This is a genomic window from Mesorhizobium sp. M4B.F.Ca.ET.203.01.1.1 (assembly GCF_004791025.1).
In the GTDB taxonomy this organism is placed as follows: domain Bacteria; phylum Pseudomonadota; class Alphaproteobacteria; order Rhizobiales; family Rhizobiaceae; genus Mesorhizobium; species Mesorhizobium abyssinicae.
This window is the reverse complement of the sequence record NZ_SRUO01000007.1, coordinates 1-54,127: the sequence shown is the minus strand read 5'-3', so window position 1 is coordinate 54,127 and position 54,127 is coordinate 1. Positions and strand designations below refer to the sequence as shown.

At 63.6% G+C, this 54,127-nt stretch carries 63 protein-coding genes and 1 pseudogene (1 of these 64 cut by a window edge); 34 read left to right on the top strand and 30 right to left on the bottom strand.

All coding sequences use genetic code 11. The annotated features are described in order from the left end of the window. From EN846_RS16945 to EN846_RS16900, 10 genes are all read left to right on the top strand, one after another. Positions 1–62: the 3' portion of a hypothetical protein gene (locus tag EN846_RS16945; protein ID WP_126093992.1), read on the top strand. Its footprint begins 229 nt before the window's first position; only the last 62 of its 291 coding nucleotides appear in the window; the start codon falls outside the window, past its left edge; it ends in the stop codon at positions 60–62. Continuing rightward, positions 59–1,204 (top strand): hypothetical protein, encoded by a 1,146-nt coding sequence (locus EN846_RS16940; protein ID WP_189340580.1) that lies wholly within the window; start codon positions 59–61, stop codon positions 1,202–1,204. Before EN846_RS16945 ends, EN846_RS16940 begins: the two co-directional genes overlap by 4 nt. Positions 1,205–1,209: 5 nt before the next feature. Further along, positions 1,210–2,193: a phage major capsid protein gene (locus tag EN846_RS16935; protein WP_127310901.1), complete on the top strand. Its 984-nt coding sequence runs from the start codon at positions 1,210–1,212 to the stop codon at positions 2,191–2,193. Positions 2,194–2,205: 12 nt separating this feature from the next. Further along, positions 2,206–2,697, top strand: coding sequence for a hypothetical protein (locus EN846_RS16930; protein WP_127287261.1), 492 nt, complete (start codon positions 2,206–2,208; stop codon positions 2,695–2,697). 61 nt (positions 2,698–2,758) lie between these two features. Beyond that, on the top strand, positions 2,759–2,959 hold the full coding sequence (locus tag EN846_RS16925; RefSeq protein ID WP_127310900.1) for a hypothetical protein: 201 nt from the start codon (positions 2,759–2,761) through the stop codon (positions 2,957–2,959). A 41-nt stretch (positions 2,960–3,000) separates the two neighbouring features. Next, positions 3,001–3,660: a hypothetical protein gene (locus EN846_RS16920; RefSeq protein WP_127310899.1), complete on the top strand. Its 660-nt coding sequence runs from the start codon at positions 3,001–3,003 to the stop codon at positions 3,658–3,660. Next, positions 3,660–4,364, top strand: coding sequence for a hypothetical protein (locus EN846_RS16915; RefSeq protein ID WP_135908335.1), 705 nt, complete (start codon positions 3,660–3,662; stop codon positions 4,362–4,364). Before EN846_RS16920 ends, EN846_RS16915 begins: the two co-directional genes overlap by 1 nt. A gap of 53 nt (positions 4,365–4,417) precedes the next feature. Then, positions 4,418–6,211, top strand: a complete 1,794-nt coding sequence (locus EN846_RS16910; protein WP_189523697.1) for a hypothetical protein — start codon at positions 4,418–4,420, stop codon at positions 6,209–6,211. Then, a complete protein-coding gene (locus EN846_RS16905) occupies positions 6,208–6,669 on the top strand; it encodes a GNAT family N-acetyltransferase (protein ID WP_127310896.1) in 462 nt (153 codons plus the stop codon). The genes EN846_RS16910 and EN846_RS16905 overlap by 4 nt, the downstream gene beginning before the upstream one ends. A gap of 4 nt (positions 6,670–6,673) precedes the next feature. Next, the gene (locus tag EN846_RS16900; protein ID WP_189340578.1) at positions 6,674–7,465 is read left to right on the top strand and encodes a hypothetical protein; all 792 of its coding nucleotides are present in this window, start codon (positions 6,674–6,676) and stop codon (positions 7,463–7,465) included. Here EN846_RS16900 and EN846_RS35160 read toward each other — a convergent pair. Continuing rightward, positions 7,462–7,656, bottom strand: coding sequence for a hypothetical protein (locus EN846_RS35160; RefSeq protein ID WP_189523696.1), 195 nt, complete (start codon positions 7,654–7,656; stop codon positions 7,462–7,464). The genes EN846_RS16900 and EN846_RS35160 overlap by 4 nt on opposite strands. A 6-nt stretch (positions 7,657–7,662) precedes the next feature. On the opposite strand from EN846_RS35160, the gene EN846_RS35585 reads away from it, so the two are divergent. Together EN846_RS35585 and EN846_RS16890 are read left to right on the top strand one after the other, a co-directional pair. Continuing rightward, complete coding sequence (locus tag EN846_RS35585) at positions 7,663–9,609, top strand: phage tail tip lysozyme (RefSeq protein ID WP_210236116.1); 1,947 nt, start codon at positions 7,663–7,665, stop codon at positions 9,607–9,609. Next, positions 9,609–11,729 carry an ester cyclase gene (locus EN846_RS16890; protein ID WP_135860037.1) on the top strand — a complete coding sequence of 707 codons (2,121 nt, stop codon included), beginning with the start codon at positions 9,609–9,611 and terminating at the stop codon, positions 11,727–11,729. Before EN846_RS35585 ends, EN846_RS16890 begins: the two co-directional genes overlap by 1 nt. Here EN846_RS16890 and EN846_RS16885 read toward each other — a convergent pair. From EN846_RS16885 to EN846_RS35880, 4 genes are all read right to left on the bottom strand, one after another. Further along, positions 11,664–11,924 (bottom strand): hypothetical protein, encoded by a 261-nt coding sequence (locus EN846_RS16885; protein ID WP_127421786.1) that lies wholly within the window; start codon positions 11,922–11,924, stop codon positions 11,664–11,666. The two genes, EN846_RS16890 and EN846_RS16885, sit on opposite strands and share 66 nt — an antisense overlap. Positions 11,925–12,366: 442 nt before the next feature. Further along, a complete protein-coding gene (locus EN846_RS16880) occupies positions 12,367–12,558 on the bottom strand; it encodes a hypothetical protein (RefSeq protein WP_127286534.1) in 192 nt (63 codons plus the stop codon). A gap of 149 nt (positions 12,559–12,707) precedes the next feature. After that, positions 12,708–12,998: a hypothetical protein gene (locus tag EN846_RS16875; protein WP_135913920.1), complete on the bottom strand. Its 291-nt coding sequence runs from the start codon at positions 12,996–12,998 to the stop codon at positions 12,708–12,710. A gap of 1,011 nt (positions 12,999–14,009) precedes the next feature. Continuing rightward, complete coding sequence (locus EN846_RS35880) at positions 14,010–14,411, bottom strand: hypothetical protein (protein WP_245494782.1); 402 nt, start codon at positions 14,409–14,411, stop codon at positions 14,010–14,012. 853 nt (positions 14,412–15,264) lie between these two features. Between EN846_RS35880 and EN846_RS16860 the strand changes: the two genes are divergently transcribed. The 5 genes from EN846_RS16860 to EN846_RS16840 are packed head-to-tail and all read left to right on the top strand — an operon-like array spanning position 15,265 to position 16,624. After that, positions 15,265–15,612: a hypothetical protein gene (locus tag EN846_RS16860; RefSeq protein ID WP_135908343.1), complete on the top strand. Its 348-nt coding sequence runs from the start codon at positions 15,265–15,267 to the stop codon at positions 15,610–15,612. Beyond that, a complete protein-coding gene (locus tag EN846_RS16855) occupies positions 15,609–15,812 on the top strand; it encodes a hypothetical protein (RefSeq protein ID WP_127421785.1) in 204 nt (67 codons plus the stop codon). Before EN846_RS16860 ends, EN846_RS16855 begins: the two co-directional genes overlap by 4 nt. 10 nt (positions 15,813–15,822) lie before the next feature. Beyond that, on the top strand, positions 15,823–16,206 hold the full coding sequence (locus tag EN846_RS16850) for a hypothetical protein (protein ID WP_127312068.1): 384 nt from the start codon (positions 15,823–15,825) through the stop codon (positions 16,204–16,206). Positions 16,207–16,208: 2 nt separating this feature from the next. Continuing rightward, the gene (locus EN846_RS16845) at positions 16,209–16,412 is read left to right on the top strand and encodes a hypothetical protein (RefSeq protein ID WP_127312069.1); all 204 of its coding nucleotides are present in this window, start codon (positions 16,209–16,211) and stop codon (positions 16,410–16,412) included. Between the two features lie 32 nt (positions 16,413–16,444). Continuing rightward, the gene (locus EN846_RS16840; RefSeq protein ID WP_127286836.1) at positions 16,445–16,624 is read left to right on the top strand and encodes a hypothetical protein; all 180 of its coding nucleotides are present in this window, start codon (positions 16,445–16,447) and stop codon (positions 16,622–16,624) included. Positions 16,625–16,884: 260 nt separating this feature from the next. On the opposite strand, the gene EN846_RS35150 is transcribed toward EN846_RS16840, so the two are convergent. The 3 genes from EN846_RS35150 to EN846_RS16830 all read right to left on the bottom strand — a co-directional run bounded on the left by EN846_RS35150 (position 16,885) and on the right by EN846_RS16830 (position 17,996). Continuing rightward, the gene (locus EN846_RS35150; protein WP_189340792.1) at positions 16,885–17,025 is read right to left on the bottom strand and encodes a hypothetical protein; all 141 of its coding nucleotides are present in this window, start codon (positions 17,023–17,025) and stop codon (positions 16,885–16,887) included. Between the two features lie 14 nt (positions 17,026–17,039). Continuing rightward, on the bottom strand, positions 17,040–17,684 hold the full coding sequence (locus EN846_RS16835) for a hypothetical protein (RefSeq protein ID WP_127421783.1): 645 nt from the start codon (positions 17,682–17,684) through the stop codon (positions 17,040–17,042). Between the two features lie 75 nt (positions 17,685–17,759). After that, positions 17,760–17,996 (bottom strand): helix-turn-helix transcriptional regulator, encoded by a 237-nt coding sequence (locus EN846_RS16830; RefSeq protein ID WP_127311988.1) that lies wholly within the window; start codon positions 17,994–17,996, stop codon positions 17,760–17,762. Positions 17,997–18,119: 123 nt separating this feature from the next. Between EN846_RS16830 and EN846_RS16825 the strand changes: the two genes are divergently transcribed. The 12 genes from EN846_RS16825 to EN846_RS16770 all read left to right on the top strand — a co-directional run bounded on the left by EN846_RS16825 (position 18,120) and on the right by EN846_RS16770 (position 29,079). Next, complete coding sequence (locus EN846_RS16825) at positions 18,120–18,809, top strand: hypothetical protein (protein ID WP_127311987.1); 690 nt, start codon at positions 18,120–18,122, stop codon at positions 18,807–18,809. A 2-nt stretch (positions 18,810–18,811) separates the two neighbouring features. Then, the gene (locus tag EN846_RS16820) at positions 18,812–19,261 is read left to right on the top strand and encodes a hypothetical protein (protein ID WP_127311986.1); all 450 of its coding nucleotides are present in this window, start codon (positions 18,812–18,814) and stop codon (positions 19,259–19,261) included. Continuing rightward, a complete protein-coding gene (locus EN846_RS16815; protein ID WP_127311985.1) occupies positions 19,258–19,548 on the top strand; it encodes a hypothetical protein in 291 nt (96 codons plus the stop codon). Before EN846_RS16820 ends, EN846_RS16815 begins: the two co-directional genes overlap by 4 nt. Before the next feature lie 833 nt (positions 19,549–20,381). After that, complete coding sequence (locus EN846_RS16810) at positions 20,382–21,608, top strand: septal ring lytic transglycosylase RlpA family protein (RefSeq protein WP_127393820.1); 1,227 nt, start codon at positions 20,382–20,384, stop codon at positions 21,606–21,608. An 87-nt stretch (positions 21,609–21,695) separates the two neighbouring features. Further along, entirely contained in the window at positions 21,696–22,853 is a 1,158-nt protein-coding gene (locus EN846_RS16805; protein WP_127312082.1) for a D-alanyl-D-alanine carboxypeptidase family protein, read from the top strand. 63 nt (positions 22,854–22,916) lie between these two features. After that, positions 22,917–23,591 (top strand): dTMP kinase, encoded by a 675-nt coding sequence (tmk, locus tag EN846_RS16800; RefSeq protein ID WP_127312083.1) that lies wholly within the window; start codon positions 22,917–22,919, stop codon positions 23,589–23,591. Next, complete coding sequence (locus EN846_RS16795) at positions 23,588–24,643, top strand: DNA polymerase III subunit delta' (protein WP_128347066.1); 1,056 nt, start codon at positions 23,588–23,590, stop codon at positions 24,641–24,643. Before tmk ends, EN846_RS16795 begins: the two co-directional genes overlap by 4 nt. Before the next feature lie 83 nt (positions 24,644–24,726). Next, positions 24,727–26,277 (top strand): methionine--tRNA ligase, encoded by a 1,551-nt coding sequence (gene metG, locus EN846_RS16790; protein WP_127310508.1) that lies wholly within the window; start codon positions 24,727–24,729, stop codon positions 26,275–26,277. After that, on the top strand, positions 26,277–27,071 hold the full coding sequence (locus EN846_RS16785; RefSeq protein ID WP_127310507.1) for a TatD family hydrolase: 795 nt from the start codon (positions 26,277–26,279) through the stop codon (positions 27,069–27,071). Before metG ends, EN846_RS16785 begins: the two co-directional genes overlap by 1 nt. A 3-nt stretch (positions 27,072–27,074) precedes the next feature. Then, a complete protein-coding gene (locus EN846_RS16780) occupies positions 27,075–27,896 on the top strand; it encodes an MBL fold metallo-hydrolase (protein WP_127392815.1) in 822 nt (273 codons plus the stop codon). A 76-nt stretch (positions 27,897–27,972) separates the two neighbouring features. Continuing rightward, positions 27,973–28,260, top strand: coding sequence for a DUF1330 domain-containing protein (locus EN846_RS16775; protein WP_127310506.1), 288 nt, complete (start codon positions 27,973–27,975; stop codon positions 28,258–28,260). 426 nt (positions 28,261–28,686) lie between these two features. Further along, a complete protein-coding gene (locus tag EN846_RS16770; RefSeq protein ID WP_127392813.1) occupies positions 28,687–29,079 on the top strand; it encodes a GFA family protein in 393 nt (130 codons plus the stop codon). A gap of 32 nt (positions 29,080–29,111) precedes the next feature. Here EN846_RS16770 and EN846_RS16765 read toward each other — a convergent pair whose 3' ends face one another. Then, complete coding sequence (locus tag EN846_RS16765) at positions 29,112–30,629, bottom strand: winged helix-turn-helix domain-containing tetratricopeptide repeat protein (RefSeq protein WP_245493473.1); 1,518 nt, start codon at positions 30,627–30,629, stop codon at positions 29,112–29,114. A gap of 135 nt (positions 30,630–30,764) precedes the next feature. On the opposite strand from EN846_RS16765, the gene EN846_RS16760 reads away from it, so the two are divergent. Beyond that, on the top strand, positions 30,765–30,992 hold the full coding sequence (locus EN846_RS16760) for a DUF1127 domain-containing protein (protein WP_127284316.1): 228 nt from the start codon (positions 30,765–30,767) through the stop codon (positions 30,990–30,992). A 58-nt stretch (positions 30,993–31,050) separates the two neighbouring features. On the opposite strand, the pseudogene EN846_RS16755 reads toward EN846_RS16760, so the two are convergent. From EN846_RS16755 to EN846_RS16730, 6 genes and pseudogenes are all read right to left on the bottom strand, one after another. After that, positions 31,051–31,155: pseudogene (locus tag EN846_RS16755) on the bottom strand (glutathione S-transferase family protein); the annotation flags it as partial. Continuing rightward, positions 31,152–31,817 carry a F420-dependent NADP oxidoreductase gene (locus tag EN846_RS16750; RefSeq protein WP_245493474.1) on the bottom strand — a complete coding sequence of 222 codons (666 nt, stop codon included), beginning with the start codon at positions 31,815–31,817 and terminating at the stop codon, positions 31,152–31,154. The gene EN846_RS16750 and the pseudogene EN846_RS16755, both read right to left, overlap by 4 nt. Positions 31,818–31,958: 141 nt before the next feature. After that, positions 31,959–32,831, bottom strand: coding sequence for an aldose 1-epimerase family protein (locus EN846_RS16745; RefSeq protein WP_127392810.1), 873 nt, complete (start codon positions 32,829–32,831; stop codon positions 31,959–31,961). 289 nt (positions 32,832–33,120) lie between these two features. Further along, the gene (locus EN846_RS16740) at positions 33,121–33,837 is read right to left on the bottom strand and encodes a Bax inhibitor-1/YccA family protein (protein WP_127392809.1); all 717 of its coding nucleotides are present in this window, start codon (positions 33,835–33,837) and stop codon (positions 33,121–33,123) included. Between the two features lie 21 nt (positions 33,838–33,858). Then, entirely contained in the window at positions 33,859–34,629 is a 771-nt protein-coding gene (locus EN846_RS16735) for an anti-sigma factor (RefSeq protein WP_127392808.1), read from the bottom strand. After that, positions 34,626–35,144 (bottom strand): sigma-70 family RNA polymerase sigma factor, encoded by a 519-nt coding sequence (locus tag EN846_RS16730; RefSeq protein ID WP_187331313.1) that lies wholly within the window; start codon positions 35,142–35,144, stop codon positions 34,626–34,628. The genes EN846_RS16735 and EN846_RS16730 overlap by 4 nt, the downstream gene beginning before the upstream one ends. 193 nt (positions 35,145–35,337) lie before the next feature. Between EN846_RS16730 and EN846_RS16725 the strand changes: the two genes are divergently transcribed. Both EN846_RS16725 and mazG read left to right on the top strand, forming a co-directional pair. Continuing rightward, entirely contained in the window at positions 35,338–36,522 is a 1,185-nt protein-coding gene (locus tag EN846_RS16725) for an amino acid aminotransferase (protein ID WP_135858464.1), read from the top strand. Between the two features lie 84 nt (positions 36,523–36,606). After that, the gene (mazG, locus tag EN846_RS16720) at positions 36,607–37,431 is read left to right on the top strand and encodes a nucleoside triphosphate pyrophosphohydrolase (protein WP_127394342.1); all 825 of its coding nucleotides are present in this window, start codon (positions 36,607–36,609) and stop codon (positions 37,429–37,431) included. A gap of 6 nt (positions 37,432–37,437) precedes the next feature. Here mazG and hflX read toward each other — a convergent pair whose 3' ends face one another. From hflX to dusB, 8 genes are all read right to left on the bottom strand, one after another. Beyond that, positions 37,438–38,826, bottom strand: coding sequence for a GTPase HflX (gene hflX / locus EN846_RS16715; protein ID WP_135858467.1), 1,389 nt, complete (start codon positions 38,824–38,826; stop codon positions 37,438–37,440). After that, entirely contained in the window at positions 38,827–39,072 is a 246-nt protein-coding gene (gene hfq / locus EN846_RS16710) for an RNA chaperone Hfq (RefSeq protein ID WP_006202172.1), read from the bottom strand. Positions 39,073–39,215: 143 nt separating this feature from the next. Then, complete coding sequence (locus EN846_RS16705) at positions 39,216–40,079, bottom strand: D-amino-acid transaminase (RefSeq protein WP_127286358.1); 864 nt, start codon at positions 40,077–40,079, stop codon at positions 39,216–39,218. Between the two features lie 100 nt (positions 40,080–40,179). Further along, positions 40,180–41,541, bottom strand: a complete 1,362-nt coding sequence (locus EN846_RS16700; RefSeq protein WP_127286357.1) for a sigma-54 dependent transcriptional regulator — start codon at positions 41,539–41,541, stop codon at positions 40,180–40,182. Further along, a complete protein-coding gene (locus EN846_RS16695) occupies positions 41,531–43,810 on the bottom strand; it encodes a PAS domain-containing sensor histidine kinase (RefSeq protein WP_135858470.1) in 2,280 nt (759 codons plus the stop codon). Before EN846_RS16695 ends, EN846_RS16700 begins: the two co-directional genes overlap by 11 nt. Before the next feature lie 117 nt (positions 43,811–43,927). Further along, the gene (gene ntrC / locus EN846_RS16690) at positions 43,928–45,388 is read right to left on the bottom strand and encodes a nitrogen regulation protein NR(I) (protein WP_127310266.1); all 1,461 of its coding nucleotides are present in this window, start codon (positions 45,386–45,388) and stop codon (positions 43,928–43,930) included. Beyond that, positions 45,385–46,527 (bottom strand): nitrogen regulation protein NR(II), encoded by a 1,143-nt coding sequence (locus EN846_RS16685; RefSeq protein ID WP_127310265.1) that lies wholly within the window; start codon positions 46,525–46,527, stop codon positions 45,385–45,387. Before EN846_RS16685 ends, ntrC begins: the two co-directional genes overlap by 4 nt. Continuing rightward, positions 46,524–47,555, bottom strand: coding sequence for a tRNA dihydrouridine synthase DusB (gene dusB / locus EN846_RS16680; protein ID WP_127393180.1), 1,032 nt, complete (start codon positions 47,553–47,555; stop codon positions 46,524–46,526). The genes EN846_RS16685 and dusB overlap by 4 nt, the downstream gene beginning before the upstream one ends. A 243-nt stretch (positions 47,556–47,798) precedes the next feature. Between dusB and EN846_RS16675 the strand changes: the two genes are divergently transcribed. Together EN846_RS16675 and EN846_RS16670 are read left to right on the top strand one after the other, a co-directional pair. Further along, a complete protein-coding gene (locus tag EN846_RS16675) occupies positions 47,799–49,022 on the top strand; it encodes a bifunctional 2-C-methyl-D-erythritol 4-phosphate cytidylyltransferase/2-C-methyl-D-erythritol 2,4-cyclodiphosphate synthase (protein ID WP_127393179.1) in 1,224 nt (407 codons plus the stop codon). Beyond that, a complete protein-coding gene (locus tag EN846_RS16670) occupies positions 49,019–49,501 on the top strand; it encodes a CinA family protein (protein ID WP_127393178.1) in 483 nt (160 codons plus the stop codon). Before EN846_RS16675 ends, EN846_RS16670 begins: the two co-directional genes overlap by 4 nt. Before the next feature lie 14 nt (positions 49,502–49,515). Here EN846_RS16670 and EN846_RS16665 read toward each other — a convergent pair whose 3' ends face one another. From EN846_RS16665 to EN846_RS16635, 7 genes are all read right to left on the bottom strand, one after another. Continuing rightward, positions 49,516–49,971: a type II toxin-antitoxin system RatA family toxin gene (locus EN846_RS16665; protein ID WP_127284096.1), complete on the bottom strand. Its 456-nt coding sequence runs from the start codon at positions 49,969–49,971 to the stop codon at positions 49,516–49,518. Between the two features lie 7 nt (positions 49,972–49,978). Further along, a complete protein-coding gene (gene lipA, locus EN846_RS16660) occupies positions 49,979–50,944 on the bottom strand; it encodes a lipoyl synthase (protein ID WP_127284097.1) in 966 nt (321 codons plus the stop codon). Positions 50,945–51,079: 135 nt separating this feature from the next. Then, positions 51,080–51,337 (bottom strand): GlsB/YeaQ/YmgE family stress response membrane protein, encoded by a 258-nt coding sequence (locus EN846_RS16655; RefSeq protein ID WP_128347054.1) that lies wholly within the window; start codon positions 51,335–51,337, stop codon positions 51,080–51,082. Positions 51,338–51,439: 102 nt separating this feature from the next. After that, a complete protein-coding gene (lpdA, locus tag EN846_RS16650) occupies positions 51,440–52,888 on the bottom strand; it encodes a dihydrolipoyl dehydrogenase (RefSeq protein WP_127309197.1) in 1,449 nt (482 codons plus the stop codon). Between the two features lie 17 nt (positions 52,889–52,905). After that, a complete protein-coding gene (locus tag EN846_RS16645) occupies positions 52,906–53,544 on the bottom strand; it encodes an SGNH/GDSL hydrolase family protein (protein WP_127394239.1) in 639 nt (212 codons plus the stop codon). After that, a complete protein-coding gene (locus EN846_RS16640; RefSeq protein WP_135858473.1) occupies positions 53,541–53,966 on the bottom strand; it encodes a hypothetical protein in 426 nt (141 codons plus the stop codon). Before EN846_RS16640 ends, EN846_RS16645 begins: the two co-directional genes overlap by 4 nt. Positions 53,967–53,981: 15 nt before the next feature. Continuing rightward, positions 53,982–54,127: 2-oxo acid dehydrogenase subunit E2 (locus EN846_RS16635; protein ID WP_187331266.1), on the bottom strand; the 146-nt coding region annotated here is incomplete at its 5' end.

Genomic DNA, 54,127 nt, shown 5'->3' with positions numbered 1-54,127 from the left:
AATTTCGCAACCCCGATTTCTGCAAGAAGCGGGGTCTTCAGGTGTCAGAGGAATTTCGATGAGCACTACCGTAGCAGAAAGCTTAGCCAACAACGCCCCACCTGCCGGCGCACTCGCCGAGGCCGCGAACAGCAATGCGGCAGCGGCCGATGCTGCCGACGACGCGGCGCTGGAAGCCATCTGGAACAAGAACGAGCGCGACAACGGCGCCGAGCGGGACGAAGGCAAGTTCTCCAGCCCGAATCCCGAGAAGAAGGCCGACGCGAAAGCTGACGCCGGCAAGGTATCGCCCGAGGGCGGTGGCGGAGAGGAACAGGCCGGCGGTGGTCTGACGCCTGACGCAGGGTCGGTTCCTCTCCCGGCCAACTGGCAGGGCATCAAGGGCGGCGTTGCCGAGAACGTCAAGCAGGCTTGGGAGAAAGCGCCGGCCGAGCTGCGCAAGTTCGTCGCCGAGCGCGAGCAGGAGCTTCAGGGCCGTCTGTCCGACCACGGCCGACAGGTTTCGGTTTACAAGCCCATTCAGGAAATCCTCGATCGCAACGGCGGCTACTTCGACCCGAACACGGGCAAGAAGATGGCTGACGGCAAGGTCGTCACGCCAGCCCAAGCAATCGAGTATCTTTTCAACGTCCAGCAGAGCATGGACAAGGCTCCCGTTGAAACGATCATGAGCATCATCGACGGCTATGGCATCCGCGACAAGATTGCGGGTGTCTTCGGCCAGACCGTCCAGCAGGGCGAAACCGAATTGCGGCAGGAAATCGCCGGGTTGAAGCAGATGCTCGCATCTGTCCACAACTCCGCGAACATCGACGACCGCATAAACCAGAGGCTCCAGGAGCGCGACGCCACCACCGCCGCCAATGAAGAGTTGGGCCGCTTGTCAGCCGACAAGCCGCTCTACTCCGAAATCCCTGAGAAGCGGATGGTCACCTTCATCAACGATGCATGGGACCGGCTTGGAGCCACCGCCTCGAAAGAGGCCGTGTTCAACCTGGCCTATGACATGGCAGTCAACGCCGATCCCGATCTGCGGGCCAAGGCAGCCGCCGCGAAACCGGCCGCTCCCAAGGACACCGGAAAGGTCGACGCGGCCAAGCGCGCCAACTCCGTCAACATCCCCTCAACAGCGTCGGGCAAGGCTCGGGTTCTCTCCGAAGATGAAGAACTGGCCGCTGTCTACGACCGCAATCAGAAAGGCTGACCCCGATGGCTGGTCCGTCGACTACCTTTACTGAAATGGTGTCCACCACCCTTCGCAACAGCGCGACGGAAGTGGCGGATAATGTTTCGAAGAACAATGCCTTCCTCAACCGGCTGAAGAAGAAGAACAAGATCCGCAACCTTGACGGCGGTACCGAAATCCAGGTGCAGCTCGAATACGCGGAAAACAGCACCTATCAGCGCTATGCCGGCCTCGACACGCTGAACACCAACGGCTCGGACGTCGTCACCTCCGCCAAGTACGATTGGGCGCAGGTCGCCCTGCATGTCGTGTCGAGCGGCAAGGAGCTTCGCCAGAACTCCGGCAAGTTCGCGATGATCAACCTGGTGAAGACCAAGAAGAACAACGCGCTCAAGACGGCTGCCAACAACTTCTCCGTCGACCTCTACTCCGACGGTTCGCTGGCGAACCAGATCGGCGGCCTGGCCAACATCCTGCAGACCAACGGCCAGGGCATCGTCGGCGGCATCGACGCCGCGACGTGGACGTTCTGGCGCAACAAGTTCCGCGAGGCCACCGGCACCAACCTTGCCGCGACCCCGAACGCGGCCAATGCTGCGACCTTCAAGGCGGACATGAATGCCATCTGGCTCACCCTGAACCGCGGCGCCGACAAGCCGGACCTGATCACGTTCAGCCATGACTTCTACTCGCTATACGAGACCGGCGAGCAGCAGCTTCAGCGGTACATGGACGCCGACATGGCTCAGTCCGGTTTCATCGGCCTGAAGTACAAGACCGCCGACGTGATTTTCGACGACAACACGAATTTCACGACCACGGCCGAGAAGGGCTACTTCCTCAACTCCGACTACCTCTACGTCGACCAGCACAAGGAGGCGCAGTGGACGCAGGACGACGAGAAGAAGCCCGTCAACCAGGATGCGGTTGTCATCCCGTTCTATTGGATGGGCAACGTCGTCTGCACGAATCGCTCGCTTCAGGGCGTGCTCTTCGACGCGGCATAAGGAGCAAGTACGATGACCTCTTTTGTTGGTATCGACGTCACCAAGACGTTCACCGCCGCGCAGCTCACCGGCACCGAATCCGGCAAGGCACCGAAGATCGGCGACACCTACGAAGCATATGACGGCAAGGTCTACCGCTTCGTGAAGTACAACCAGGGCGCCGGTGCGATTGCCGCCGTCGTCGGCAACGTCGTCGGCTTCTACGCTGCCGGCGGTGTTTCTGCTGGCCAGTACAACGAAGTCACGTCCGACGTGTCTGACACCGCCGCCAATGGTGCGGGCGTTCTCGCCGGTGCGCCCGGCAACGGCGAGTACGGATGGATCCAGGTCAAAGGCCCGGCAACCGTCACCACAGCGCTCGTCTCCGGCGGCGATGGCAATGCGCTGATCCTCTCGGCCACCACCGACGGCACCCTGAAGGTGGCCGCCGCCGTGACCGACACGGTTTGCGCCTACGCGATCGACGCCTCGGCGAAGATCATCATGTGCGCATTCCCGTACTGACCGCACCTCGGGCGGGCTGTAACGGCCCGCCTGCCTTTCCTCTCGCAAAGGAGTGCCAGAGATGGCCGACAAGAACGAAGCCCCCGCCGAACCCGTCGCGGTCGATACCCAGGCCGGCATCTTCCCGAAATTCTGCAAGCTTTGGAACGGCGGCGAGCACCGCAACGCAATCAACCTCGCCAATGCCGAAAAGCTGTCTGAAGCCGAGTGGGCGGCGCTGCACGTCGAGTTTCCCCGCATCGTCGCAGTGATCAACCAGTAGGGCGCCGCTGGCGCCCATAACGTTTTCAGGAGCCGAAAAAAATGAGCGAAGCGCAGCCCCTTATCCGCGTGATCGGGTTCAAGACGAGCTACGAGAAGCTGCCGGTCAAGGGCGATCCGGTGAAGGAGAAGTGCGACCATAAAGGCTACAAGCTCGACGCCAGCAATCGGCGCATGCTTGAGCTTCAGCCCGAGGACTGGGTGACCTATTCGCCCTCGCATTCGCCGCTGAACACGCGCACCACCGAACGCATCCGGCATCTCATCCCCGACCCGTCGCTGATGGGCGAGGATCAGGACGGCGAAAAGCTGCGTTTCATGACCGCGCGCTGGAACCAGATCGAGCCGGCCTATGTCGCGTTCAAAAGCGGGCAGGAAATCCCGCTCAACGGGACCGCGCTCGCCGCCTGGTCTGGCGTCACTCCCGAGCAGGCCGAAGTGCTGCGCACCGCCGGCATCCGCACGGTCGAGGAAGTCCGCGACCTGACCGACGGGCAGCTTGACCGCGTGCGTCTTCCGAACATGCGTGATCTGCGCAAGCAGGCGGCGCTCTTCCTCGAGAACAGCGACGCAGCCAAGGCCGCCGAGCGCGAGGCCGCGAAGGATGCCCAGATCGCCGAGCTGGTCGAGCGTCAGGCCGCGATGGAAGCCATGATCGAGGAACTGACCAAGCCGAAGAGCAAGGGCAAGGAAGCTGCCTGATGTCCATCCTCGACGTGGTCAAAGGCGCCGCGACAGTGCTCGGCATGGAAGTGCCGACGCTGGTCTATGGCGCGACCGGTCGAGAGATGGTCGAGATGCAGGAACTGGCCAACGTCATGGCGTCCGAAATCGCGGATGCCCACGACTGGCAAAAGCTGCTGATCCTGAAGACGCTCACCGGCGACGGCGTGTCAGATGCGTTCGACATGCCGACCGACTTCCGGCGGATGCAGAAGACGTCGTCGCTCTGGTCGTCGCGTTGGCAGTGGGCAACCGAACACCTCACCAGCCCGGATCAGTGGCTTGAGCTTCAGGTGACGCCGATCGCCTCGGTGAACGGCTACTGGATCATCTTCGGCGACCAGTTCCACCAGTGGCCGGTGATGGCGAACACCGAAACCGCCAAATTCTTCTACGTGTCGAATGAGTTGGTGATGGCAAGCGACACGTCGAAGAAGACGATATTCACCGAAGATGCCGACAGCTTCCGGCTTTCCGAAGAGCTGCTGAAAAAGGCGATCATCGCCCGCTGGAAGCAGAACAAGGGCCAGGCCTACGAGCAGGATCTGGACGACTACCAGGACATGCTCCTGCGACGGATCGACAGCGACTGCGGTTCCAAGCCGGTCGTGTCCGGCCAGCAGCCCGTGAGTTGGCGCGGCCGGCGCGTAGCTTGGCCTGGCACGGTCACAGGTGCAGCGTGAGGTACGAGCGGTTTCCCGGCCGCCGGAAAGCCGTTCCGGCCCCTGCGCGCGCCATGGCGCAACCCTTCACGTTCGGCGCGCCGGTCGCCGGCTGGGTGACCAATCAGAGCCTGGTGAAATCCAAGCCGTTCTCGGCTCAGACGCTTGAGAACTGGCTGCCGACGTCGACCGGCATTATGATGCGCGGCGGCTCGGTCAAGCGCGCCACGATCGGCAGTGACCCTGTCGAGAGCTTCATCACGTACAATGCCGGCGGCACCAAGAAGATTTGGGCGTGCGACGAGACGACGGTTCGCGACGTCACCGCGCCCGCCGATGCTGTCACGCCGCCGGCCGCGTCCGTCACCGGCCAGACGTCGGGCTATTACTCCTACGTCAATTTCACGACGTCGGGCGGCTCGTTCGTCGTGGCAGTCAACGGGACCGACTTCCTGCAGCTCTATTCGACGACGTTCGACTGGACGGCCGTCAACGGCCTCGCGACCTATCGCCTGAACTTCGATGCCCAGACGGTCAACTTCATCAACGGCCAGGTCGTGACGGGCGGCACGAGCGGCGCGACGGCGACCGTGGTCAAGAACGTCGACAACGGCGCGACCGGCTCGCTGATGATTCAGTCGATTACCGGAACGTTCGTCGACAACGAGACGATCACCGGCGCCGGCGGTGGCTCGGCCACGGCCAACATTCCAGGCGGCGTCGTTCAGGTTTCGGCCGCGATCACCGGGGTTGCGACCAACGCGCTGTCTCATGTCTGGCTCTATCGGAACCGCCTGTTCTTCATCCAGGGCGGCACGATGAAGGCCAGCTATCTCCCGGTCGATTCCGTGACCGGCGCGCTCGGGACGCTGAACCTGTCCGGCGTGTTCCAGCGCGGCGGCTCGCTCTTGTTCGGCGGAACGTGGTCGCTCGATGCCGGCGATGGCATCGACGACAAATGCGTGTTCGTCACCACCGAGGGCGAGGCGGCGATTTTCGAAGGCAGCAACCCGGCCGGCGCGACCGCTGCTGAGTGGAACCTGGTCGGCCGCTATGACCTCACCACGCCCATGGGCAAGCGCGCCACGATGCGCGCCGGTGGCGATCTGATCGTGGCAACGAAGGAAGGCATGGTTCCGATCTCGGCCGCGATCAACAAGGATGCGGCCGCGCTGTCCCTTGCCGCCGTCTCACGCAACATCGAGCCGGACTGGAAACATGAAGCGGCCCGCCGCCTGTCGTTACCTTGGGAGGTAATCAAGTGGCCGGACATGAACTATGCCATCGTCTCGCTGCCGATCACGGCCGAGGGGCAAGAGGCCTGGTCGTTCGTCGTCAATCTTGAAACCGGCGCCTGGTGCAAGTTCGTCGGATGGGCGACCCGCTGCATCGAACTGCACGATAGCCGGCTGTTCTTCGGGACGAACGACGGCAAGGTCTTCGAAGGCGAGATCAACGGCAACGATGACAGCGGGCCGATCTACTACACCTATGTCGGCAATCCCGACCACATGAAGACGCTTGGCCGCCTGAAGACCGTGCACCAGGCGCGGCCGACCTTCCTCGCCTCGACGCCGTTCAACCCGAAGATTTCGTTCTCGGTCAACTACACGGTCACGCTGCCGACCGCGCCGGACGCGGCGGATGGCGGTACGGCTGACCTGTGGGATTCCGGCCTGTGGGACGTTGCCCTTTGGGACCAGGCGGCACCGGTGGCGACTGTCAGCGGTGGCCAATGGATCTCGATCGGCAAGACCGGATACGTGCTGCAGCCGCAGGTGCAGGTCACCGGCTTTCTCAACCGCCGCCCTGATGTCGAATTCGTGCAGCTCGACGTGACATTTGAAAATGGCGGGGTGGTCGTATGAGCTACGACATCGCCATTGAGAACTTCAACGAGGCCTGGCCGGAGCTCGAACCGCTTAGCCGCCGGCATTACGGCGAGATGCAGGCGCGCATGGCGGCCGAGGGCATGACGATCGGCGAGTTCAAGCCGCGCCTGAACGTCTACGGCTCGGCCAGTCATCTGCTCTGCTTCGTGGTCAGGAACGAGGGCGAGGCCGTGGGCTACGCCTTCATCTGGATCACGCAGGACATGCACAACAGCGAACACATCGCCATGGAGGACACGATCTATATGCGGCCGGATCACCGGAACGGCATCGGACGCCGTTTCACCAGGCACATCCTGGCCGAACTCAAAGCGCGCGGCTGCGTCAGGGCGCACGTGACCATCGCCACCGATCTGCGCGTTGCCAAGATGTGCGAGCGCGTTGGCTTCAAGCGGTCGGCAATCGCAATGACCTATTTCCTTCAGGAGGCCTGACAAGATGTGCGCGCCCGATCCTCCCGCCCCGCCGGATCCCAAAGAAACCTCTGCGGCGTCGACTTCCACGAATGTCGGCACGGCTGTCGCCAACGCGAACCTTGGCAACGTCAACCAGGTCACGCCTGACGGTTCGCTGACCTATAAGCAGTCCGGCACCTATAAGTGGAACGACCCCTATACGGGCAAGTCCTACGACATCCCGACCTACACGGCGACGCAGACCCTGTCGCAGACGGGGCAGGCGATCAAGGACCAGACCGACCAGGCCAAGCTCAACCTTGGCGAACTGGCCGCTGGTCAGTCGTCGTTCCTGAAAGACTGGTTGTCGAAGCCTGTCGACCTGTCGAACGACGCGACCGAGGCCCGGCTGATGGACCTCGGCATGAAGCGGCTGCAACCGGCGCTGGACGCCCGCCGCGCGGCAAATGAGGCGGACCTGATCAACCGAGGCATCCGTCCGGGTTCCGACAACTACGCCCAGGCGCAGAACATTCAGAACCAGGGCGAGAACGACGCCTATGATCAGCTCCTGCTGCAGGGTCGTGGCCAGGCCGTGCAGGAAGCGCTGGCGCAGAACTCGGCGCCGATCAACAACCTGACCGCGCTGCTGTCCGGTTCACAGGTGAGCCAGCCGAATTTCGTCAACGCGAACATGCCGACCATCCCGACGACCGACGTCGCCGGCCTGATCAACACCAATTACAACCAGAAGCTCCAGAACTGGCAGCAGAGCCAGGCGAATACCCAGAACATTCTGGGTGGCCTGTTCTCTCTCGGCGCGTCGTTCATCTAGGAGGGATCATGGGTTTCATCTTCGGTCCCGGCCAGCAGTACCAGACGCCCGAGGAACTGGCGAAGGCTCGCGCCGTTGCCGAGGCGCTGCTCAACCAGCAGCCGATCGCGCACAATGTTGGCGAAGGCCTTGCCGTGGTCGGACAGGCGATCAGGGGCAGGCGCGACCTGAACCGCATCATCAAGGCGCAAGGCGACATGCGTGCCGGCGGTGACGGTGTCTTTTCGGCGCTGTTCGGCGGTGGTGCACCGGCAGCAACGTCGACCGTGACGCCGCGCGGCGGCGGTGCGGTCGCTTCGGCCCTTGGTGGCGGCTCGATGGGCAGCGCTCCGGACCTTTCCGGCAATGACGTCTACAACGGCTTCATGGATACGGTGAAAAGCAAGGTCACCAATCCTTACGGCCTCGCTGCCGTCGCCGCGACCGCCAACGCCGAAAGCCGCTTCAGCCCGAAGAACGCTTTCGGTTCCTGGTCGGACCCGAGCGAAAGCGGCCAGGCTGGCACTGCCGGCGGCATCCTGTCCTGGCGGGGTCCGCGCTTCGCCGCGATGCGTACCTTTGCCGGCAGCAATGGCGGCGATGCAAATGCTCCGTCGCCCCAGCTTCAGGCGCAATATTTCCTGCAGGAAGACCCCGGCCTGATCGATGCGCTGAATGCTGCGAAATCGCCGGAAGAAGCGCAGCGCCTGATGAACAACGCCTGGAAATTCGCCGGCTACAACCGTCCCGGTGGCGAGGCCGCGCGCCGCATTTCCATGGCCAATTCCTTCACATCGCGTTTCGCCGATGCCGCGCCGGTAAACGTGGCGAGCCTCGAACCGGGCGCGGGCGTGTCGGCGGCGCTGAACAAGCGTCCGGCGCCGGACGGCCCGGCGGCGGTCGCACAGCCTGTTCAGTCGCCGCGCGCGGCAGAACCGCCTCCGGTGGCCGCGAAGCCGGCTGCGGCGGCGCAGACGGTCGCACAGGCCAATCCAGCCTCCGGTGGTCCGACCGTGCAGCAACTTCTGCAGGCCTCACAGGATCCACGCCTGTCCGAGCAACAGCGAGGCGCCGTTAACCTGATGCTGAAACAGAAGCTCGACGAGCAAAATCCGGCAAACCAACTCGAACTGGAAAAGAACCGGCTGGAAGTCGAGAAGCTGCGCAATCCGCAGATTGAGCCGGGTGACAAAGCGCGCCTCGATTTCGACCGGGAGAAGTTCGCGGCCGAGCAAAGCAAGCCGATCGAGGTTGGTGGCGTCCTGGTCGATCCCAAGACGCACGAGCCCGTTTACAGCGGCCAGCAAACCGATTGGGAAAAGCTGGACGAGCGGACCCTGTACAACAAGCGCACGGGCGAGACGCGGGCTGTCAGCATCGGCAATGGTCCGAACGCTGGCCAGTTCCGGTTCACGGGCAATTCCGTCGAGGCTCAGGCGCTCAACGGCCTGATGGATGGTGGCGGCCTTACGGTCGAGCAGGCGCAGCAGCTCGCCGCCGGCAAGACGATCAGCGGCCCGAATGGCGAATTGCTGTTCCTCACGCCGCAGGGCGTGTTTGGGCAGGCTTCTGCCGGTGGTCCGGCTATGCCTGTAACGACCAAGGCGGCACCGTCCGCCGTGCCGGCACCCGAAGCTCCGAGCGCGCAAGCGAGCCCGCGCGCGGCCAATCCGCCGCCGAGCGAGAACGCCGGCATCCTGCCTCTCACGGGCGCGAAGCAGAAGCCGCTGAACGAGCAGCAGCAGCGCGACAACAAGCTGTACTCGGTGGTCGCACCCGAGCTGCAGATTGTCGAAAAGAACTTCTCGGCCCTGTCCAATCCGTCGGATCAGGCCCTGTCGGCTATCCCGCGCGGATCCGACTTTGGCGCCGAGTACCTGAAATCGCCCGAGTATCAGCGAGCGTCGAACTCGCTGCGCACCATCATCGCATCCTACCTCTACAGCGTGTCCGGCGCGACGGCGGCGCCGGCCGAAGTCGAGAACCAGGCGGCCATCCTGACGCCAAAGCCTGGCGAGGCGAAAGCATCCCTCGACGACAAGTTGGCGCGTATCCGGCAGATGGTCGACGCAATCAAGAGCGGTGGCGGTTCCGCGCCGGCTGGCAACGCGGGCACCGGTGGCGGCACGACCAGCAACGGCTTGAAGTGGAGCATTGAACCCTGATGCCTACGCTCAACATCCAAGGCCGCAAGGTACAGGTAGACGAGGGGTTCCTGTCGATGACGCCCGAGCAGCAGAATGCGGCGGTCGAAGAGATTGCCAAGTCTCTGCCGTCAGCAAACGCTGATGTTTCCGCGGCGGATGCCCGCGCGAAAGCCGGCATGGCCGCTGCTCAAAAGATCATGGATGCTGGTGGCCCCGAACCGGGGAGCGGTCACGACGCGCCCGGAATTGCCTCTCCCCGCGCCATGGGCGCGTCGGGAACGTTCCTCAATGCGATCGGCGAAGGCATTCCGATTGCCGGCCCCTATGTCGACAGGGGCCTGACTGCCACGGCGGCGGGTATCGGCTCGCTGCTGACCGGGGAGCCTGCTTCCGAGGTCAACCAGGAGATGACCGACATCCAGCAAGAAAGCCGTGCCGCGCACCCGATCGCGCGCACTGCCGGCAACGTGACGGGCGCCGTGGCCGGCACGCTTCCGGCGATGGCCGCAGCGCCTGAATTGTTCGGCATCGGAGTCGCGTCGACCCCGTTGCGGTTGCTGGCCAGCACAGGTTCCGGCGCAGCTATTAACGGTGCGGATGCAGCCGTGCGGTCAGGCGGCAACCTTAAAGAAGCAGGTATTGGAGCAGGCATCGGTGCTCTGACAGGCTTTGCCGCCCCATTTGTCGCTCCGCTTGTCGGCAAGGGCGTCAAGGCCGTCGCCGACCGGGTTCAGCTCAGCGCCATTGCCAAGGCGCTTGGCCTGGACAAGAGCGCCACCAAGATTCTGGCGAGCGCTGTCCGACAGGATGCCGTAGAGCCCGGCGCACTGGCGCAGCTCGGCGACAATGGCATGTTGATGGATCTCGGCCCGAACCTGCGTCATACCGCTGGCGCCATCGCGGCAACGCCTGGAGAAGGCAAGGCCATCGTTCGCGGCGCGATTGGTGCGCGCGATGCCGACGCCAACTGGCGCATCCGGTCCAGCCTCAACGAGACGCTTGGCGAGGCTCCTACGCCGTCGCGCATCATCGACCGCGCGACCCGCAACCAGGCAAGTCTACAGCCGGAATATAGGGAAGCCTTGCGCGAGGCCTCACTGGTCGATTCTGCACCAATCGCCCGCTATCTCGACGCCGAGGCCCAGACGCTGCGCGGCGAGGCGCAAAAGGGCGTTCTGCGGGTTCGGAACATGCTCAACTACACGCCGACGCCCGACGAAATAGCCCGCGCTCGCTCCGGCGGTCAGCCGCTGCCCGAGCCTGGGCTGATCAGCGACGCCGGGACGCTGCTGAACGCGCGGCACGCCGTCGATGACCTGCTGGAAACCACGCAGGGGAGCAACGCCCTGAACGCCCTTCAGACCGCACGCCAGGCGATCGATGATGAACTTCGTGCCGCGGTGCCCGGCATCAAGGAAGTGGATGCGAAGTACGCCGAGCTAGCTCGCCAGAAGGACGCCGTTCAGCGCGGCCAGACGGTGCTTTCCAGCGGCCGGGAAGCGCCGCGGCCCGACGAACTCGCCGAGGAAGTCAGGCAAGCCGCGCTGCCGCAAGGTTTGCAGGTGGGTCCGTCGGCCGTGCCGCTTCGCCTTCGTGAGGGCGCCCGCGCGGAGATCGAGCGCATTGTAGGCACCAACGCGAACGACCGCGTCGCGCTTCAGCGCCTGATCAAGGGGGAAGGGGATTGGAACCGGGCGCGCCTGTCGACCTTGTTTGGCTCCGACCGGGCAAAGGCGATTATCGATCTGCTCGACCGCGAAAAGCTCTTTGCCGACACGTCGAACATCGTCACGCGCAATTCCGAGACGGCGGCGCGCATCGCGGCCAGAGATGCCATCGACGGCGGTGGCAGCAGCGGTTTCGGCGTGCGCGAGGGCTTTATTGCCGGCGGCGCGCGCGGCGCAGCACGCGCGGCGGGTACTCGAGCTGTAGAGACCATCATCGACGCGCTGCGGAACGGCGGGAACGACAAGGCAATTACCGATATGGCTCGCAGCCTCACAGGCGGCCCGCAGCAGAGCGCCGTGCTCGATGCGCTGATGCGGGTTGGCCAGGGATCTAGGCTTCAGCAGTCACAGGTCGATCGTGTGGCGCGCGCTCTGCTGCTCAGCGGACCGGACGCCGTCGGTCGCCCTTGAACGGCGTTGCTTGCGGTCTTCGTAGATCCAGACCAGCAGCACCAGGAACATTCCGAACATCATTCCAAGGCTAAAGTCGAGCGACAAACGGCTTAGAAACCAGTCGGCACCTTGGTGGATGGCGGTCAGGACGGCAATGGTGATCACCGCTGCGATTAGCTGAAGGACGGTGGTTCGCGACATGGCGCGGAACATAATGCGAAACCCTAGAAAGCGAAAGGGATGCCCTGGCGCGCCGCTCTTGGAACAAATCCGACGAAGCGCTGTTGAAAAGGTGTCTGCGATTGTTCCCCTCAAAGCTTTCGCAGACTGGGTGGAAACACCGGCCCGCGTCCTTTGCCGAGAGGGCGCGGGTTCTCCATTTTAACGGGTCGCTGGATTCTTCCTGTATCTTTGACGGAAAACACCGCCGCTCCCGCCTTGCTTCTCAAAGTTCGGGCGAGCGCGGGGGCGATTGGATGGCGGGCCTTTTTTCGTATTGACAACGGAAGGCCGCATGGCGATGACAGCATCGATTCAAACACGGGGAACTGCATGACAAAGAAACCATATGTGAAGCCTTCACTAGCGAAGAAAGCGAAGCTGTCGACCGTGGTCGCATTCAGCCTGTCCGGGCCGCTTCCACCGACCTGAGACATCAGGTGCGTGGGACCGGCCCGCTGGCTTCGGCCGGCGGGCTTTTTTGTTTCAGCCGATCGCTAGCCTCCAGATACGCAATGTCTATTAGGTACGTCAGCAGATCTTCACCATCCTCACGCATCCGATGGCGGATTACGCCCAGCAGGGATGCAACAAAGCGCAAGTTCTCCAGCTTGCTTGGCGAATCCATGATGCGCCTCCTAAGTTGACGATTCGTGCTATAATATTAGCGTATGCTTTCGCGAACGTCCCGCCCGCAATATTTGGCATTTTGAAAAGGCGCCCTTAAGGGTCGGCGCCCGGCGATAGCGGGAGTAATCTCCTACCTTCTTCAATGGCTCATGTCGTCTTCCGTTTCGGCGCCACGTAGCTGGTGGCAAGCCGCACCGTGTTGAGCTTGACCGTGACTGGAACGCCAAGGTTCACCGTCACTCTGTCCTCGTCGACATGCGTGACGTCGCCCACCAGCTCAATCTTCTGCCCGCTGCTCACGTTTGGCGACCGATCTACGATCGAATGCGGCTGGTGGTAGGAAGGGATCAATACGGCGATCCGGTCCTCTGTGACGCGCTTGCGCACAGTAGCGGTGATTGCGACCTCGTCGCCGACTTTGATGCTGCCCTTCGCCATGCCGATACAACTCCGACACGGCAAATAGGTTCGCAAGTGATTGCTAATGTATGGTTGCAGGATTGTCAGAGAACTGACGGATCAACTCGTAACTGGCCGTGGCCGTTGACGCCATTGCATGACCTGCAAATAGGCCGCCGCGGCTGCGTCGCATTGATGGCGAGATGGGCCATTGGAGTGCAGGATGACTTCGGCCACGCGTCTTGGAATGCCGTGCTTCGCTGCAAAAAATCGACCTCATAGGGAAACTGGTCCGAGTCCGGGTCGCTGCTGTTCAATTGCTTGCCCAAATGATCCTCCGCCGGTGCCTGGGATCACATAGAACGAAGTCGGCCATCATTGGTTTCGGCCGCGCCGTGGTTTTCGTCAATGTGCTGGTGCCGGGGGCACGTATGTGGGCGAGGACACCAATCTTTAAAATTGTCTGGAACCATCCCACCCCATGGTATACTGTTCCCCTAGCGGTCGATTTCTCAGGAATGTAGCCGCCCTCATTGAAAGCCCGCCCGTGGCCCCTCCATCGTGGCGGGCTTTTCATTGGGACGGGCCACTGAATTAAGCGAAAACTCATGCCTGGAGCGTACTAAGCAGAGATGCCTTCACGCCAAACCTTAGTAGAGTACGCCATCCTCGCCACGTTGATCGTGGCAACAGCATGGATCGGGCTACACGACTGGTCATGGGCTTCCCAGTAGGGAGCTAGCCATCATCCTTTCGGAGGCAGAGTGCGCGGTGCCCCCCGCGTAGATTAAGCGAGCCGGGCGCTCGAAACAAAAGCTACCTTCAGCGGTTCTTCTTCATTGGAGGTAACAACCCATGTGCCCAGCAATCGACAATGGGGGTGATCGCCAAGCCCATCTAAAGCTGCTGGCAGAGCGACTGACGAGAGAAACTGGCATCAAGGAGGAAGAGGCCAAGCAGCTGATCGAGCTGGTTGGAACCGATTGGAATTCGCTGCTTCGCGAGGCTAGGTTCCTGAAAGGTCGACACTAGACGGTTGCCGGCCCGGCACTAGCGGATCCGCTGGATGCGGCCCTTTTCGAGACGAAAAACACCGTTATGACCGCCTTGCTTCTCAAAGTCGGTTTGTAGCTCATCCCAGGTGCCAAGATACTCTCCACAATCGTCGCAAGAAATCGGCGTCTCGGGACGAGCGTCATCGGGAATTCTCAGCCGGATGGTGAGGCAGTAGGGGCATTCCAACCGATGATCGAGGTATTTGGTTGCCATCGACCCGTTCAGGATCCATTCCACAAAGTCAAGATCAACGGTCTCGAAGCCGGTGAAATCGCGGACCATTTGCGCGGCGAAGTCGCGCCATCGGCTTTCGGGAATTTGCTCTTCATCAATCGCTCGGCGAAGGGCGTTTCGCAGGATATCGCTGTCGAGTGACGATACCTTGTCGCGTGACATAGCCTACCCCCCCGCACATAAGGCCTAAGCATCCCACCCGCGCATAGCTCCTGTTTGGTGCGGGCGACTTGGGGGGATTATACGCCGTCTTCAGGAATCGGCGAGCGGAATGTAACGACAATGGCCCGCACCGGAGAGGGGACGGGCCACAGCGTGGCCCAGCGGTCGGGGGTGTGGGGCTTGGGGTTCGCCCGCCGGGCCTACCGGCAAACTGGATAAGGGGACGTTTGTCGGCGGGCCGCATTATAGGCGGACATAACGGGATATAGAATAAGCAGCTGCCGTTAGGGCCATAAGCTGCGGTGACGGCCTAAGCCAAGCGGCGCTTAGAAACGGCCTGCAATAGTTCCCCTTCGTCCGTGAGCCCGTTCCGGAAAACGCTCACGATGTCCGCTGCGAGGTCTTCCCTCTGTTCCTTGTCTTGTTGTGCTAAGCGGAGTTCGACGCACAACTGGTCAAACACGCGCTGGAGCAAGTCCAAGTCAGCGGGTTCGAATACTCCGCTGTAATGCGATAACGGCATAACGGCAGCCCTCAAATTGCCGTCCCTTACCCTATTATTCTGCCACCAACTACGACCAACCTCAAGGCGTCCAGCAGATCCAAAAGGCCCGCCGCCAAGGAGTTAGCGGCGGGCAGTTCAGGGTTACCGCAGATGGAGGGGATAATCTCCTGCGACTGCTACCAATGAACTGGCGGGCCGTTGTTTCCTGTGCTCAGACCTATGCGTGCGGCCATCGGACCTCAGTCGCCAATTGGGACGTGAGGCGAGCTCGAGTTCACCTTCCCCAAAGGCATACCTTGCGGGCTGCCTAGACAGGGCGCACTGTAACGGGGCTTCGACACCTCCTCGATGTCGGTGCATGGCCCGGCCCGCGAAATCCTGTGTCACCTCGATAAAGCGAGCCGGGCTGTGGGTGTCTTCCCCGGTGACTTCCCGCCCGGTTCAACAGCGCCTCAGGCCGCGAGTATCCAGAAGCTCGGCAATATCGGCAATCAGTTCGCGAGCCCTGGCCAGTTCCGCTTCCGCCTGCTTCCGGACACGGTCATTTTCCTCGCGAAGCTTTTGCGCCCGTTTCATGGCAGCCGCGCTGATATCGAGGGAAGTCCAAGTGTCCATGCCGACCAACTCCAGGAGCGAGCAAATGTTCCGTTTGGGCGGCGGAACCTAAAGACCATCAGCCGCCTTGTCTCAGCATGAGCACCGAGACCAAGGTGGAAAGGGGAGAACGGCACGTTCGCGAAGGCAGGGCACGCATTGCTCGCCAGCGCAAACTCATCGATGAGATGACGCTCGGCGGCCACCGGACCGAGATGGCCCGAGGTCTATTGCAAGACTTCGAGGCGGTGCAAGGCGAACTTGAAATGCACCTGGACTTCCTACTCACATTCAACCGATGAGTGTTCGACATTGCGCGTCTTGCGCATCGGAGCCCCGCTCACAAAGTCTCAATTTGAATTTCAAAAATTTGGCTCCTATTTTGGGCCGGTGACCGAAGCGCCTATGAATGCAGGGGTGCAAGCGATGGCTACGCTGTTCGGAAACCGGATGCGCTATCTCAAGGCTCTCCGGATCGTTGCCGCGACAGAGCGTTCAATAGGGCGCTCCGCTTCACGGATGGCATCATGCTACAGCTTGCTCGAGATGTCTGAATCGCAGTTGCAGAAACCAGTACGGACCATGTTTGAAACGTCCGCCGTCCCGAAAGGTGAAAGCGGCCCGGCGGCGCTATTGCCGCCGAAGCCAGGCAAGCGCGGTCCCTATAACAAGCGCGAGAAATCTGATATCGCTTAGCGATGAAGGAAACCGTTCTGGCGATGCTGGAGCAGCATGTGCTTTTGGGCGAGCGACATATTGCGCGCCAGCGGGAGATTGTTGCCGACTTCCACCATAAGGGCTTCAGGGTAGACTTAGCCGAAGACCTTTTGACCCTGTTCGAGCAGATGCAGCGTCTGCACGTCGCTCACCGGGATCGGCTTTTGAATTCAACGCAAGGCTAGGCGAGGTTTTTGAGTCCCGGTAGCATGAGGGAATGAAGCGCAGCACGATCTATGCCGTCTATCACCCACCAGCGAACGGCCTGCCATACATGGCTGTAGTCATCGCTCCCGATGGAACGGCTACCGCCCGTCCATTCGAAACGGAGCAAGAGGCCGCAGCTTTCAACAAGCAAATGGCAGCGGCAGGACATCCCGGCAAGGCCAACCATTGAAGCACTACCCAGCCGTAGGGGAATGGCTACAGGCCCTTTAGCGTTACCTCTGGAGGTTAAAAAGCCCCAGCGCTGATGCAGGCCGATTCTGGGCGAGAGCGGGTTTAGTCAAGAGATTGCTAATTTATGCGAACGGCATAGGAACAAACGATCCCCACCCTCGTTGAAAGGGCTGGCCGGATGCCCTTGTGTCCCAATCCCCTCTTCCGGCTAGCCTTGAAGCCAAGCCCGCTGCTGTCCCCTCGGCAGCGGGTTTCGCATTAGTGCCACAGCATGTAGGCGCCCATGCCGGCCATTAGCAGACAGGCAGCCATGCCCATCATATCGCGCTGCCTGTATCGCCAGATCGCGCCGGCAAGCATCGAGGCGGTGATGGCGGCGATGTAGATCGGAATGGCCATACTTCGTCCTGCGCTCAAATTGCAAACCTGAAGACCGAATCTTCGTCGGTCAACGTGTCGATCCGACGAAGATCCTCTGTGCCGGCCATGGGCGCATCCAGCGACAGAAACTTGAACCTGTCATAGACCTTGTTGTACCGGCGGAGATGTTCCGCCACGCTTCTGCGGATGCCGTCCATCTGCAGCTTGCCTTCGAGCACGGCCAGCATCATCTCCCCGGCAACCTCATCTCGGATGAATTTCGGCAAGGCAGCCGGGATCGCGGCATAAACGGCTTTCATCAGGGCTTCGGGAGAGTGGTTCGCTTGCAGTATCGACCGCTTGCGGGCATATGCGGCCCTCTGTTGTGCCAGGATTTTGTCGCGGTCGAGACGATAAACCTCACGATGGCGGGCGTTTATCTCCGCGCGATTCTTGTCATGGTATCGTTTTGTGGATGCGGCAGCTGCTTCCGGATACCTCAACCGATACTGGGCCTGTCGCGCTATAAGAGCGTCCCGGTGCTTTTCTCTATATCTTTTGTCGGCAGCGTGTTGCCTTTCGCGTGTACCTGGCTTTGCTAAATATCTTTGCCGAGATAGGCGGACTTTTTCGGGATTGCGCGCGCGGTAGGCGCGTCGTTGCTCGCGTTTTTTTTCAGCTCGTTCGGCATCGGTCACAGCGCTCTCCATTGCTCGAGAGCCCGCCGCCTGAAGCTGACAATGACAGAGACGTCTGAGTCGCTCTAGCAGAGCCTAGGTCTGCCGGAGTTGAACGCCAGGGCGTCCATGGTTCAGGAATTCGACCCCGCGAGTTTCCAGCACGCGCTGGACTGCCTGGACGTTCTGTGCTCGGCCGGCAATTGGCCCGGCGCCGGCAGCTTCCATGCTGCGGATCGTGTTGACATTGACGTTAGCAAGTTCAGCCACTTCCTTTTGTTCAACTCCGACCAGTGCGCGGGCGGCCTTGAGCTGATTTCCCGTAGTGAGCATCCGTCCCTCTCAAATTGGTGTTTCTAGTTACCATACCTAGAAACCCATTGACAACCTCTATGCCTGCTTCTAGGTTATCAAACATAGTAAATCAGTTCCGATAACCAGTACGGAGAGAATGTGATGCCGAACACAACTGTTCGGGCAACCGCCGAAGGTTTGCCCGCAATCAACCGCCGCAAGGCGCTCGCCTTCCTAACCGGTGGCATTGCTGCTGCCGCCGTGACGGCATCACCCGTTGTCGCTAATGAGCCGCAGGCCTCAACCGTTCAAAACGTTCTGTCAGCCTGCCATGCGGCGGAAAATCGCCTTTGCATCTGCGAGGCTCGCGAGGCCTCGATCGCCGAAGCTCTCGGGGATGCATTGTTCCCTGAATGGAAGACGCCTAGCGGCGTCGCTTCTCGTTGGTCACACGTCCCGATCATTTTCCGCACCTCAAAAGCCCTAGAAGCCGAAATCGAGAGCAGGCGGGAGCTGATTGAAAAGTCCTTTGGGGGTGGTCTCATGAACCGGCCCGCCTATGAGCGATGGATGCGCGACATGGAGGCGCAAGGCGCAGAGGGCTTGGCGTGGCTCCGAGGGCAGGAAGCCGTCATCGACGCAAGCGGGTATCACGACGCGTCTGACCAGACCGATCAAGCCTTCGCTGAAGCGCGCGCTGCCTTCCAGGCCGTGATGGAACTGCGCTGCCAGACCATCGAGGATGTTCGCGCCAAGGCTGCCTGCATCATCCGCGTCTATCACCGCCTCGGCGTTGAAATCGACGGTGACGACCTCGTCGCCTGCATGACGTCGCTGTGCGAGGAGGCGTGACCATGGGCGAGGTAGTTCAATTCTGCCTTCGGCCGGCGCCGGGCGCCAAGGACGAACTCGCCGAACTCTTGGTCTGGATCAAGCCCGCCAGCGACTGGTGGACTGGCCGCATGCAGATCGAGCTGGCCCATCATTTTCGTATGACCGCGGACTTTCGGCGCATACTCGTGGCGCACGCATTGGGCAAAGGAAGCCCGGAGGCCGCCGAAGCGAGCCGGCTCGCAGAGAAGGCCTTCCAAGCATGGCGGGTCGAATGCCTGAAACAGGTATTCATCCCCGCCGAAGCCGTTCGTCACCTTCGATGGAAACAGGACTGGTTGCGGCAGCATGGCGGCGGCACTCCTGAAACGGCGCTGGCAATCGCCCGCGACGAGGCGGCGCTGGTCGATCGCCTAGGAGCGGTCGCGCGACAGCAGGCGGGACGTGCACGCCGGAAGGCGGTGCGGGGATGAACGCGCCGGTCGCCTTTGGCAAGAATGTCCGCCGTGCCGTCGAAGACGAGATCGAGCGCCTGATAGCTCTGTTGGATCTGATGGAGCCCGACGCCGATCTGGAGCCGTGGCTTGCGGGCGGTATCGAAGTCGTCGGCACCGATGACCGCGAGCAAGACAACAGCGACATTGAAGAGGGCGGCGATTCGGAACGCAGCCTCGGTTGGCCGGAGCCGTGCAGCCAGGGTCGCGACGAATGGGAGCGGCAACGCATTCCGTACATCGCCGGCAGCGACAGTAACGACTAGAACGGGGCCAGAACGTCTTGCTACCATTTTGCTACCGAACTCGGTAGCACAGGCTGGCATAGGGCGGGACAGTTGAAGCCGGCGCGGGGCCGGAGCGTTGAAAACTAAGGACTGTGAGGGACTGGACGGGGTAGGCCGGGACGGCTGCAAGCGAATTTCAAGACCGGTGCCTTAAACCGCTCGGCCATCCCTCCATCGTGATTTTTCAATCACTTGGGTGCTTTCGTTGATCTCTGACGTTGCCCTTGGCGCGCCAAGGCACGAGATCATCATCCGCACCGCACTGCTCTAGTGCGGGGCGTAAAGACCTGTCAACCGCGCCAGGATCGAGTGGTTACATATTGCCGAACGGCAACAGCTTCCAACCATCGGTCTGGCCCCGATTGACAATGCGGCGCAGGGCTGGCCAATCTGTGGCGTGGCCATTTTGCCCCCGGGGTTAAGGGAACTATGAGAAAGACCTACGAAAAGCCGGTTCTGATCAAGCGCGAGAAGCTGTCGGTTGTGACGGCGCAGGTGGTCACGTCGACGGATTGATCGGCGCGCTCGGATCGGCGCCGGGGGATAGATCCCGGCGGACGTCCTCCTTCGCCTTTTTTGTTTAGATGCCGGCTCTCCAACCTCCGACGTCACACGAGTACTGTCGTGTGTAGCAGCCACACCGGTGTCCTGCCACAATCTCGCCCCCTTCCGACCACAATCGGTTAATACCGTGATAAACAATTCCTGCGCACAAGGGGATTGGGGATCCGGGTGTCGCTGGCAAGTGTCGAGTGGGTGCTTTGGCTCCGCTGACGTTCAGCTGGTGGCGAGACTGTAGGGGACATCATAAAATGCAGACTTCGGCGCGCCCGCGTCTTCGTCGCGCTCCCGCTCTTGCACTGTGCGCGCTGTCGGCGGTGCTGCTTGCGGCCTGCACATCGACACCGCAGCCGAAGGCGATGGTCGACAAGAGGCCGCGTTCCAAGGAATATTTCGCTGAGACCGAATATGGCGTGAAGGCGAGCCCGCGCGTTGCCTTCATGCGGCGCGGCGGCGGCCGCGACCAGCTCGGCAAGCCCTACCAGGTGCGCGGCAAATGGTATTATCCCAAGGAAGACAAGCGCTACCGCAAGGTCGGCCTGGCATCCTGGTATGGCGATGCCTTCCACGGCCGGCTGACCGCCAACGGCGAAGTCTACGACACGGCGCAACTGACGGCGGCGCATCCGACGATGCCGCTGCCGAGTTACGCCCGCGTCACCAACCTCGAAACCGGCAGTTCGGTCATCGTGCGCGTCAACGACCGTGGCCCGTACCATGAGGGCCGCATCATCGACGTCTCGCAGCGCGCCGCGCAGATGCTCGACTATGACAAGGTCGGCACCGCTAAGGTGAAGGTCGAATATGTCGGCCGCGCGCCGCTCGATGGCAATGACGACCAGTATCTGATGGCCTCCTACCATCCCGGCAACAGGCGGCCGGATCCGTCCGACGGCCTGCCGACCGGCGTGATGGTGGCGATGAACGGGCCGACGCCGGTCCTGGCGGCGGGCGCGACTGCCGCCGCCGTGCCGTTCCCCGGCCAGCTGACGGATTCCGGCCAGGCGCCGCAGGCCGAGCCGGCAATGTCTTCGCAAGCGCCCGGCGACGTGGCGCTGCCTGATTTCGGGCCGATCGTGCCGGAGCGGCCGGACATCAGCCTGCCGCCGAATTCGCCCTTTGCCATGGCGTCGCTTTCCTATGCCGATGAGCGCGTCGGCCGCGCCGATGTCTTCGCGGCTTTCGATGGCGCCGGTATGTCGCCCTCCGACATCCTGCAGTCCTGGAAGAGATCCAATTCGACGTCGCCGGATGTTACCGACTATGTCGCCGCCGGCTCCTTCGATGATGCCGCCGAGGCAAAGCGTGTGGCCTCGGCGCTCAAGCCCTTCGGCCGGACCGAAATCCAGCGGACCGAGCTCGACGGCAATGATTGGTACGCGGTCAACGTCTATCCGGACGGCCATGGCAGCGTCGATGATCTGCTGAAGGCCGCCTGGTCGCACGGCGCGCCGGACGCGCTCGTCGTGCGCGACTGATCTATTTCAACCGCACGGTTGATCCGCCGGAAAAAAGCCTGATAGCTTCACCGAAATTGCCAATACCGGCTAACAGGTCGAGCCTTTATGCAGTTGCGCCTTTTCCCGCCCCTCGCAGGGCTCTGCCTTTTGTTGCTTTCCCTGATTCCGGCCAATGCGCAGCTTTTCGAGACCAAGGCGGCGCAAGCCTTCATGATCGATGCCGACACCGGCACCGTGCTGTTCGCCAAGGATGCCGACAAGCCGATCCCGCCGGCCTCGATGGCCAAGCTGATGACGATGGAAGTGGTCTTCAACGCCATCAAGTCAGGTCGCACGACGCTCGATGACACATTCGTTGTCAGCGAGAACGCCTGGCGCACCGGCGGCGCGCCGTCGGGCACCTCGACCATGTTCGCCAAGCTCAAATCTGCGGTCCGCGTCGAGGACCTGATCCAGGGCGTGACGGTGCAGGCCGCCAATGACGGCTGCATCGTCCTGGCCGAAGGCATGGCCGGATCGGAAGCCAATTTCGCCGCGCAGATGACCGAGCGCGCGCGCCAGCTTGGCCTGCCGAAATCGACCTTCGTCAACTCGACCGGCTTGCCGGCCGACGGCCAGCAGACGACCGTTCGCGAGCTTGCGCAGCTGGCGCTGCATCTCTGGCGCGACTATCCCGATTTCTATCACTACTACGGCCAGGCCGATTTCACCTGGAACAAGATTACCCAGAGAAACCGCAACCCGCTGCTGGCCATGGGCATCGAGGCCGACGGCTTCGTCGCCGGCACGAGCGAGGCGGCGGGCTTCGGCATTGTCGGCACGGTCAGCCACAATGGCACGCGCGTCATCGCGGCGATGAGTGGGCTGGCGAGCGACCGCGAACGGTCGGAGGAAGCGCGCAAGCTGCTCGACTGGGGCGTCCGCTCGTTCCAGAAGACCGAGATCTTCGCCAAGGACGAGGTGGTCGGGGAAGCCCAGGTGTTCGGCGGCGCCAAATCCGGCGTGGCGCTGAAGGCGAAGGGACCGATCGATATCTTCCTGCCGATCGCCAACCGCGACAAGCTGACGGCGAAAATCGTCTATGACGGCCCGGTCTCGGCGCCGGTGGAGGAGGGGCAGCCGGTGGGCAAGCTGCGCGTCTGGATCGGCGACACGCTGAGCCAGGAGACGCCGCTCTTCGCCGCCGAAACGGTCGGTGTCGGCACGCTGCCGCAACGCGCGCTCGATGCCGCCAAGGAACTGGCCGTCGGCTGGCTGCGTTAGCTCGTGGACCTTTTCTCAGACGAGGGCTATGACAGCGTCGAGCACGGGCAGAGGCTTTTTCTGGTGGCGAGCGGATTTTTCATCACCTTCGAAGGCGGCGAAGGGGCAGGCAAGTCGACGCAGATCGAGCGGCTGGCAAAGCGGATGCGTGCCAAGAAATACGACGTCCTCGTCACCCGCGAGCCCGGCGGCTCGCCGGGCGCCGAGGCAGTTCGGCACGTGTTGCTTTCGGGCGCTGCCGAGCCCTTCGGCCCGAAGATGGAGGCGCTGCTGTTCGCCGCCGCGCGTTCCGACCATGTCGAGCAGGTCATCCGACCGGCAGTGGAGCGCGGATCGATCGTGCTTTGCGACCGCTTCATCGATTCCTCGCGTGTCTACCAGGGCGTCACCGGCGGTCTGGATCCGGCCTTCATGGAGACCCTGGAGGAGGTCGCCATCAACGGCATGGTGCCCGACATGACCCTGGTCTTCGACATCGATCCGGCCGAAGGCCTGCGGCGCGCCACCGCCCGCCGCGGCGCCAATGACGGTCCAGATCGTTTCGAGAAGGAAACGCTCGATATCCACCGCCGCAGGCGCGAGGCTTTCCTCGCCATCGCCGCCGCCGAGCCGGGGCGCTGCATCGTCGTCGACGCCTCCGCCGACCCTGACACGGTCGAAAACGTCGTCACCGCCGCCGTCTTCGCCGCGCTTGAGACGATGACGCCGGCCGAGCAGCGGCAGACAGCCCCGGCATGATCTTCGAACGCATCGCCCCAGAGCAGCACGACACGCTGGACGGCGTGCCGGAACCGTCCGAGACGGCTCGCCTCATCGGCCACGGTCAGGCGGCTTCCATGCTCGCCACTGCCTATCGCGCCGGCAAACTGCCGCATGCGCTTATCCTCGCCGGACCGGTCGGCATCGGCAAGGCGACGCTCGCCTTTCACCTCGCGCATCATCTCCTGAAGCACCCGGCATTCGAGCGGGCGCCGGACGTTATCGCCCAGCCGGACCCGGCCTCATCGCTGTTTCGGCAGATCGCCACCGGGGCGCATCCTTCGGTGCTGCACCTGACCCGGCCGGCGAACGACAAGACCAAGAGCTTCAAGACGGTCGTCACCGTGGACGAGATCCGCAGGGTCAGCCGCTTCCTGTCGATGACCTCGCATGACGGCAGCTACCGGGTCGTGATCGTCGACCCGGCCGACGACATGAATACCAATGCCGCCAACGCCTTGCTCAAGAATCTCGAAGAGCCGCCGGCGCGCACGCTGTTCATCCTCATCGTGCATGCCCCGGGCAGCCTTTTGCCGACGATCCGCTCGCGCTGCCAGATGGTGCGCCTGACGCCGCTCGGCGACGAGGAACTGATGACCGTTCTGCAAGGCATCGAGCCGCCACCACCCGAGGAGCCTGCGGCGCGCGCGGCACTTGCCGAGCGGGCAGGGGGCAGCGCCCGCAACGCGATCCTTCTGACGCAGTATGGCGGGCTGGAGATCGCCGCCGCGCTCGACGCCCTGGTTGCGGCGAGGAAGGGCGACGTCGCCGGCGCCCACCGGCTGGCCGAGGCGGTTGCCGGCCGCGACCAGGCGATCCAGTTCGACATCTTCAACCGACACGCGCTCGACCTGTTGTCCTCACGCGCCAGCGAGGCGGCACTCGCCGGCGATCTCGCGCGGGCCAAGGCGCTGTCCGAAGCTTGGCAGGAAGCCCAGAACGCTATATCTGAGACCGAGACCTACAATCTCGACAAGAAGCAGCACGCTCTGATCATGATCGACCGCCTGAATTCTGCGATGCGAATGTGATGGCCCGCTCGGGATGGCAATCGCCATGCCGATAGGATATCCACCCCCACAACTCACATTCAGACTTTCATGACGGTTCATTCATGTCACGCGACACATTCTACATCACGACCGCGATTTCCTACCCGAACGGCAAGCCGCATATCGGCCATGCCTACGAACTGATCGCCACCGACGCGCTCGCCCGCTTCCAGCGCCTTGACGGCAAGCAGGTCTTCTTCCTCACCGGCACCGACGAGCACGGCATCAAGATGCTGCAGACGGCGCGCAAGGATGGCCTCTCGCCGCGCGAACTTGCCGACCGCAACTCAGCCGAGTTCAGGCGCATGGCGGCGGTGCTCAACGCCTCCAATGATGATTTCATCCGCACCACCGAGGAGCGCCACTACGCGTCCTCGCAGGCGATCTGGAAGGCGATGGCCGCCAATGGCGATATCTACAAGGGCGGCTATGCCGGCTGGTATTCGGTGCGCGACGAGGCCTATTACGGCGAGGAGGAGACCGAGGTTCGCGCCGACAACGTCCGCTACGGGCCGCAGGGGACGCCGGTCGAATGGGTCGAGGAAGAGAGCTATTTCTTCCGGCTTTCGGCCTATCAGGACAAGCTCATAGCGCTTTACGAAAGCCAGCCCGACTTCATTGGGCCCGCAGAGCGGCGCAACGAGGTGATGAGCTTCGTCAAGTCGGGGCTGAAGGACCTGTCGGTCTCGCGCACCACTTTCGACTGGGGCGTGCCGGTGCCTGGCGATGAGAAGCACGTGATGTATGTGTGGGTCGACGCCTTGACGAACTACATCACCGGTCTCGGCTATCCCGATGAAAGCGATGATAAATGGAAGTTCTGGCCGGCGGATGCCCATATCATCGGCAAGGATATTGTGCGCTTCCATGCGGTCTATTGGCCGGCTTTCCTGATGTCGGCGGGAATCCCGCTGCCCAAGCGCGTCTTCGGCCACGGCTTCCTGTTCAACCGCGGCGAGAAGATGTCGAAATCGGTCGGCAACGTCATCGACCCGTTCACCATGGCCGAGCACTACGGCGTCGACCAGGTGCGCTATTTCTTCCTGCGCGAGGTGCCATTCGGCCAGGACGGCAACTACAGCCATGAAGCGATCGTCAACCGCACCAACGCCGATCTCGCCAACGGGCTCGGCAATCTGGCACAGCGCTCGCTGTCGATGATCGCCAAGAACTGCGGCGGCGTGGTGCCGACGCGCGGCGAACTGGCGGAGGCCGACACGGCGATCCTCGACCAGGCCGTGGAAGCTCTCACAGTGGCGCGCAGGGCGATGGCGGAGCAGGGCATCCACCTGGCGCTGGCGGCGATCTTCGGCGTGGTGGCGGAAGCCGATCGCTATTTCGCCTCCCAGGAGCCTTGGGCGCTGCGGAAAACCGATCCGACCCGCATGGAGACCGTGCTGTGGACGACGGCCGAGGTCGTGCGGCGGGTGACGGTGCTGTGCCAGCCCTTCATCCCGGGATCAGCGGCGAAGCTGCTCGATCTGCTGGCGGTGCCGGCGGACAGGCGCGGTTTCGAGCATGTCCACGCCGATCACGCGCTGGTGCCAGGCACGCCGCTGCCGGCGCCGGAGGGCGTTTTCCCGCGCTATGTCGAGCAGGATGCCAAAGCCTGATGCTCGTTGACAGCCATTGCCATCTCGACTTTCCGGACTTCGCCGAGGAGCGGGCGGCCATCGTCGCCCGCGCCCTGGCGGCCGGCATCGGTCGCATGGTGACGATCTCGACGCGCGTGAAGCGGTTTCAGCAAATCCTTGAAATTGCTGAAACTTTTAATGACGTCTATTGCTCGGTCGGCACCCATCCGCACAATGCGGCGGAAGAGCTCGACGTGACCGCCGACGAGCTCGTGCGGCTCTCCGCGCACCCCAAAGTGGTGGCGATCGGCGAGGCCGGGTTGGACTACTTCTACGACAAGGCGCCGCGCGATGCGCAGGCGCAAGGCTTGCGCACGCATATCGCAGCGGCGCGTCAGACCGGCCTGCCGCTGGTCATCCATTCGCGCGATGCCGACGACGATATGGCCGCAATCCTCGAGGACGAGACGGGGAAGGGCGCCTTCCCCTTCATTCTGCATTGTTTTTCGTCCGGGCGCAGGCTGGCCGAGGTCGGCGTGGCGCTAGGCGGCTATGTCTCGTTCTCCGGCATCCTGACTTTCAAGAACTCGGCCGAATTGCGTGCCATCGCAGCCAACGTGCCGCATGACCGGCTGCTGGTCGAGACCGATGCGCCTTATCTCGCGCCGATCCCGTTTCGCGGCAAGCGCAACGAGCCGGCCTATGTCGCCAACACCGCCAGGGTGCTGGCCGAGACGATTGGCGTCAGCGAGGCCGAGATCGCCGCTATCACCACGGACAATGTCTTCCGGCTGTTCCGGAAGATGCCACGCCCCGAAGCGCCGGGCGCCTGACAAATGAGCGATCGGCTGCGCCTCACCATTCTCGGCTGCGGCTCGTCGCCCGGCACACCGCGCATCACCGGCGACTGGGGCAATTGCGATCCCGCCAACCCCAGGAACCGGCGCATGCGCACGGCAGCACTGGTCGAGCGGATCGCGGCAAACGGTGCCCGCACGACCGTCGTCGTCGACACCGGACCGGACTTCCGCGAGCAGATGCTGCTGGCGTCGGTCAGGCGCATCGATGCGGTCGTTTACACGCATCCGCATGCCGACCATATCCACGGCATCGACGATCTGCGCGGCTATGTGCAGGAGCAGCGCCATCTGATCGACATCCATGCCGATCAGCCGACGATGCAGCGCCTGCGGCAGGCGTTCGCTTATTGTTTCGAGACGCCGCCCGGCAGCTCCTATCCGCCTATCGTCAGGCCGCATCTCATCGACCACGCCAGGCCGATCGTGATCGAGGGAGAGGGGGGTACCCTCACCCTTGAACCGCTGCCACAGACCCATGGCGACATCATTTCCCTCGGCTTCCGCGCCGGCGGGCTTGCCTATTGCCCTGACATCAGCGACTTCCCCGACGCCACGGCGGAACGGCTGCGCGATCTCGAGACGCTGGTCATCGACGCGTTGCAGTACAACACCCATCCGAGCCATCTGTCGCTTGGCCAGGCACTGGGCTGGATCAAGAGACTGGCTCCGAAAAACGCCGTGCTGACACACATGCATGTGCCGCTGGATTACGCCGTCGTGATGGCCGAGACGCCCGACAACGTGGTGCCGGCCTATGATGGGATGGTGATCGAAATTCCTTATGAGTCAGCGAGATAGGACGAGCTGTTCAGAAGCGCGTTCCGCTCTATGGCTCGATTGTGTTAACGTCGCGACTTTCAGAGGAGAAGGCATCATGGCAGCCTATCTGATTGCTGAGCACAAGATCGCGGATCCAGCGGCATACGAGGAATATCGCATAAAGGCCTTGGCTGCCGTCGATCGCTTCGGAGGCAAGTTGCTGTTGCGTGCTCGAAGCGTTGAGGCCCTTGCGGGCTCGTGGCAGCCGGACCGGCTCGTCGTGCTTGAGTTTGCCGATATGGCGTCTCTCAAGGCCATGCATGATTCACCTGACTACCAAGCCCTCATCGGAATCCGCAACGTTGCGGCCGCCAATGTGCTGCTTGCAATTGAAGCCGCTTAGATCCAGCCCCTCGGTCGCTGTGACGACGGCTGAGGGCACTGAGATCGGCAGCAATTTCCGCCTTTTGGCCAACGCATAAGTTCCATAATCTATCTTATGCGACTTAGAGATCGATGCAGACGGCATGCCCTCGCCACGTCTCGCCGCGCCCTCCAGATATGTCTGCGCGACAGATTAGAGCTCATCATCAAGGATCGGCGCCTGCCGCGGCGCCTGCCGCGCTGTCGCATCGAGCATGCAACTGATGATGATATTGCGCTGGCGATCGTATTGATGGTTTCGGCGGCGACTTCGGCCGTGCAGCGCGGTAGGCGATCCACGCGCGCTGCATCTGGCGACAGGCTTCGCGCAACTGCCGCGGCATTGCGACGACGGCGCCGTTCGTTGTAGCCATGCCCAGCGCTTGATTTTTGAGGAGACGGGAGCATGGACCGATACACCGGCGGCTGTCTGTGCGGGAGCGTTCGAATTGTGGCGTCGGGTGCCCCATACCGGGTCGGCGTCTGCCACTGTCTCGATTGCCGCAAGCATCACGGGGCGCTGTTTTACGCCGCTGCGGTGTTCCCTCAGGAGGCGGTGACGATCGACGGCGAAACACGCGACTACGCCGGGCGCTTCTTCTGTCCGCGCTGCGGCTCGTCTGTTTTCGCGCGCACCGCAGACGAGATCGAAGTGCATCTGGGGTCCCTGGACGCCCCGGACCAGCTGCTGCCGACCTACGAGCTGTGGACCGTCCGCCGCGAGTCCTGGCTGCCGCCGTTTCCGGTCAGGAAACGATACGACCGCGATCGTGACGCCAAGGATCGCCTCGAGGGGTAGATCGCAACCATCTGGGTGGTCGCGCCGGCGCCTCAGTCCGGAAGTCCGGCCTTGCGGAAGCCATCGACGAAATGCTCAAGCGTGGCAGTGTCGCGGAACGGCTCGGTCCACACCCAGTGGCTGGTCGTGAAATGCGGGTTGGCGACCAGAAACATTTCGACCTCGGCGCGCGCCTCCTCGAGCCGGCCGAGTTGGGCAAGGCTTGCCGCCAGGAAACGGCGAGAGCTTGTGCGATAGGTCTCCTCCCTGCGCAGCGTCTCGATGGCGGCTTCGTAGTCGCCGGCCGCGTATTGCGCCTGGCCGAGCGTCAGATAATACCAGCTTGCCGGAAACGGGTTCAGCCGGAACGCCTTGCGGATCTGCTCCAGGCCCTGCTCGACCTGCCCGGCCAAGGTCGTGATGTCGGACAGCGTCGCCCAGGCGTCGGCTTCGTTGGGGTCGAACTCGAACGCCTTGGCGAACTCCGTATCCGATTCAGGGAAGCGGCGCTCATAGGCCAGCAGGTTGGCGAGCACCCAGCGGCAGCCGGCATCGTTGGGATCGATCGCCACGGCCTTGCGAGCCAGTTCCAGGGCAACGCTACGGTTGGGCTCGATGGGTTCGCCCCAATGCACCCATCCCATCCAGTGGTTCATGGCAAGCCAGCGATAGGCCTCGGCGTAGTCCGGATCGAGCGCAACGGCGCGCGTCAGCATCAGATGCGCTTCCCGCGCCGTCTGCGGCGAATCGTCGATCAGCTTGCGCGCCCGCACGCAGAGATCGTAGGCCTCGAGATTTTTCGGCCGATTGCGCGGCAGCGGCGCGCGCAGCCGGCCGAGCAGCGCCTCGACGATCTTGGCCGTCACCTCGTCCTGGACGGCAAAGATATCTTCCAGGCTACGATCGAAGCGCTCCGCCCACAGATGCTCGCCGCTCAGCGCGTCGACCAGTTGCGCGTTGATGCGCACGCGCCCGGCGGCGCGTCTCGCGCTGCCCTCCAGCAGGTAGCGCACGCCAAGATCCTCGGCGATCCCGCGCACGTCCATCGCCCTGCCCTTGTAGGCAAAGACCGAGTTGCGGGCGATGACGAACAGGCCGGCATTGCGGGACAGGTCGGTTATCAGGTCTTCGGTCAGCCCGTCGGCGAAGGATTCCTGCTCGGGATCGCTGCTGAAAGCAACGAAGGGCAGCACGGCGATCGAGGGTTTGTCGGGCAGCGGCAAAGGCTTCCGCTTCGCGCCACCAAGCTGTTCGATGGCCCCAGTGAAGCGGTAACCGACGCGCGGAACGGTGGAGATCCACTCGCCGCCGTCGGCGGCCGGACCAAGCAGCTTGCGCAACTGCGCGATCTGGACGGTGAGATTGCCCTCCTCGACCGCCGTGCCCGGCCACGCCGCGTCCATCAACTCGGCCTTGCCCAGGATTTCACCGGGTCGTCCGACCAGTGCCGCAAGCAGCTTCAGCCCGCGGTAGCCGAGAGCAACGGGATCGTCGTCCCGAAGCAGCGTTCCCGCATCCGGATCAAGCACGAATGGACCAAAGGCAAAGCGCGATCCCTGCATAGGGCGCATCTATAGCCCGTTTGGAACTTTTGAGAACTATTTGGGAGGGCTTAATTACGCCTCCGTCCGCATCCTGCAGTATTCAACCTCTTTCAGGTCGAAGGCTCCCAACCGCATGGGGCCTCAAAACCATAGGAGGTTGCCATGAACGATACTCTTGCGACGATCCAGCATTGCGTAGTCAGGCCAGGGCGGCCGTTGCATCGCCAGACGACCCTGCGTGGCATGATCGCCACCTGGCGCGAGCGGGCGCGCTTTCGCTGGGACCTCAAGCGAATGGCGGAGACCAATCCGCATCTGATCGACGATATCGGCCTGACCAACAGGCAGGTCGAGGAAGAGATCGCCAAGCTGCCCTTCTGGCAGCGCTAGGGCGGATGCCGGTCGGATATCAGGCCGGATCGCCCTCGCCTCCTGGCGGCGGCGGTTCCGGTGCGAATGGCGCGGCGAATTCAAACTCGATCTTGGCGCCAAGGTAGCGAGCCACCGCGACCGCCAGCCGAGGATTGGGATTGCGGCTGAAGTAGAGTTTCATTTCGTGTCGCCCGTGATGCGCCGATGGATGCCGTCCAGGCTTTCGGCAAATGCTTCGAACATGTTATGGGCCGTGAGCTCGCGCAGAACCTGCTCGTTGATGCCGCCGCGCGTCGCATAGTCTTGCGCCAGATGTCTGAAATCCGCGTCGGGCGACGTCTCAGGAGCGGCGCCCAACGCCTTGAAAAGCGAGGCGATATAGTCGCGGGCTATCCCCTCCCCAACGCCGTGACGCGTGAGCCAGCTGTGGATGGTCTCAAGGTATTTGAAATAGCTGGCGTAGGTTGCGGTCGCGACGCTCAAGGCGTCGAACTCGCCGGCATCCGCGACCTCGATCACCTTCCCCAGCCTGCCGAACAATGCGCCGGCGCCTTGATCGGGCGGACAGATGATCGTCGCCCCCAGCCGGTGCGCGATCATCGGCATGGGAAGCGCCTTCGTCACGTGCCCGGCTGGCGCGGTCAAGCTCTCTATGTCCTTGAGGGACAAAGTGGCGATCAGGCTGATCAGGCGATGGTCGCGCCGGAAGCGCAACGCCGACAGCACGTCGTGCGCGATTTGCGGGCGGACCGCGAGCATGACCGTTTCGCTATTGTCGAGAACGGCCTGATTGTCGCTGGCGATGCGAACATCCGGGTAGCGGGAGGCAAGGCTCGCGGCGATGTCTTCGTTCCGGGGCGAAAGCAGAACGGAAACAGGGTTCCGCGAGGGACTTGAGCCCGGTGACGATAGCGGCCGTGAGCGCGCCTGTGCCGATGAAGCCGAGTTCCATGGGATGCCCCCAAAATTGGTTCCGCGATCATATCAGTCCAGATGGATCTGATAGCTCAGAACACGCGTCGCGGCTGGCGGGATCAGCATCACGCCCGGCTTTTCGGTGAATTCGCCGTCGAAATCGACGGGGCTGGCAAGACCATGCCAGGGCTCGATGCAAAGGAACGGCGCTCCGCCCGGCCTGGACCAGATGCCGAGCTCCCGAAACCCCTGCCAGGATATCTCAAGCGCCGGTCCGTGCCCGGCGGCGTAGCGCACATTGGCGCTGGCCGGCCGATCGATGATCACGGCGTCCTCCTCGAACAGGCTTTCGGAGAGCGCCAGTATCTTGCCTTTCACGGGCGTCGGCTGTGGCGTTGGCAGCAGCAGGCCGTCCTTGAGGCGGCGGATCGGAGCGCTTTCGTCATTGGCGAATGTAAGATGATAGGCTGTCTTGGGCAGATCAGGCAGAAGCGGCCAGTTGAACGCCGGATGCCCGCCGATCGATGCCGGCAGCGTCTCGCCGCCGGTGTTGGTGATCGTGAAGCTGACGTCGAGTTGCCGAAGCCGCAGGCTGTAGCTTATGGCCAGATGAAAGGCGAAGGGATATTGCTCGCGGGTCCCCGCATCGTCGGTCAGAAGCAACGTGCAGGACCGGGGCCCCTGCTCCGTCCATGCAAAGCGCCTGTCGCGGGCAAAGCCATGCTGCGTCATCGGATAGGATCGGCCGCGGTGCCGCAGTTGGTCGCCCTTCAGCCGGCCGACGATCGGGAACAGGACCGGGGAATGGCGCTTCCAGGCCGGACCGGCCTGCCACAGAAGCTCGGTTCCTTCACTGTCGCGCAGGGAGACCAGTTCGGCACCTTGCCTGACGATCGTCGCCGAGATGCCGTCACCGTGAAGCGTAAGGCTGTCCTGTTCCATGCGCCCTCGCTTAAGCAATTCCAGGAAAGTGTGTAACGGTTTTCCGTCCGGAATTGCGCAGAAACAAATGGTTAGAGCGGTTCGGCGATCCATGAAGCGCACCGCTCTGGTGTGACCGGCAGGCTAGCAAAAGGCCGCGCGTGAACTCAAGAGCAGCGGAGTGCACTGCAGTGGGCCAAGCGGCGACGAACGATGCACGGACCCGAGCGCCAGTTTGCCCTCAAAGAAATGGCCGGAGGTTGCCCTCCGGCCCCGGCAAGGTGAGACCTGTTGCCTGCTACGGTTCGGCCTACTCGCGCTCGCCGGTGAAGTTCAGCAACAGCTGGAAGATGTTGACGAAGTTCAAATAGAGCGAGAAGGCGCCGAAGACGGCGAGCTTCTGCTGCGATTCCGCGTCGAAATTCTCCGCATACTGCTCCTTGATCGTCTGCGTGTCCCAGGCGGTGAGGCCGATGAACACGGCGATACCGATCACCGAGATGGCGAACTGCAGCGCGGTCGAACCGAGGAACAGGTTGACGAGGCTGGCGATGACCACACCGATCAGGCCCATGATCAGGAACGACGAGAACTGCGTCAGGTCGCGCCTGGTCGTGTAGCCGTAGAGGCTGGTAGCGCCGAACATGGTGGCGGCGATGAAGAACGTGCGCGCGATGCTGGTGCCGGTGAAGACCAGGAACACCGAGGCCAGCGACAGGCCCATCACCGCACAGAAGGCCCAGAACATGGCCTGCGCGCTCGCCGCCGACATGGTCTGCATGCGGAACGAGAACAAAAGCACGAAGGCGAGCGGCGCCAGCATCACCACCCATTTCAAGGGGCTGGAGAAGATCGGCACGTAGAGCGCGGGCGTCGACGCCACGGCGAAGGCGATGGCGCCGGTGACGACCAGGCCAAGGCCCATATAGTTGTAGACGCGCAGCATGTGGCGGCGCAGGCCCTCGTCATAGAGGGCGCCCGTTTGGGCGCCGCTGCCCACGCGATATCCCAGGTTGGGGGTGTTCATGTTCAGTCTCCTTGGTTGATCTCAGTAAAGCGTGCGGGCCAGCGTTTCGGCGGCCCGGTCGAGGTCGCGCGCATCGCTTCGCGCGACGACGGCGTAGGCCACCTCGCCGATCTGGAAATAGGCCGAGGAAATGTCGCCCGAGGGCGCGAGGGCCGGCTTCACCACGTCGAAAGTCCCCGGCCTGATCGCGAACAGCGAGACCAGGCCGAGATCCTTGGTTTCGAGCGCCATCTCGACGCTTGGGCCGAAGCGCGACGGATAGATCTGCACATCGCGCACCTTCCATTCCCCGGGCAGCGACGGCATGACGATCGCGGTCGCGGCGCGGATCTCGCCTGGATTGTAGTTCGGCGCTTCCCGCTGGGAGGTCATCGCCTCGCGCACCAGCGTCGTCCGGTGCGCCCTCACCGCTTCCTCGACATAGGCGGGCGGCTGGGTGGAGGCGACGACCTTCGTCACCGCGACCGGTCCGAAAATGCCATTCGCCAGCCAGCCGGCCGCGATCAGGATCGCCGCCGCCGCGGCGCGCTGCAGCACCCCGAAGATGCGGTCGCGGCCAAGCCCGCGCTCCAGCCGTCGTGCCGCCTCGGTCGTTGCCGGCCGCGCCATTCCCTTGGCGGCGAGCGCCACACGCAGCTCGTCGCGCGTCCTGAGATCGGACATCACGCGCGCGGCGGCTTCCGGTCGGGTGGACAGGAACGCCTCGACCTCGATACGGCGGGCCACCTCCAGCTGGTCGTCGACATAGGCATCGAGATCAGCATCGGTCACGGGATCGAGCATTGCGTTCATCGCTCACCTCTCACGATCCGGAGATGGTTCCTGCCCGCGGGCGCCGCGTCTTCCATCTCGCGCAGCGCGGCGCGGGCCCGGCCGATGCGCGACATCAGTGTTCCCAGCGGCACGCCGCTGACCTCCGCCGCCTGGGCGTAGCTCAGCCCCTCGATGGCGACGAGATGCAGCGCCGAACGCTGCTCTTCCGGCAGCGATAAAAAGGCCGCCCGCACCTGCGCCAGACGGACGGAGTGGTCCTGTGGCGCTGGGGAGGTGCTGTCGGCAAGATATCCGGCCTGCTCGATGCGCGCGGCTTCCGACCGGCGCGAGCGGACACCGTCGATGAAAGCGTTGTGGACGATCGAGAGCAGCCAGGCGCGCAGGTTGCTGCCGGCGCGAAAGGTGCCGCGCCGCTCATAGGCGCGCACCAGCGCGTCATGCACTAGGTCCTCGGCCTCCGTGGTGTCGCGCGTCAGCGAGCGCGCGTAACGCCTGAGCGAACCCAGCTGTCCGACTATTTCGAAGCGTGGCATCGACCGTTTCATGCCCTGTTTACGGAGCAGGGCAAGGTTTTAATCCCCAACGGCGCATTATTTTGTCCCAGGCAGCAGCCGTTTCATCGCCCCGCGGGCCGCCCTGCCCGCCGTCTTCAGTTTGGCGCGGAGGAAAAGCGCTGGCGAAGCGGGGCCAATTTGCGTATCACTCCGCCGCCATTGGAGCCTTGCGATGTTCGAAACCCTGCAGCCCGCCCCCGCCGACAAGATCCTTGCCCTCATCGGCCTCTACCGCGCCGATCCGCGTCCGGGCAAAGTCGACCTTGGCGTCGGCGTCTACAAGGATCGCGACGGCAAGACGCCGGTGATGCGCGCCCTGCGCGAGGCCGAGAAGCGGCTGCTGCAGAGCCAGGACACCAAGACCTATCTCGGCCTTGCCGGCGACACCGGCTTCAATGCCGCCATGGCCAAGCTCACCTTCGGCGACAAGGCCGACCTTTCGCGCGTCCGTACCGCGCAGGCGCCGGGCGGTTCCGGCGCGCTGAGGCTGGTGGCCGAGTTGTTGAAGCGGACCCGCGCCGACGCCACTGTCTGGCTGTCCGACCCGACCTGGCCGAACCACATGCCGGTGATGCGCTCGGCCGGCCTGCAGATCCGCGACTACCCCTATTTCGACGCCGCTTCCGGCGCCGTGCGCTTCAAGGACATGCTGGCCGCGCTGCGGACGGCCGAGCGCGGCGACGTGGTGCTGCTGCATGGCTGCTGCCACAACCCGACCGGCGCCAATCTCGACGCCGCGCAATGGGCGGAAGTGGCGGACCTGGTCGTCGAGCGCGGCCTGCTGCCCTTTGTCGACATCGCCTATCAGGGCTTTGGCGAGGGCCTCGACGCCGATGCCGCGGGCCTGCGCCTGCTGGCCGCCAGGGTGCCGGAAATGCTCGTTGCGTCGAGTTGCTCGAAGAACTTCGCCGTTTACCGCGACCGCGTCGGCGCGGCGATGATCCTGGCCAGGGACGGCGCTGAGGCCGATGTGGCGATGAGCCAGATGCTGTCGGCGGCGCGTGCCATGTATTCGATGCCGCCGGACCATGGCGCTGCCGCGGTGCGCGTCGTGCTGGAAGACGACGGCCTACGCGCCGACTGGCAGGCGGAGCTTGAGGAGATGCGGTTGCGCATGCTGCGCCTGCGCGTCGCCTTCGCCGAGGCGCTGCGCCGGCAGTCCAATTCCGACCGCTTCGACTTCGTCGCCAGCCATCGCGGCATGTTCTCGCGCCTCGGCCTTTCGGAAGCGCAGGTCGAGCGGCTGCGCACCGAGCACGCCGTCTATATGGTCGGCGACAGCCGCATCAACGTGGCCGGCCTGCCCGAGGACGGGCTGGACGCGCTCGCCAAGGCGATTGTCTCGGTGCTCGACTGACGAGGTCCGCGCAGCTGTGGACAAACAGCGTTCGTCAGGCGACAGCATTGGTCGCCCGCCCGGCGTCGCGATAGGGTTTGCCGCATGAAGCCCTCCAAAGACATCGCACGGCTGATCGAGATCATGGCGGCGTTGCGCGCGCCGAAGACCGGTTGTCCCTGGGATATCGAGCAGAATTTCTCGACCATCGCGCCCTACACGATCGAGGAAGCCTACGAGGTGGCCGACGCCATCGCGCGCGGCGATGTCGACGATCTGCGCGAGGAGCTCGGCGACCTGCTGCTGCAGGTTGTCTACCACGCGCAAATGGCTGAAGAGGCTGACGAATTCGCCTTTGGCGATGTCGTCGAGGCCATCACCACCAAGATGATCCGCCGCCATCCGCATGTCTTCGGCGACGAGGAGGCGCGCAGCGCCGGCATGGCCAAGGGCATGTGGGACAAGATCAAGGCGGTGGAGAAGGCGGAGAAGCGAAGCGCGCGCCTGGCCCGAGGGCTCGACCCAGAAGACAACGGCAAAGGGTTCCTCGACAGCGTGCCGGTCGCCCTGCCCGGGTTGACCCGAGCGCTGAAGCTGCAGGAAAAAGCCGCTCGCGTCGGCTTCGACTGGAGCGAGGCGGCCCCCATTCTCGACAAGATCGAGGAGGAGATCGGCGAACTGCGCGAGGCTTTGGCCAAGGGCGACGCAGCACCGATCAAGGACGAGTTCGGCGACATGCTGTTTGCCATCGTCAATCTCGGCCGCCACCTCAAGCTCGATGCCGAGGCAGCACTCAGCGGCACCAATGAGAAATTCCGCACCCGCTTCCACTATGTCGAGCGGGCGCTGGAAGCCTCCGGCAACACGTTGGAAAAGGCCACGCTGGATGAGATGGAAGCGCTCTGGCAGCAGGCCAAGGGCGCGAAATAACCAGGCTTAACCGTTGTTCTTGCGGTGCAATCGGCTCTCGATCTCTTGCCGGGCGCTGTGCGTAGCATTGAGCGAAATGGTGACGCTGCCATCCTCATTGTCGACCCGCGAAACGACGTCGCCGTTGCGGTAGATCCAGTCGACAAGGCCAAACTGGGCCGGCGTCAGCGTCAGCGTCGTCGTTTCCAGCTCACCCGACATCCTGGTTTCGATAAGCGCCTTCAGCGCATCGATGCCCTCGCCGGTGACCGCCGAAATGGCGACCGGTGGCGCCTTGGTGGCGGCGCCATCGGCCAGCAACCGCTCCCGGTTGCCCTCGTCGAGCAGGTCGATCTTGTTCCAGACCTCGATTACGCGCTTGGCGTCACTGGCATCGACGCCAAGATCGGCAAGGATGCGCTCGACATCCTCGGCCTGCGCCGCCGTATCGGGGTCTGAGATGTCGCGCAGGTGGATGACGAGATCGGCTTCGACCACCTCTTCCAGCGTCGCCCGGAAGGCGGCAACAAGATGCGTCGGCAGGTCCGAGATGAAGCCGACCGTATCGGACAGGATGACCGGCGTGCCATGCGGCAGGCGCACGCGGCGCAGCGTCGGGTCGAGCGTGGCGAACAGCATGTCCTCGGCCAGCACCCCAGCTCCGGTCAGCTTGTTGAACAGCGTCGACTTGCCGGCATTGGTGTAGCCGACGATCGCCACCACCGGGAATGGCACCTTCTTGCGCTTGGCGCGGTGCAGGTCGCGGGTGCGGCGCACCGTCTCCAGCTCATGCTTGAGCTTGATGATCTTTTCCTGCAACTGCCGCCGGTCGGATTCGATCTGCGTTTCGCCGGGACCGCCGAGGAAGCCGGCGCCGCCGCGCTGGCGCTCGAGGTGGGTCCAGCTCCGCACAAGGCGGCCCTTCTGGTAGTTGAGATGCGCAAGCTCGACCTGCAGCGTGCCTTCCTTGGTGCGGGCGCGCTCGCCGAAAATCTCCAGGATCAGCCCGGTGCGGTCGAGCACCTTGGCGTTGAATTCCTTCTCGAGATTGCGTTGCTGCACCGGCGTCAGCGGATGGTCGACGATGACCAGTTCCGCGTGGCGCTCCTTCACGATATCGGCGAATTCCGCCACCTTGCCACTGCCGAGCAAGGTCGCCGGGCGCGGATCGGTGACGGTCACCACGGCCGTATGAACCGGATCGAGGTCGATGGCGCCGGCGAGGCCGACCGCTTCGTCGTGGCGGGCCTCGGCGGAGCGGGTCAGGCGCGGCCGGTTGGTTTCGTCCTCGCCGCGCGGCTGGCGGGCGAGCACGGGCACAATGACGACTGCCCGGGTCGGAGCTTTGTCTTCCGGCCTCAGCTGGTGCGCTGGTTTTCCGCGGACGCTGCGTTCCGCGTCTTTCTTACGTGCCAATCAGGCACCCTGGCTTTCCTCGCCATCGAACATCTGAACCGGCTGGCTCGGCATGATCGTGGAAATGGCGTGTTTGTAGACAAGCTGGGAATGCCCGTCACGCCGCAACAACACACAAAAATTGTCGAACGAGGTGACCACGCCGGTCAGCTTGACGCCGTTGATGAGGAAGATGGTGAGTGGATTTTTGCTTTTGCGAACTGAATTCAGGAACAGGTCCTGAAGGTTTTGCGATCGTTCCGCCATTGTTTTTGTCTTTCGCCGATCCCCTTCGGTTTGCAGCCAATGCGCCAATTTATCCGGCACATGTCAAGCGCGCAAACACCCTCTTGCCGTCAAATAACGACAAGCAGAACGAGATATTGATTTTCATTCCATCTGTGCGGTTATCAGGCCGGACTTTTTTCCGCAACGTCAAAAAATGCCTGACGCAACGAAAGTGTTACGGAACCGGGGTGGCCATTGGCCACCGGAGCGCCGTCGATTGCCACGATCGGCATGGCGATCGTCGTCGCGGAGCTGATGAAGGCCTCGCGCGCCGCCTTGGCCTCGGTGACCGAAAATTTGCGCTCTTCGATCTTCACGCCGAGCTTGGCGGCAACATCGAACAGCGTCGTACGGGTAATGCCGCGCAGGATCCCGTGCTCGGCCGGCCGCGTCACCAGAACGCCATCGCCGGTGACGATCCAGGCGTTGGAGGAGCCGCCCTCGGTGACCATGCCGTCGCCGTCGACGAACCAGGCTTCCTGGGCGTCGGCCTCCTTGGCCTTCTGCTTGGCCAGCACATTGGGCAGCAGCCCGGTGCTCTTGATGTCAACCCGATCCCAGCGGTTCTCCGGCACGGTGATGACCTTGATGCCGGTCTCGGCTCGCTTGATCGCGGCGGCAGGATCGGCCTTCCTGGCGGTCACCACCAGCGACGGCCTGGTGCCGGGCGCCGGAAAGACGAAGTCACGGCTGGCGACGCCGCGCGTCACCTGGACATAGACCAGGCCGTTGACGACGTGGTTGCGGCGCACCACCTCGCGCAGGATGAGAGGCAGCACGGCCTGCGTCACCGGCCAATCGATCGACAGTTCGCTCAGCGAGCGGTTCAGGCGGCCGAGATGGCGCGGCATGTCGACGATGAAGCCGCGCGCCACCTCGCAGACCTCATAGACGCCGTCGGCGAACTGATAGCCGCGATCCTCGATATGCACGGAAGCGTCGGCATGGGCGACATAGCGCCCGTTCACATAGGCAATGCGCGGCATGGATCACCCCTGGGGACTTTCGGTTTGTTTAAGCGATTCCGCCGCGGCCGTAACCGGCAATCGGCCGGCCGGGAGCCGCTGGACCAACAACAGGCCGTTGTCAGACGCCCAGCGACTTCAGCTTGCGGTGCAGAGCGGAGCGCTCCATGCCAATGAATTCGGCGGTTTTCGAGATGTTGCCGCCGAAGCGGTTGATCTGGGCGATCAGGTAGTCCTTCTCGAACTGTTCGCGCGCCTCGCGCAGCGGCAGCGCCATGATGTGCTGGTCCGACTGGTTGGGCGTGCGCGGCATGACGTCGCCGATCTCCGACGGCAGCAGATCGGCGGTGATCGGCGCGTCGACATCCTCGCCCCGGGCCAGGATCATCAGCCGTTCGACATTGTTGCGCAACTGCCGGACATTGCCGGGCCAGTTGTGGGCCTGCAGCACCGCCAGCGCATCGTCGCCGATGCGGCGCGGCTTGATGCCGGCCTGGCGGGCGATCTGCTTCATGAAATTGTCGACCAGATAGGGGATGTCCTCGCGCCGCTCGGCCAAGCCCGGCACCGCGACCGGAACCACCGCCAGGCGGTGGTAGAGGTCTTCGCGGAAACGGCCGTCGGCGATCATTGCCTCCAGGTTCTGCGAGGTGGACGAGATGATGCGGACGTCGACCTTGACCCTCTTGGTGCCCCCTACCCGCTCGAACTGCTGCTCGACCAGCACGCGCAGGATCTTGTTCTGCGTCTCGCGCGGCATGTCGGCGACTTCGTCGATGTAGAGGATGCCGCGATGCGCCTCCTCCAGCGCGCCGACCTTGCGTTCGGTGCCGTTCGATTCTGTGCCGAACAGTTCGATCTCCATACGCTCCGGTGTGATGGTGGCCGCGCTCAAGGTGACGAACGGCGCGGCTTTGCGCGTCGACAGCGCGTGGATGGCGCGCGCGGCCAGTTCCTTGCCGGAACCGGACGGGCCGATGATCATGATGCGGCTGTTGGTCGGCGCGACGCGCTCGATGGTCTGGCGCAACTGGCTCATCGCCGACGACATGCCGATCAGGTCGAAGGTCTCGCCGCTGCGTTGCTTGAGGTCCGACACCTCGCGTCTCAGTTTCGAGGTTTCGAGTGCGCGCTCGGCGATCAGGATCAGCCGGTCGGCCTTGAACGGCTTCTCAATGAAATCATAGGCGCCGCGGCGGATGGCCGAAACCGCCGTTTCGATATTGCCGTGGCCGGAAATCATCACCACCGGCAGGTTCGGATGCATCGTCTTGATCTCGTCCAGCAGGGCCAGGCCGTCGAGACGCGAGCCCTGCAGCCAGATGTCGAGGAAGATCAGCCTCGGCGCGCGATCGGCAATCGCCGCCAGCGCGCTGTCGGCGTCGAACGCCGTGCGGGTTTCGTGACCTTCGTCGCTCAGGATGCCTGCGACGAGTTCGCGGATGTCTTCCTCGTCATCGACGATGAGAATATCAGACGCCATTACCGACCTTTTCAGTTTCTCTTTGGTGTTCCGTTCGGCCTTCGTCGCGTGGCGGCGCGGCGGCGACCGTCGCCGGCGGCAGGATGATCGAGATCATCGCGCCTCGGCCGCCGTGGAAATCCGCCGGCGCATCATGCAGTTCAAGCCGGCCGCCATGGTCCTCCACGATCTTCTTGACGATAGCGAGGCCAAGACCGGTGCCTTTTTCCCGCGTCGTCATGTAGGGCTCGAGTAGCCTTTGGCGATTTTCGCGTGGCAGCCCTCTGCCATTGTCGATGACATCGATTCTGATGGCGCCATTCTGGCGCCCGGCTTGAATCCGGATTGTGCCGTCCGAACGATCTTTTGCATCAAGTCCGTCAATGGCCTCGGCGGCGTTCTTGATGACGTTGCCGAAGGCCTGCGCCATCAGCCGGCTGTCGAAAGTGCCCTTCAGCGGTTCGCCGCCGAAATCGCGCTCGAAGGCGATGTCGGAGCGACTGACCTCGACGAGGAACGATGCCTCGCGCAGCGATTCGCGCAGGTCGATGGCTTTCATCTCCGGCTTCGGCATGCGCGCGAAGGCGGAGAATTCGTCGACCATGCGGCCGATATCCTCGACCTGCCGGATGATCGTGTCGGTGCACTGGTCGAAAACCTCGCGATCCTCGGTGATGACTTTGCCGTAGCGGCGCTTGATGCGCTCGGCCGAAAGCTGGATCGGCGTCAGCGGGTTCTTGATCTCGTGGGCGATGCGCCTCGCCACATCGGCCCAGGCCGACGAGCGCTGCGCCTGGACCAGGTCGGTGATGTCGTCCACCGTCACGACGTAGGATTTCTCCTCCGAACCATCGTCGCCGGCCTCGATGGTGATCTGGACGTTGAAAGTGCGCTCGGCGCCGGTGCGGTAGAAGGTCACCTGCTCGCGATAGACCGGCTTGCCCGACTTGCGACCGATTTCGAAGACGCGGCCGACATGCGGCAGCACAGCGGACAGGTTCTGCCCAAGTGCGGCGCTGGCCGAGATCGCCAGCATGGTCTCGGCCGATCGGTTGACGATGGTGACGATGCCGTAGGGATCGACGCCGATGACGCCGGCGGTGACGCCCGCCAGCACCGCTTCCGAGAAGCGGCGGCGCTCGTCGATCAGGTCCTTGGCGGAGAGAAGCTCGTTACGCTGCGATTTGAGCTCGAGGATCATGTTGTTGAAGGTGTCGCCGAGCGAGGCGACGTCGCCGTCGGAGAGCCTGACCGGCACGGCGACATCGAGATTGCCGGTGGCGACCTCGTCGGCGGCGCCGATCAGCTGGCGGATCGGCCGCACCAGCCGGTCGGCAACGGCGATGCCGGTCCAGATCGCCGACAGGATGACGATCAGCGTCAGCGACAGATAGGGCAGCGCGAAAGCGACCTGCGAGGTGCGGCGGTTGTCCTGCAGGTTGCGGTATTCGTCGGTGTTCGACCTGACGATCTGGCGCGCCTTGATCACATCGGGATCGACCAGGCGGATTGTGTAGAGGTAAAGCCCGTCGATCTCGCGCAGCTTGACGATAGCGCCCATGATGTTGCGGGTGCGCGGCTCGATCAGCACCGGCTTGCCGTCGGCGGCGGTCTCCACCGCGCCGGGTGGCGGCTCCGGCATGGCGAAGTCGGCGTCGGTCTTGGCGCTCATCACGAAGGAGCCGTCGGGCTTGATCAGCGCCGCATGCGCGAGCGAACGGCCAACCGCTTCCTTGTTCATCAGATCGAGGAAGCCTGTGCGGTCGAGGCCATAAAGCGTGCGCGAGGCATCGAGGTCATAGGCCATCGACAGCGTCGTGCCCTGCAGGTTGCGCGCGTTCTCCTGGACATAGGCGTCGGCGATCGACAGCGACGAATTGACGATCGTCTTGGTGCGGATCTCGAACCAGCGGTCGAGGCCGATGTCGAGCGTGATCGAGGCGATGATGGCCACCATGATGGCGGGAATGGCGGCGACCAGCGCGAACATCGCCACGATGCGCACATGCAGGCGCGACGCCGCCTTGCCGTGCTTGCGCGCCATCACAATGCGGTGAACCTCGCGGCCGATAAGCGCGATCAGGAACAGGACGAAGACGGCATTGAGCGCGATCAGCGCCAGCGTGGCCCTTGCGTCAGGCGTGATCGGCGTGGCGCCGACGAGAATCGCAAAGGAGATCGCCGCCGTGATCAACGCGCCGGCAATCGCCGTCACGCCAGGCAGCGCCAGAAGCCGGCGCCTGTCCTCTGCGCCGGGCTTGCTGAAAAGCGGTTCGTTCTGGGAAGCCATATCGCCGTCTAAGAGTCAGTGATTGCGTCGGATGTATGCAACGCATTGTGGCGATTATGCAACAAGTGTGGCCGAGACGGAAATCTTTCCCCGGCTCATTGCCCTTGCAGGGCGATTTTAGACCTGCCTGGAGGACTTGTAGACGTTGACGCCGAGCTCGCGGATCTTCTTGCGCAGCGTGTTGCGGTTGAGCCCGAGCAGCTCCGCCGCCTTGATCTGGTTGCCGCGCGTCGCCGTCATCGAGGCCAGCACCAGTGGATACTCGACCTCGGCGAGGATGCGCTGGTAGAGGCCGGCCGGCGGCAGGTCGCCGGCGAAGGAAGCAAAATAGCGCTGCAGGAAATGCTCCACCGCCTGGCCGATGGAGAGATCGTCGGGAATGAGCGCGCCGCCGCCTGGGACGACCGGCCGCTCGCCTGTCTTGAGTTCGGCCTCGATGATCTCGGCCGAAATCTCATCCTGCGAATAGAGCGCGGCCAGCCTGCGCACCAGGTTTTCCAGCTCGCGCACATTGCCCGGCCAGGGGTAACGCTTCATCAGCTCGATGCCGCCGGAGGAAATGCGCTTTGTCTGCAGCCCCTCGCTGGCGCCCTGCTTGAAGAAATGCCGCACCAGATCCGGAATATCCTCGGAGCGTTCGCGCAGCGCCGGCAACCGCAGCGGCACGACATTGAGGCGATAGAACAGGTCTTCGCGGAACAGCCCCTGGTTGATCAGCGCGCGCAGATCCTTGTTGGTGGCGGCGACGATGCGCACGTCGGTCTTGATCGGCGTGCGGCCGCCAACCGTCGTGTATTCGCCCTGCTGCAGCACGCGCAGCAGGCGCGTCTGCGCCTCCATCGGCATGTCGCCGATCTCGTCCAGGAACAGCGTGCCGCCCTCGGCCTGCTCGAAGCGGCCGGTAGAGCGGTTCTGCGCGCCGGTGAAGGCGCCCTTCTCATGGCCGAACAGTTCCGATTCGATCAGGTCGCGCGGGATCGCCGCCATGTTGATGGCCACGAACGGGCCGCCGCGACGGCGGCCATATTCGTGCAGCGCGCGGGCCACCAGCTCCTTGCCGGTGCCGGACTCGCCACTGATCATCACCGTCAGGTCGGTCTGCATCATCCGCGCCAGCATGCGGTAGATGTCCTGCATGGCGGCCGAGCGGCCGACCAGCGGCATCGTCTCCGGCTGGTCGTCGGCGCGCGCGTCGAGCTTCGGCCGTCGCGGTTCGGCCAGCGCCCGGTTGACGATGTTGAGCAGCTCGGTCAGGTCGAACGGCTTCGGCAGATATTCATAAGCGCCGGTCTCGGAGGCGCGGATGGCGGTCATGAACGTGTTTTGCGCGCTCATCACGATGACCGGCAGCTCGGGCCGCGCCTTCTTGATGCGCGGCAGCATGTCGAAGGCGTTCTCGTCGGGCATCACGACATCGGTGATGACCAGGTCGCCCTCGCCCGCCGCCACCCAGCGCCACAACGTCGAGGCGTTCGAGGTGACGCGCACCTCATGGCCGACGCGCGACAGCGCCTGGTTGAGCACGGTGCGGATGGCCGCATCGTCGTCGGCGACCAGAATATTGCCGCGTGCGGTCATGTGCGGTCCCCTTCAGCTTCTTCTTCGACGCCGTGCGCGGTTTCCTTCCAGGCCGGCATCAGGATGCGGAAGGTGGTTCCGCGCGGCGTCGAATCGCATTCGATGATGCCGCCATGCTCGCCGACGATCTTGGCCACCAGCGCCAGACCAAGGCCCGAGCCGTTCGGTTTGGTGGTGATGAAAGGATCGAACAGGATCGGCAGTATGTCCTCCGAAACGCCTGGACCATTGTCGCGCACGCAGAATTCCAGCGGCAGGGAGACGCGGTCCTGCGTTCCCGGCACGGAGACACGGATGCCCGGCCGGAAAGCGGTCGACAGCGAGATCTCGCCCTGCGGGTCACTACCGATCGCTTCGGCGGCGTTCTTGACCAGGTTGAGGAATACCTGGATCAGCTGGTCGCGGTTGGCGAAGACCGGAGGCAACGATGGATCGTATTCCTCCAAAATCTTGATCCGCTTGGCAAAACCGTTCTTGGAAATTGCCTTCACGTGGTCGAGCACGACATGGATGTTGACGGGGTAGCGGTCGATCGGCCGCTCGTCCGAAAACACCTCCATGCGGTCGACGAGGGAGACGATGCGATCGGTCTCGTCGGTGATCAGCCGGGTCAGCGCGCGGTCCTCATCGGAGGCCGAGAGCTCGAGGAGCTGGGCGGCGCCACGGATGCCGGACAGCGGGTTCTTGATCTCATGCGCCAGCATGGCGGCAAGGCCGGTGACCGAGCGGGCAGCGCCGCGATGCGTCATCTGCCGGTCGATCTTGTCGGCCATCGACCGTTCCTGGAACATCACCACCACGGAACCGGGGAACTCCGGCACCGGCGCGACATAGAGGTCGACCATCTTTTCGATGCCGAGGCGCGGCGACGAGACATCGACCCGGTATTCGTTGACCGGCGCCAGGCGCTCGCGCACCTGGTCGACAAGCGTCAGCAGCGGGCTGCCGAAGGGCACCAGCTTCGGCAGCGTGTTGCGGGCAAGCATGGTGGCGCTGGAGCGGAAGAAATCCTCCGCGTCGGCATTGGCGAAGGTGATGAAGCCTTGGGGATCGACCATGATCACCGGCCGGCGGATGGTGTTGAGCACGATGTTTGCGGCGTCCGCCATGTCTGGGCTCTTCGGGGCGGTCGCCTTCATGCCGCGCTCCGCAGATCCGTTGCTGCCTCTGCGATATCGGCAAATGCCCGGCGCAGTCCGCCAACGATCTCATCCGGCACGAAGGACGTGAGGATACGCTTGCGCAGCTCCGGCGAAACACCGGCTGCGTGGCGGTCGAGATACCAGCCGAGATGCTTGCGCGCCTGGCGCAACCCGCTTTCGATCCCGTAGAGCGACAGCATGTCCGCGTGGTGGGCGATGATGTAGTCGGCCAAAGCCTGCGGGCTTGCGGGAACGCCGGACATTGTTTCGCCAGCGGCCGAGGCAGCGATGCTGCCCGCGATCCAGGGCGCGCCATAATGCGCGCGTCCGATCATCACCGCGTCGGCGCCCGATTGCTCGAGGATGGCAGCAGCCTCCGCCGGCGATCCGACATCGCCATTGGCGACGACCGGGATCGAGACGGCTTCCTTGACGCGCGCGATCGCGCGCCAGTCGGCCTTGCCCTGGTAGAACTGGCAGCGCGTACGGCCATGCACCGTCACCATCCTCACGCCGGCCTGTTCGGCGCGGCGCGCCAACATCGGCGCGTTGAGGGCGCTCTCGTCCCAGCCGAGACGCATCTTCACAGTAACCGGCACCTCCACGGCGCCGACAACCGCCTCGATCAGCGATAGCGCGTGGTCGAGATCGCGCATCAATGCCGAGCCGGCATAACCGCCCGTCACCTTCTTGGCCGGGCAGCCCATGTTGATGTCGATGATATCGGCGCCCTCGCCCGCGGCGATCCGCGCGCCTTCGGCCATGTGCGCAGCCTCGCGGCCGGCAAGCTGGACCATGTGTACCGGCAGACCGGAATGGCGAATGCGCAGGTCGCAGCCAGCCCTGCCCTTCGCCAGCTCACCGCTCGCCACCATCTCCGACACGACCAGTCCGGCGCCATGCCGATGCGCGCGCTGGCGGAACGGCTCGTCGGTTATCCCCGACATCGGCGCCAGGAAGACGCGATTGCGGATACTCACGCCGCCAATATCGAGCGGCAAGGCCAATTTGGTCAATTCGGGCATGCACAAAAACCAAGCATATCGGATTTCTGCACATTCTCTAGCCAGAAGCAAGACGATGTGCAACGCGCAATGACGTCACATTAAGGCGCATTTGGGAAATAGCCGGGCATCGGCTTGTCCCGCGGCCAAAGCACCGTGCGTCCTGCGGGATGCGCAAAGGACGCCCTGGAATTCATATTTGAAGCACGATCTTTTCCGAAAACCGATTACACTTTTCGGGATCGTGCGCTAAGCCAAATCGCAATGACGGACGCAAGTAAAAATCAGAGTTTGGACGACAAGGTCGCGGTGGTAATCGTCGCGGCGGGCCGCGGCGCGCGCGCCGGGCAGGCCAATGGACCGAAGCAGTATCAGCGGATCGGTGGCCGCGCCGTCATCGCCCGCACGCTGGAGACGTTCCTGGCGCATCCGAGGACCGGTCCGGTCGTCGTCGCCATCCACGCCGACGACGGCGAGCTCTTCCGCAACGCCGCCGGCGCCAGCGCCGATCGCGTCCTTGCGGTCACGGGCGGCGATTCGCGCCAGGCCTCGGTGCGGCTCGGCCTGCTGGCGCTCAGGGACAGCGCGCCAGGCCGGGTGCTCGTCCATGACGCCGTGCGTCCCTTCGTCGACGCGACCCTGATCGACCGCACGATCGACGCCATCGGCGAGCGGCAGGGCGCGCTGCCCGCTTTGCCGGTCGCCGACACGCTGAAGCGCGAATCGGCGGCCGGTATGATCGAGGAGACCGTGTCGAGGAACGGGCTGCATGCCGCGCAGACGCCGCAGGGCTTTCCGTTCTGGCCGCTTCTTGCCGCGCATGAGAAGGCCCATCATCTCGGCAAGGCCGATTTCACCGACGATGCGGCGATCGCCGAATGGGCGCACATACCGGTGAAACTTGTCCCGGGATCGCCGGACAACATCAAACTCACCTGGGCAAGGGATATTGCAATGGCCGACCAGCGGCTTTCCGGTGAACGGCCGCGCTTTCCGGATATCCGCACCGGCAACGGCTACGACGTGCACGCCTTCGAACCGGGCGATCATGTCACGCTCTGCGGCGTCGCCATCCCTCACGACAGAAAGCTGTCTGGCCATTCGGATGCCGATGTCGGCCTCCACGCCCTCACCGACGCGCTGCTCGCCACCTGCGGCGCCGGCGACATCGGCACGCACTTCCCGCCGTCGGATCCGCAGTGGAAAGGCGCCGCCTCGAAGATCTTCGTCGAACATGCGGCCAGGCTGGTGCGCGGGCGCGGCGGACGCATCGCCAATGCCGACATCACGCTGATCTGCGAGGCGCCGCGCGTCGGCCCGCACCGCGAGGCGATGACGGCTGCGCTCGCCGCTATGCTCGGCATTTCCTGCGAGCGCATCTCGATCAAGGCAACCACCAATGAGAAGCTTGGCTTCGTCGGCCGCCAGGAAGGCATAGCCGCGATCGCCACCGCCAGCGTCGTCTTTCCAGGTGAGGTCCCCGAATGAGCAACGCCGAACTCGCGAACGCCCTGCTCCTGGCCTGCCAGCAGCGCGGCATCATGCTGGCGACGGCGGAAAGCTGCACCGGCGGCCTGATCATCGCGGCGCTCACCGACATTGCCGGTTCCTCCGCCGTGGTCGACCGCGGCTTCATCACCTATTCCAACGAGTCCAAGATGGACATGCTCGGCGTTTCCGCCGCAACGCTCGACGCGCATGGCGCCGTCTCGCGCGAGACGGTGCTTGAAATGGCGGCCGGCGCGCTGGCGCATTCGCGGGCGAGCCTCTCGCTTGCCGTTACCGGCATTGCCGGCCCGAGCGGCGGTTCGGCCGACAAGCCGGTCGGCCTCGTCTGGTTCGGGCTTGCGCTGGCCGGCCAGCCCATCGTCGCCGAGCACCAACTGTTCGCGCACAAGGGGCGCGAGTTCATCCGCCACGAGACGGTGCGGCACGCGCTGGAACTGGGATTGCGGGCGCTGGACTAGACCCCTCGTTCCGGTCAGGCCGTTCTTGCGCCGTAGATCTGGTCGGCGCGTTTTTCGAAGGCTTCGGCAAACATGCGGAAGGCACGGTCGAACATCGTGCCCATCAGCGCGCCAAGAATGCGGCTCTTGAACTCGTAGTCGATGAAGAAGTGCACCTCGCAGCCGCTATCGGCCGGGTCGAAGCGCCAGATATTGCTGAGATATTTGAACGGTCCGTCGATGTATTTGACGTCGATGGCCTTCTCGTCGGGCTTCAGCAGCACCTGGGTGGTAAAGGTCTCGCGGATAGCCTTGTAACCGATGCTCATGTCGGCAAGGAGGATGGTGCGGCCGTCGCGCTCCTTGCGCGAGCGCACGCTGAGCGCTTCGCACAGCGGCAGGAATTGCGGATAGGCCTCGACGTCGGCGACCAGCGCGAACATCTCCTGCGGCGTATGGGCGACGCGGCGGGTGGCTTCGAATTTCGGCATTCGGGGATTAGCTGGTCTTTTTGAGCTGCGCTTCACGCGCCGCGCGCAGCCTGGCGAAATCCTCCCCGGCATGATGCGAGGAGCGCGTCAGCGGGCTCGACGCCATCAACAGGAAGCCCTTGGTCTTGCCGATCGTCTCGAAGGACTTGAATTCCTCGGGAGTGACGAAGCGGATGACCGGATGGTGCTTCTTCGACGGCTGCAGATACTGGCCGATGGTCATGAAGTCGACATTGGCCGAGCGCAGGTCGTCCATCAGCTGCAGGATCTCGTTCCGCTCCTCGCCTAGACCGACCATGATGCCGGACTTGGTGAAGATCGACGGGTCGAGTTCCTTGACGCGCTGCAACAGCCGGATCGAGTGGAAATAGCGGGCGCCCGGCCGCACCGTCAGGTAGTTCGACGGCACAGTCTCCAGATTGTGGTTGAAGACGTCGGGCTTCGCCGCCACGACGATCTCCAGCGCGCCGTCCTTGCGCAGGAAGTCCGGCGTCAGGATCTCGATCGTGGTCGAGGGCGCGGCGGCGCGGATGGCGCGGATGACCTCGGCGAAATGCTGCGCGCCGCCGTCGGCAAGATCGTCGCGGTCGACCGAGGTGATGACGACGTGGCTGAGGCCCATCTGCTTGACGGCATGCGCGACGCGCGCCGGCTCATCGGCATCCAGCGCGGTCGGGATGCCGGTGGCGACGTTGCAGAAGGCGCAGGCGCGGGTGCAGATCTCGCCCATGATCATGAAGGTGGCGTGCTTCTTGTCCCAGCACTCGCCGATGTTCGGGCAGCCGGCTTCCTCGCACACAGTCACCAGCTTGTGCGACTTCACGATCTCGCGTGTCTCGGCGTAGCCCTTCGAGACCGGTGCCTTGACGCGGATCCAGTCGGGCTTGCGGAGCACCTCCTGGTCCGGCTTGTGCGCCTTTTCGGGGTGCCGCACACGCGGCGCATTGGCGATCGTGTCGAGGACAGTGACCATTTCAAACCCGGTTGCTGCGCGATCGCCTGCCCGGCGCTCGCATTCCAACGTCACTTAGGACTTTTCGGCGCAAAGAAAAAGGCCACGCCGGCGCATGCCGCCACGGCCTTTTTCGCATAGCGGTATCGATGCCGGCTAACGGCGCACCAGCCGGCCAACAAAGATCAGCAGGCAGGCGCCGATGAAACCGGTGACCAGATAGGCGAACCAGCCGACGCCGAAAGACTGGAAATTGAGGGCTTGCAGGACTGCGTTCAGCACGACCGCGCCGACGATGCCCATAATGATGTTCATGAAGATGCCGGTGTTGCTCTTCATCACCATCTCGGCGAGCCAGCCCGCCAGACCGCCGATGATGATGGCTGCCAGCCAGCCCACGCCATTCACGTCCATATGCCAACTCCTCCTGTGACGGGTGAAAATGCATCCGGAAACGAACTGCCTTGCCGCCGAGTTCCCCAGGCTTTCGCATGTGAGTCTCGGGCGGCCAATTTATCATGCGTTCAACGCGCGGCCATAGGCGTCGAGCACGCTTTCCTTCATCATCTCCGACAGGGTCGGGTGCGGGAAGATGGTGTGCATCAGCTCTTCCTCGGTGGTTTCGAGGTTCATCGCCACGACGAAACCCTGGATCAGCTCGGTCACTTCGGCGCCGACCATGTGCGCGCCGAGCAACTGGCCGGTCTTCTTGTCGAAGATCGTCTTGATGAAGCCTTGGTCCTCGCCGAGCGCGATCGCCTTGCCGTTGGCGCCGAACTGGAAACGGCCGACGCGGACGTCCTTGCCTTCGGCCTTGGCCTTGGCTTCGGTCAGGCCGACCGAGGCGACCTGCGGGTTGCAATAGGTGCAGCCGGGGATCTTCTGCTTGTCGGTGGCATGAACGCCCGGGACATTGGCGATCTTCTCGATGCAGACGACGCCTTCATGCTCGGCCTTGTGGGCGAGCATGGGCGGTCCGGCGACGTCACCGATGGCGTAGATGCCGGGCACGTTGGTCTTGCCGTAACCGTCGACGACGACGCAGCCGCGGTCGGTCTTCACCCCGAGCGCCTCGAGGCCGAGGTTCTCGATATTGCCCTGCACGCCGACGGCCGAGATCATGCGATCGGCGGTGATCTTCTCGACCTTGCCGTCCTTCATCTCGACATGCGCTGTCACCGAGTTGGCGCCCTTCTCGACCTTGGTCACCTTGGCCTCAAGGATGATCTTCATGCCTTGCTTCTCGAACTGCTTCTGCGCGAACTTCGAGACCTCGGCGTCCTCGACCGGCATCACCGCCGGCAGCAGCTCGACCACCGTCACCTCGGCGCCCATGGTGCGGTAGAAGGAAGCGAACTCGATGCCGATGGCGCCCGAACCCATCACCAGCAGCGATTTCGGCATCTCCTTCGGCACCATGGCTTCGAAATAGGTCCAGATCAGCTTGCCGTCCGGCTCGATGCCGGGCAGCGCGCGCGGCCTGGCACCAGTCGCCAGGATGATGTGCTTGGCGGTGTAGGTGCCCTCGCCCTTGACGCCTTTCGGCGCCGGCGGCTGCGGCTCCATCGGCTTCTTGGCCGTCTTGGAGACGACGATCTCGCCCGGCTTCGAAAGCTTGGCCTCGCCCCAGATGACGTCAACCTTGTTCTTCTTCATCAGGAAGGCGACGCCGCCATTGAGCCTCAGCGAGACCTTGCGCGAGCGGTCGACGACCGCGGCGGTGTCGGCGCTGACCTTGCCGCCTTCGAGCTTCAGGCCGTAGTCCTTGAGGTGGTCCGAATAGTGCATGATCTCGGCCGAGCGCAGCAGCGCCTTGGTCGGGATGCAGCCCCAGTTGAGGCAGATGCCGCCGAGATGCTCGCGCTCGACGATCGCCGTCTTGAAGCCGAGCTGCGCGGAACGCACCGCCGTGACATAGCCGCCGGGGCCGGAGCCGATGATGATGACGTCGTAGGATTCAGCCACGGATTTCTCCCTGATTTCTAGAGTTCCAGCATCACGCGCACCAATGGTGCCAGCGCCTTGCCGATGTTTCGGGTGTTTTCGGCGTCGAGATGGACGCCGTCGAGCGGGGTGGTGACGGCGACGCTGCCGGCGTCGAAGAAGCCGCAGCCCGCCTCGTCGGCAAGTGCGGAATATTGCGGCGCCAGCCGCTTCGAGGCCTCGTCGCCGCCGGCGAACATTTCCTTGAATTCGGCATTGTCGGTGCGGCTGACCGCCGGCGGCGCGACGATGAGGATCTGGGGTGCGGCCCAACCGAACGGGTAGTCGTGGCCGCGCACGATGTCGATCAGGCGCTGCATACCCTGCTTGGCGGCGACCGGATTGCCGTGGATCCACGGCTTCATGTCGTTGGCGCCGAGCATGATGACGATCAGGTCAATCGGCGCATGGCTCGTCAGCATTGTCGGCAGCACGCGAGCGCCGTTGCGGTCTGCGCCGGCGAGATGATCGTCGAAGGCGGTGGTGCGGCCGTTCAGGCCTTCGGCGATGACCTCGACGCCGTCGCCCAGCGCCGCCTTGAGAACGCTCGGCCAGCGGTCTTCCAGCGCATGGCGGCCGAGGCTGGCGGCGTCATAGCCCCAGGTCAGCGAGTCGCCATAACAGAGAATTGTCTTCATGCGCTTGCCCCACCCCTGCCGAACGCTGCCGCCGAGCGCTGGAGCCGCCAGCGCACGAAAAGCCATTGCACGATGATCGCCACGACGCCGGGAAGGATCAGGCCAGCGACGATCGACAGGTCACTCGCGGTCGCCCGATTCTCGGCCGGCACGGAAAAAGTCCACCCTGCCAGCGCCAGCAGTGCGAGACCGTACACGGCGAGCAGCCACCACAAACTGCGGTCGACGGCTCGCACCGGCTCGGCGAAGAACTGCACGGCGAAGAAGACGATCGTCACGGCGATGACGACAAACACCGTCGCCGCGAACACAACTATGTACTCCTCGGTGGCACCGGTCATGACGGCGAGCTGCTGAGCCACCAGCCCGCCAGCCAGGCCGGAGAGGATGAAGGCGAAAAGGCTGGTGAAGAATTTCCGCACCGCCCTTTTCCTGTCCTAGACCAGCATGCCCATAGGGTTTTCGATCATGCGCTTGAAGGCGCCGAGCAGTTCGGCGCCGAGCGCGCCGTCGACGGCGCGGTGGTCGGTCGACAGCGTCACCGACATGACGTTGGCGATCTTGATCTCGCCATTCTTCACCA

What these genes read in the sequence shown, in the direction of transcription:
- EN846_RS16915 (WP_135908335.1), top strand. Translation starts at nt 3,660, where the DNA reads ATGTCCATCCTCGACGTGGTCAAAGGCGCCGCGACAGTGCTCGGCATG.
- EN846_RS16815 (WP_127311985.1), top strand. Translation starts at nt 19,258, where the DNA reads ATGAACGCGCCGGTCGCCTTTGGCAAGAATGTCCGCCGTGCCGTCGAA.
- EN846_RS35880 (WP_245494782.1), bottom strand. Translation starts at nt 14,411, where the DNA reads ATGTCACGCGACAAGGTATCGTCACTCGACAGCGATATCCTGCGAAAC.
- EN846_RS35150 (WP_189340792.1), bottom strand. Translation starts at nt 17,025, where the DNA reads ATGGCCATTCCGATCTACATCGCCGCCATCACCGCCTCGATGCTTGCC.
- EN846_RS16745 (WP_127392810.1), bottom strand. Translation starts at nt 32,831, where the DNA reads ATGGAACAGGACAGCCTTACGCTTCACGGTGACGGCATCTCGGCGACG.
- EN846_RS16905 (WP_127310896.1), top strand. Translation starts at nt 6,208, where the DNA reads ATGAGCTACGACATCGCCATTGAGAACTTCAACGAGGCCTGGCCGGAG.
- lipA (WP_127284097.1), bottom strand. Translation starts at nt 50,944, where the DNA reads ATGGTCACTGTCCTCGACACGATCGCCAATGCGCCGCGTGTGCGGCAC.
- hfq (WP_006202172.1), bottom strand. Translation starts at nt 39,072, where the DNA reads ATGGCGGAACGATCGCAAAACCTTCAGGACCTGTTCCTGAATTCAGTT.
- EN846_RS16780 (WP_127392815.1), top strand. Translation starts at nt 27,075, where the DNA reads ATGAGCGATCGGCTGCGCCTCACCATTCTCGGCTGCGGCTCGTCGCCC.
- EN846_RS16735 (WP_127392808.1), bottom strand. Translation starts at nt 34,629, where the DNA reads ATGAACGCAATGCTCGATCCCGTGACCGATGCTGATCTCGATGCCTAT.
- EN846_RS16665 (WP_127284096.1), bottom strand. Translation starts at nt 49,971, where the DNA reads ATGCCGAAATTCGAAGCCACCCGCCGCGTCGCCCATACGCCGCAGGAG.
- EN846_RS16785 (WP_127310507.1), top strand. Translation starts at nt 26,277, where the DNA reads ATGCTCGTTGACAGCCATTGCCATCTCGACTTTCCGGACTTCGCCGAG.
- EN846_RS16935 (WP_127310901.1), top strand. Translation starts at nt 1,210, where the DNA reads ATGGCTGGTCCGTCGACTACCTTTACTGAAATGGTGTCCACCACCCTT.
- EN846_RS16740 (WP_127392809.1), bottom strand. Translation starts at nt 33,837, where the DNA reads ATGAACACCCCCAACCTGGGATATCGCGTGGGCAGCGGCGCCCAAACG.
- EN846_RS16795 (WP_128347066.1), top strand. Translation starts at nt 23,588, where the DNA reads ATGATCTTCGAACGCATCGCCCCAGAGCAGCACGACACGCTGGACGGC.
- EN846_RS16760 (WP_127284316.1), top strand. Translation starts at nt 30,765, where the DNA reads ATGAACGATACTCTTGCGACGATCCAGCATTGCGTAGTCAGGCCAGGG.
- EN846_RS16900 (WP_189340578.1), top strand. Translation starts at nt 6,674, where the DNA reads ATGTGCGCGCCCGATCCTCCCGCCCCGCCGGATCCCAAAGAAACCTCT.
- EN846_RS16675 (WP_127393179.1), top strand. Translation starts at nt 47,799, where the DNA reads ATGACGGACGCAAGTAAAAATCAGAGTTTGGACGACAAGGTCGCGGTG.
- EN846_RS16920 (WP_127310899.1), top strand. Translation starts at nt 3,001, where the DNA reads ATGAGCGAAGCGCAGCCCCTTATCCGCGTGATCGGGTTCAAGACGAGC.
- EN846_RS16685 (WP_127310265.1), bottom strand. Translation starts at nt 46,527, where the DNA reads ATGAAGGCGACCGCCCCGAAGAGCCCAGACATGGCGGACGCCGCAAAC.
- EN846_RS16825 (WP_127311987.1), top strand. Translation starts at nt 18,120, where the DNA reads ATGCCGAACACAACTGTTCGGGCAACCGCCGAAGGTTTGCCCGCAATC.
- ntrC (WP_127310266.1), bottom strand. Translation starts at nt 45,388, where the DNA reads ATGACCGCACGCGGCAATATTCTGGTCGCCGACGACGATGCGGCCATC.
- EN846_RS16645 (WP_127394239.1), bottom strand. Translation starts at nt 53,544, where the DNA reads ATGAAGACAATTCTCTGTTATGGCGACTCGCTGACCTGGGGCTATGAC.
- EN846_RS35585 (WP_210236116.1), top strand. Translation starts at nt 7,663, where the DNA reads ATGCGTGCCGGCGGTGACGGTGTCTTTTCGGCGCTGTTCGGCGGTGGT.
- EN846_RS16770 (WP_127392813.1), top strand. Translation starts at nt 28,687, where the DNA reads ATGGACCGATACACCGGCGGCTGTCTGTGCGGGAGCGTTCGAATTGTG.
- EN846_RS16885 (WP_127421786.1), bottom strand. Translation starts at nt 11,924, where the DNA reads ATGTTCCGCGCCATGTCGCGAACCACCGTCCTTCAGCTAATCGCAGCG.
- EN846_RS16940 (WP_189340580.1), top strand. Translation starts at nt 59, where the DNA reads ATGAGCACTACCGTAGCAGAAAGCTTAGCCAACAACGCCCCACCTGCC.
- EN846_RS16890 (WP_135860037.1), top strand. Translation starts at nt 9,609, where the DNA reads ATGCCTACGCTCAACATCCAAGGCCGCAAGGTACAGGTAGACGAGGGG.
- EN846_RS16880 (WP_127286534.1), bottom strand. Translation starts at nt 12,558, where the DNA reads ATGGATTCGCCAAGCAAGCTGGAGAACTTGCGCTTTGTTGCATCCCTG.
- EN846_RS16925 (WP_127310900.1), top strand. Translation starts at nt 2,759, where the DNA reads ATGGCCGACAAGAACGAAGCCCCCGCCGAACCCGTCGCGGTCGATACC.
- metG (WP_127310508.1), top strand. Translation starts at nt 24,727, where the DNA reads ATGTCACGCGACACATTCTACATCACGACCGCGATTTCCTACCCGAAC.
- EN846_RS16705 (WP_127286358.1), bottom strand. Translation starts at nt 40,079, where the DNA reads ATGCCGCGCATTGCCTATGTGAACGGGCGCTATGTCGCCCATGCCGAC.
- EN846_RS16930 (WP_127287261.1), top strand. Translation starts at nt 2,206, where the DNA reads ATGACCTCTTTTGTTGGTATCGACGTCACCAAGACGTTCACCGCCGCG.
- EN846_RS16700 (WP_127286357.1), bottom strand. Translation starts at nt 41,541, where the DNA reads ATGGCGTCTGATATTCTCATCGTCGATGACGAGGAAGACATCCGCGAA.
- EN846_RS16765 (WP_245493473.1), bottom strand. Translation starts at nt 30,629, where the DNA reads ATGCGCCCTATGCAGGGATCGCGCTTTGCCTTTGGTCCATTCGTGCTT.
- EN846_RS16840 (WP_127286836.1), top strand. Translation starts at nt 16,445, where the DNA reads ATGAAGCGCAGCACGATCTATGCCGTCTATCACCCACCAGCGAACGGC.
- EN846_RS16730 (WP_187331313.1), bottom strand. Translation starts at nt 35,144, where the DNA reads ATGCCACGCTTCGAAATAGTCGGACAGCTGGGTTCGCTCAGGCGTTAC.
- EN846_RS16860 (WP_135908343.1), top strand. Translation starts at nt 15,265, where the DNA reads ATGTCGGTGCATGGCCCGGCCCGCGAAATCCTGTGTCACCTCGATAAA.
- EN846_RS16855 (WP_127421785.1), top strand. Translation starts at nt 15,609, where the DNA reads ATGAGCACCGAGACCAAGGTGGAAAGGGGAGAACGGCACGTTCGCGAA.
- EN846_RS16775 (WP_127310506.1), top strand. Translation starts at nt 27,973, where the DNA reads ATGGCAGCCTATCTGATTGCTGAGCACAAGATCGCGGATCCAGCGGCA.
- EN846_RS16845 (WP_127312069.1), top strand. Translation starts at nt 16,209, where the DNA reads ATGAAGGAAACCGTTCTGGCGATGCTGGAGCAGCATGTGCTTTTGGGC.
- EN846_RS16820 (WP_127311986.1), top strand. Translation starts at nt 18,812, where the DNA reads ATGGGCGAGGTAGTTCAATTCTGCCTTCGGCCGGCGCCGGGCGCCAAG.
- EN846_RS16805 (WP_127312082.1), top strand. Translation starts at nt 21,696, where the DNA reads ATGCAGTTGCGCCTTTTCCCGCCCCTCGCAGGGCTCTGCCTTTTGTTG.
- EN846_RS16695 (WP_135858470.1), bottom strand. Translation starts at nt 43,810, where the DNA reads ATGGCTTCCCAGAACGAACCGCTTTTCAGCAAGCCCGGCGCAGAGGAC.
- EN846_RS16910 (WP_189523697.1), top strand. Translation starts at nt 4,418, where the DNA reads ATGGCGCAACCCTTCACGTTCGGCGCGCCGGTCGCCGGCTGGGTGACC.
- EN846_RS16725 (WP_135858464.1), top strand. Translation starts at nt 35,338, where the DNA reads ATGTTCGAAACCCTGCAGCCCGCCCCCGCCGACAAGATCCTTGCCCTC.
- EN846_RS16875 (WP_135913920.1), bottom strand. Translation starts at nt 12,998, where the DNA reads ATGGCGAAGGGCAGCATCAAAGTCGGCGACGAGGTCGCAATCACCGCT.
- EN846_RS16810 (WP_127393820.1), top strand. Translation starts at nt 20,382, where the DNA reads ATGCAGACTTCGGCGCGCCCGCGTCTTCGTCGCGCTCCCGCTCTTGCA.
- dusB (WP_127393180.1), bottom strand. Translation starts at nt 47,555, where the DNA reads ATGCCCGAATTGACCAAATTGGCCTTGCCGCTCGATATTGGCGGCGTG.
- EN846_RS16670 (WP_127393178.1), top strand. Translation starts at nt 49,019, where the DNA reads ATGAGCAACGCCGAACTCGCGAACGCCCTGCTCCTGGCCTGCCAGCAG.
- mazG (WP_127394342.1), top strand. Translation starts at nt 36,607, where the DNA reads ATGAAGCCCTCCAAAGACATCGCACGGCTGATCGAGATCATGGCGGCG.
- EN846_RS16655 (WP_128347054.1), bottom strand. Translation starts at nt 51,337, where the DNA reads ATGGACGTGAATGGCGTGGGCTGGCTGGCAGCCATCATCATCGGCGGT.
- EN846_RS16830 (WP_127311988.1), bottom strand. Translation starts at nt 17,996, where the DNA reads ATGCTCACTACGGGAAATCAGCTCAAGGCCGCCCGCGCACTGGTCGGA.